Origin of the sequence: Mucilaginibacter sp. (assembly GCF_965225845.1) — a bacterium.
Taxonomy (GTDB): Bacteria; Bacteroidota; Bacteroidia; order Sphingobacteriales; family Sphingobacteriaceae; genus Mucilaginibacter.
The window spans coordinates 230686-287948 of record NZ_CBDDBL010000001.1 but is presented as its reverse complement, the minus strand read 5'-3'; the positions used below and the strand labels follow the sequence as shown (position 1 = coordinate 287948).

Here is a 57263-nt window from a genome sequence, read left to right as displayed (position 1 = left end):
ACCGAAACGGTTACTGCCAGTGGTAAAATTAAACCGCACATGGAAGTGAAGATCACTGCAGAGGTATCGGGTGAAATTGTTGAGCTGCCGGTTAAAGAAGGCGATGTGGTTAAGAAAGGCCAGTTGCTTTGTAAGATCAGGCCTGATGTTTTGAAATCAGGTTATGAGCGCGCGGTTGCATCTTACAATTCTCAAAAGGCAAGTGTGGGTAATTCAAAACAAATGCTGGCGCAAGCACAGGCTACTTTCGAAAATCAGCAATCGATTTACAACCGTGATAAATCTCTTTTAGATAATAAAGTATTAACTGTTGCCGAGTTTGAAGCCGCTAAAGCCAGTTACGAAGGGGCTAAAGCCGCTTTAGAAGCTGCGAGGCAAAATGTGATCGGGTCAAACTTTGGATTGGCGCAGTCGTCTGCTTCGGTACAGGAAGCACAGGCTGATCTGGACAAAACGAGTATTTACTCTCCAATCGATGGTGTGATCTCCAAATTGTCAGTAGAAAAAGGCGACCGTGTGTTAGGAACTATCCAATTTGCCGGTACCGACATCATGACGGTTTCTGATCTGTCTAAATTAGATGTGAATGTTGATGTGAACGAGAACGATATTAACCGGATTGAAATGGGCGATTCATCAAATATTGATGTAGATGCCTTTGCCGATAAAAAATTCGCTGGTGCTGTGTCTGAAATAGGCAGCTCGGCAAACGTGGTTGGTACTAATGCCGACCAGGTAACCAACTTTACGGTTAAAGTAAGGATCAACCCGGAATCATATATGAACCTGTTGAAAAAGACCGCTGCTAACCCATCACCGTTCCGCCCGGGATTGACTGCTACTGTTTACATCAGGACGAATGATGTAAAAGGATTGTCGGTGCCGATACAGGCAGTTACTACCCGCGAAGAACCAAATAAATCAGGCAAGCCTAAAACTGATGACGATTCGCAGGCTGCAAAAATGAATGCGCCTGTTAAGGAATATGTTTTTGTTTACAAGGCAGGTAAGATCAAACAGGTTTTGGTTACCACAGGTATCCAGGATGATACTTATATCCAGATCTTATCAGGCTTAAAAGACGGTGATGAAGTGGTTTCTGCGCCTTATGCCGCTATCTCGAAAGATCTGAAAGATGGTATGCTGGTTGAAAAGGTTGATAAGTCGAAGTTATTTGATAAACCGGCTAATTAGAATTTAGATATTAGATTTGAGACGTGAGATTTGAGATAGGTTCGAACCCAAATAAAAATCTCACGTCTCAAATCTAATATCTCACATCTATTCCCATATATTTGTCCCGCTGCTTGAAAAACAATTTTCAGCAGCGGGACTTTTTATTTGAAATGGACAAGCAAATACACAGGGTAGCAGTTGTTGGTGGCGGTAGCTGGGCTACAGCCAACGTTAAAATGCTAACTGATAACATTAAAGACAAAGAGGTTTTTTGGTGGATGCGCAATGCCCAGGCGGTTGAGCATATCCAAAAGTTTAAGCATAACCCCAATTACCTCAGTTCGGTTGATGTTAAAATGCCGCCTTGTAATATTTCTACTGACCTTAAGCACATCATTCAAAGCGCCGACTTTATTTTATTAAATGTACCCGCCGCGTTTTTAAAGCAGGCTTTGGAGGGTATTACTCCTGAAGATTTTGCGGGGAAAAAGGTCATATCTGCTATAAAAGGAATAGTACCCGATGAAAATCAAATTGTCGGCGAGTTTTTGAACCAGCATTACAACTTATCTTTTAATAATTTCATCGTGATCAGTGGGCCTTGTCATGCCGAAGAGGTTGCGCTGGAAAAATTATCATATCTCACTATAGCATCCAGTGATATTGAACTGGCAGCCGAATTTGCCGGGCTCATCAACACCCGCTACATCAAAACCAATGTATCCGATGATATTTATGGTACCGAATATGGTGCAGTATTGAAGAACGTTTACGCCATAGCAGGCGGTATTTGTCACGGTGTTGGTTATGGCGATAATTTTCAGGCTGTACTAATCTCAAACGCGATACGCGAACTGGAGCGTTTTGTAGATACGGTGCATCCCATTGATCGTGACATTAAAGAATCAGCCTACCTAGGCGATTTGATGGTTACCGCGTACTCGCAATTCAGCCGTAACCGTACCTTTGGTAATATGATCGGTAAGGGTTACACGGTAAAGTCGGCCCAACTGGAAATGAATATGGTTGCAGAAGGTTACTACGCTGTAAATTGCCTCCACGAAGTGAATAAAAGTTATAGCGTACATATGCCGATTTGTGACGCTGTGTACAATATCCTCTACCAGAAACATTCACCCGCAATTGAAATGAAACATTTGGCCGAGCATTTGAGTTAGTATTGCAAACACAAACTCATACAATATGAAAAATGCACTAAAGGTTGCTTTATTAGCAACAGGAATATTCTCTGTTACATTGGGCCATGCCCAAACGGTTAAACAGGATGCCAAAGACGTAGGCCATAAAACATCGGAAATTGCTGCAAAAAGCAAAGCAGCTATTGTCGACAGAAAATACGATGGTAAAAAAGGCCCGGGCGGACAAACCATCTACATCGATAAATATTCACACTACTACTACGTGAATTCAAAAGGTCATAAATATTATCTGAAAAAATCTCAGTTAAGAAACGAATAATATCGAATGTTAATCTTAGTTTCAATTTTTCGTATCGCCCAAAAATGAAAACAATAACTTTTTTGATCATCAGCCTCGCTTGTGCTGTAATGCTGATGTCAGTTGCCTGTTCGCCTAAGCAAAAAAGGGATCCTAATTTAATAGGGGAATGGAAATCAACCGCCGATGGCAGCAAGCTTAATATTACCGATAAAGGTTTTATGATGGCCAAGGATTCACCAGAGCCGGAAGATTATTTTGTTAAAGGCGATACGATCTATACTTCGTTCGAGGGTAATTTGCCTTACACCAAATATGCTATCAAGCATTTGGATGAGCATGTATTAAAGCTGTTTACGCCTGATTCAACCTTAGTTGAGTTTAGTAAATAAAAAAAGCCTCCGGGTAACTAATCCGGAGGCATAACTAAACTAACTAAACTAATTGCATCCCCACTACGGGATGCGGTATGAAAACTAAAAAAACTAAAATCTTTTACGGCGTTCCGGGCGATCTTCACGGCGTTTGCCGGAGAAATCACGGAAACCACCGGCTCCGCCTTCACGTCTTTCGCCACCTGTGCTGCTACGTTCGCGGTTAAAGCCACCTTCGCGTCTTTCACCACCACCGCTGCTACGGTCACGGTTGTAACCGCCGCCACCAGATCTGCCGCCGCCGCTGTAACCACCACCGCCCTGGCGTCTTTCGCCTTCGGGACGGGTGCTGCTTGTGCCTTCGCCAGATACTTCTATCCTAACTTCGCGGCCCTTAAAGTCAATGCCTTTAAATCCGGTCATTACTTTTTCAACGTCTGCATTAGCTACTTCAAAGAAAGAGTAAACACCCTTAACATCGATCTTGCCAACTGTACGGCCGCTTATTTTGGTGTTGTTGCAAATGTAACCTAACAGATCGCCACGATTAAATTCATCAACAGAACCTAAGTTTATAAACAAACGTGTAAACTCTGCTGATCCGGCACGTGGTGCACGCTCGCCTCTTTCACCACGCTCGCCTTCAAACCTAACACGGTCATCAGCAGGCGCGTTCAAATCAGGCGCGTTTTTGTAATATTCTAAAAAGCGGTTAAACTCTAACGATGCAAAGCGTTTAATGATATCCTCTTTACTCAGCTCTTTAAACTCATCCATAATACGTGGGATGTATTGTTCAATTTGCTGCTCGTTAACTTCAACATTATGTACTTTATGTACCAGGGCAAATAATTGTTTTTCTACAACATCAAACCCGGTTGGTATTTCAGCTTTAACAAACTTTTTGCCGATAACACGCTCTAACTGGCGTATTTTACCAAGTTCTTTACCGTTAATGATAGCGATTGATACACCTGTTTTACCTGCACGGGCTGTACGGCCGCTACGGTGGGTGTAATTCTCTATCTCATCAGGTAACGAGTAGTTAATAACGTGTGTTACATCATTAACATCAATACCACGCGCAGCAACGTCAGTAGCAATAAGCAACTGTAAGCTGCGGTCGCGGTAACGTTTCATTACCTTATCGCGTTGTTGTTGCGATAAATCGCCGTGTAAAGCATCAGCATTGTAACCATCTTTAATTAAAGATTCGGCTATTTCCTGTGTTTCAATTTTAGTACGGCAAAATACGATACCGAAGATCTCCGGATTGAAATCAACAATACGTTTGAACGCGGCATACTTGTCACGGGCACGGATGATATAATATTCGTGTTCAATGTTAGCATTACCGGTGTTTTTTGTGCCCATTGTAAGCTCATGAGGATCGGTCATGTATTTTTTGGCGATCCTGCGAACTTCAGTAGGCATGGTGGCTGAAAACAGCCATGTTTTTTTCTCGTCGGGTGTTGTAGATAGAATACTGTCAATGTCTTCCTGAAAGCCCATGTTGAGCATTTCATCAGCTTCGTCTAATACTACAAATTTCACCTTCGAAAAATCAATCGCTTTACGATTGATAATATCAAGCATACGGCCGGGAGTTGCAACAACAATTTGCACTCCACGCTTAATCTGGCGTAATTGATCAGAGATACTTGCTCCGCCATATACCGCAACAACGTGTACGTTGGGCATATTTTTAGAGTAGTTGTTCAGATCGTTCGTAATCTGTAAACAAAGTTCGCGCGTTGGGCACAAAATAAGCGCCTGCGGATAATTTTCTTCAAAATCCAGCAGTTCTAATAATGGTAGGCCAAAGGCAGCAGTCTTACCGGTCCCGGTTTGGGCTAATCCGACAAAATCGTTGCTGCCTGTTAACAATACCGGAATTGACTGTTCCTGGATTGGCGTAGGGTTTTCGAACCCTAACTCAGAGATGGCATTAACAATATCATGACGGATTCCCAGTTGAATAAATGGGTTCATGAATTTAAATAACGAATTTGACAACATCGTCAAATCGGGCGCAAAGGTAAGGCTAATATTTAACAATTCCAAGTCCTGATTTATAGTGAAAATTTAAGCATATCTTTTAATGATCATTATTTAGCGGCACGTTTTATAATCCTAACAATAAATTCATTAAAAGATAACCTTGAAATCAAAATTATATTTTGTAAAGTTCAGAATAGTGATCATGAAAATACATACATGCTTAATTAATAGGCAAAAATTAATTATAACAAAAATGATACACAAAATGCCATTTATTTAGAGCTATCGGGAATAATTTATTCAAAAAATTACCTAATTTTCCCTTGTTTTTAACCTATATAAAAGTTTATTTCAATTGCTATTTATCTATGTTCGTGTTATTAGGTCAAAAAATTGTGCATCAGCTATTTAACTATGCCTTTTTATTTATCAATTAATTAAATCCTGCAAATCGCCGGGCTTCGAAATGCTAAATGCATTTATCATATCGTATAAATAATGTCCGTATTCAGAAGTATTGAAGTATCCGACCCTCAGTTTGAAAGTAATAATCTCAGGTTCATCACGGTTAAAACAGCTAATTTAAAAGGCCGTGGCGATATTTGTGTTTACGTACCGCCAGGTACAAGCTCCGCATGCACTTTGCCCATTGTTATCCTGCTGCATGGCGCTTATGGCAGTGCCTGGAACTGGACTTACCAGGCGGGTGTCCATCTTAAAGTTGATGAGCTCATCAGGAATAATGATCTGCCGCCTATGATCCTGGCGATGCCGTCTGACGGAATGTGGGGCGATGGGTCTGCCTATATGCCCCATGATAATTTAAATTTTGAGAAGTGGATAGTGGATGATGTGCATAACGCCCTCATAGAAACCATTAAAGGGGCAACAGCGGATTCGCCATTGTTTATCGCGGGATTATCCTTAGGTGGTTTTGGTGCTTTAAAGTTAGGGGCCAAATACAATAAAAAATTCAGGGCTATGTCGGGCCTTTCATCGGTTACCAGCTTGGCGCAAATTAAATTTTTTGTGGAGGAACCACTTAAAAGCTATTGCCAGGTAAATATTATTGACGAGGATGTGCTGGCAACCCTAAAGCACTATCGTAAAGAGCTGCCGCCGTTCCGTTTTGATTGTGGTGATGATGATCTGTTGGTTAAATATAACCGCGAACTGCACCGCCAATTGCAAAATGAAGGCATCCAGCATCTTTATGAGGAATATAAAGGCGGTCATGAATGGTCATACTGGGCGACGCGAATAGTGAGTACGCTTAAGTTTTTTGCTGCTTATTTATAGCGGTATCACCCTTGCTACAGTTAATTATTATCATCTTACTGTAAGGATGAGATTTTTTTTCATTTTGACATATCCAAGCGGTACAATATTACGTTAATATAAGCAGTATGTGATTCTTACATACATTGTGATAAGGTTTAGGTTGAAAGCCCCCAAGCAGCGAGTGCAAGGGGGCTTTTATTTTTTCAATAAACTATGCAGTGTATTTTACGCTTTGCTCAAAATCAAATCCTTCCAGGTAGGATATCTTCCATTTATTGCCTTCTTTTTTTACCTTGAATTTATATCTGAATTCATCGGGTGAATTATCGGTATTTATTCCAATCCTGCCCCACGTCCAATACAATTCTCCTTCTTCCTTATTTAGGCTTACTACATGCACATCAACCAAACTATAAGCATTAGGCTTGTCGTACGGAACATCCTGGCAGTCACTCCATGGGTCAACATCATTTGCAAAGTTATATGGCGGCAATTCTCCGGTCGACCAGGGCGCAAATCGCTTATTCTTCATTTCTTGTTCGAGTGTTGAAAGTATATTATGATAATTGTCAATAAATTCATCGGAAAAATATCCGGTGGATTTGAATATTTTAAGATTGGCTTTCACCTTTTCATCATCAAAGCCAATACAAAGGCTGTCTTTGCTATCAGTGATTACAGGCGTCAGGTCGGGTGCTTTTCCAGATTCGGCCCAAAGTAAAACTTTGCGGATCAATGCTTGAATATCTTTTTTATCAGCAATGGAATCAGACATAACATTATTTGCATCAGATTTATTGCTTTGTAGTATTACGCTATCTTTATTTATAGAATCTGTTTTTTTGAGTGGCGACTGTTTTTTAGGCTGGTTACAGCCAAACAGACTTAAGGCTAAAAATAAACCTCCAATTGATGCTTTTTTCATATTGTGATAGATGTTGTATTAGGGCTTTGATAATTAAATATAGATAAATTATCCATTCCTTTGTTGATTATTAAATGATATGTCCGACATCAAACAAGAACTTTATAATCAATGTGTTGCCTACGTACAAGCCCGTATGGCTGCTGCCGAAGATGCTTATAAGGATGCCGAAAAGGCATCAAACGACGATACCAAAAGCAGCGCGGGCGACAAATATGAAACCGGCCGTGCCATGATGCAGCAGGAGAAGGACCGTAACACTATACAGGTTAATGAGGCTAATAAACTAATGGTAGCGTTAACCGGCATTAGTATCAAGGGAAATTCAGATACAGTTGATACCGGCAGTGTAGTAATAACTGATAACGGTAAGTTTTACATCGCAATAAGCGCAGGAACATTAAAAGTAGATGATGAAAATTACTTTGCTGTATCGGCAGCGGCGCCTATAGTCATAAAAATGCTGGGCAAAAAAGCAGGGGAGGAATTTGACGTGAACGGTAAGAGTTATAAGATTTTAGAGGTTTTGTAATTTCCAAGTTGTTATTTTGAGCAGAGCGAAAAATCTGTAAAGTAGTTTACACCGTGCAGATTCTTCGCTTTGCTCAGGTTGACCAAGGGAAAATAAGTGATAATAGAATTACTCTTCAACCATTTCACTATTCGGGCTTGCCAGTTCCGGTACTTCGTGCTTAAAATAGCGCTTTTGGAATATCAATATAGCAATAACACCTACGGAGATAGCGGAATCTGCCAAGTTAAAAACCGGGCGGAAAAATACGTAATCCTGACCGCCCCAGCCCGGGACCCATTGCGGGAAATTACCTGACAACAATGGGAAATAAAACATATCCACTACACGGCCATAAAACAATTCGCCGTGCTGGTATAACACTCCATAAAAAGTAGAATCTACAATGTTACCTAACGCACCAGCCAATATTAAGGCAACACACATGATCAACCCACGGTGATATTTATGTTTGATAAGATATACCAAACCATAGCCTATTGCTACTACAGCCGCAATACGGAACAGGGTTAGTACCAGCTTACCAAAAGCGCCGCCCAATTCCATACCGAAGGCCATTCCGTTATTTTCAGTATAATGCAGCATGCCGCGGTCGCCTAAAAAGTGGATATCCTGGCCCAGGTACATATTGGTACGCACCCAGGTTTTGATGATCTGGTCCACCAATACAATTAAAACAACAACTAAAAACGGTTTTAAATACGCCGGCTTCATTATTGTTTAAGTTTGGCCTCCATGCTTAGTGTGGTATGTGGCACCGCACGTAAACGTTCCTTAGGGATCAGTTTACCGGTTTCGCGACAAACGCCATAGGTTTTATTTTCAATACGTACCAAAGCGGCCTCTAATTGCTCAATAAATTTCTTTTGACGTGCAGCCAATTGGTTAATTTGTTCTTTCTCTAATGTTGCAGAGCCATCCTCTAAAGTTTTGTAAGTACCTGCGGTATCATCGGTACCGTTTGCATTGGGTGAGCTTAGTGAGGTAGCAAGCGAATTCAGTTCTTCGCGGGCAATACGTAATTTATCTAATAAAAGGTCTTTAAATTCTTTTAGTTCGTTGTCTGAATATCTGGTTTTAATAGTCTCGTTTTCCATTATGATTTATTAATAACAATATAAATTGCGTGTGCTTCAATATTTATTAAATCACCGTTATTTAGCTCATCCTCAAGTAATATGCCATCGGCTAAAATTTCGGCGCAAATATAGGCTAAATTATTCTTTACTGCATCCTTAATAAAAGGATGGTTTTGCAGGCGGACATTTATCCTATCGGTAACCTCAAATCCTTTATCCTTACGTAAATTTTGTATGCGATTGATCAGTTCTCGTGATATTCCTTCCTGTTTAAGTTCATTGGTAAGCGTAACATCTAAAGCAACAGTTAGTTTTCCTAAACTTGCAACTTGCCAGCCCGGGATATCTTCGGCTATGATCTCGACATCATTAATTAGTATCGAGTATTTAGTATCAAGTATCAGGATGTTTCCTTCGGCCTCCAACTTTTCAATATCCTCTTGTGTGAAATTAGTGATCGCTTCAGCAACCGCCTTCATATCCTTGCCAACCTTCGCGCCCAGAGCTTTAAAGTTTGGTTTTATCTTTTTCTTAATAAAGCCCGACGCGTCAGTGATATATTCTATATTCTTAATGTTAGTTTCAGATAAAATCAAATCTTTTACTTGTTCAACCTGGCGTTCAAAGTCTTTGTTCAACACCGGCAGCATAATTTTGCTTAAAGGCTGCCTTACATTGATGCTTACTTTTTTACGAAGCGATAATACTAATGACGAAATGTCCTGTGCCATTTGCATCCGCTCTTCCAGTTCTTTATTAACCAGCTCGGTTTGATAAACCGGGAAGTCAGCCAAATGTACCGATTCACGGTCTTCCTTAGCGGTTACTTTATTCAGATCGTTATATAAGCTATCTGAGAAAAACGGCGCGATAGGCGACGTTAGTTTGGAGATAGTTACCAAACAAGTATAAAGCGTTTGGTAGGCCGATAATTTATCGTCAGAGTTATCTGATTTCCAGAAACGGCGGCGACTTAAACGTACATACCAATTGCTTAAATGCGCATCTACAAAATCCTGTATAGCACGGGCAGCTTTGGTGGGCTCAAAATCAGCGTAAAACTCATCCACCTCTTTAGTTAAGGTGTTTAGTAATGAGATGATCCACTGGTCGATCTCAGGCCGGTCGCTTAATTTGATCTCGTCCTCGCTGTAGGTAAAGCCATCGATATTGGCATACATCGCGAAGAAATTGTAGGTATTATAAAGCGTTCCGAAGAACTTACGGCGAACCTCGTCAATACCTTCAATATTAAATTTAAGGTTATCCCAGGGAGCCGCGTTGCTGATCATGTACCAGCGGGCAGCATCAGCGCCGTATTGTTCGATGGTGGCAAAAGGATCAACCGTATTGCCTAAACGTTTAGACATTTTGTTGCCGTTTTTATCCAGCACCAAACCGTTTGATACCACATTTTTAAACGCGATACCTTTATTACCAATCTTTTCATTAATGGCTTTTACTTCGTCACTGGCTTCGCTTAATAAAACCGCGATAGCATGCAGCGTAAAGAACCAGCCACGTGTTTGATCCACACCTTCGGCAATGAAGTCTGCCGGGTATGCGTTTGCAAACTCTTCTTTATTTTCAAAAGGGAAATGCCATTGCGCGTAAGGCATGGCACCGCTGTCGAACCAAACGTCGATCAAATCGGGTTCGCGCAACATGGGTTTACCGTTTGATGAGGTTAAGATCACATCATCAACATAAGGGCGGTGCATATCGATCAGCTCAAACGCTTCCGGCATTAAGCCTGCGGCTTTTGATATGGCGATCTCTGCTTCCAGTTCTTTTATCGAACCAATGCATTTTTCTTCGTTTCCATCTACCTCGCGCCAGATGGGCAGCGGCGTACCCCAGTAACGTGAACGTGATAAGTTCCAATCCACCAGATTTTCCAGCCAGTTACCAAAACGGCCTGTACCGGTTGATTCCGGTTTCCAGTTGATGGTTTTGTTAAGCTCCACCATTTTATCTTTAACGGCAGTAGTTTTTACAAACCAGCTATCCAGCGGATAATATAATATCGGTTCGTCCGAACGCCATGAGTGCGGGTAGCTGTGCTCATATTTTTTAACGTCAAACGCTTTGTTTTCTTCTTTTAGCTTGATGGAGATCAAAACATCCGTTGGCCTGAAACCGGCTTCCGCACGTTCCGCATCGCTGTAATATTCCTCTTTAACATAACGGCCCGCGAAATCGGTAACCTCAGCAACAAACTTACCTTGTTTGTCAACCAAAGGTACTTCCTTGCCGGTTTCGTCTTTGATCAGTACTGATGGTACGTTATTTTCCTTACATGCCCTAAAGTCATCTGCACCAAAAATTGATGCCGTGTGTACGATGCCTGTGCCGTCTTCGGTAGTCACAAAATCAGCAGGGATCACTCGGAAAGCATTTGCTTCCAGGTCGGGGTTAGTTACGTACGGCATTAATTGCTCGTAATGGATACCTAATAATTGCTTGCCTTTGTAATTTGCCTTGATTGTCCACGGGATAATCTTATCGCCGCCTTTATATTCTTCAAATGAAGCGTTTTCGGTTTCGGCCTTAAAATATTTACCAACTAAATCCTTTGCTAAAACAACGCTAACCGGTTTGTAGGTGTATGGGTTAAAGGTGTTTATTTTTACATAATCAATCTTCTCGCCAACGGCTAAAGCACAATTTGAAGGCAAAGTCCACGGCGTGGTTGTCCATGCTAAAATAAATACTTCGTTATATTCTCCGTCAAATAAAAATGCCGAATCAGCATCATGTTTAACCTTGAATTGCGCGGTGATTGTGGTATCCTTCACCATTTTATAGGTGCCCGGTTGGTTCAGCTCATGCGAGCTAAGGCCGGTACCTGATTTTGGTGAATAAGGCTGTACCGTATAGCCTTTGTATAAAAATCCTTTATCATATAACTGCTTTAGTATCCACCAAAGCGATTCAATGTATTCGTTTTTGTAGGTGATGTAAGGGTCTTCCAGGTCAACCCAGTAACCCATTTTTTCGGTCAGGTCGTTCCAGACGTCGGTATATCGCATGACCTCGCGGCGGCATTCAGCGTTATAATCTTCAACGGAAATCTTTTTGCCGATATCGTCCTTAGTAATACCTAATGCCTTTTCAACAGCCAGCTCAATGGGCAAACCGTGCGTATCCCAGCCGCCTTTACGTTTAACCTGGAAACCTTTCAGTGTTTTATAGCGACAGAAAATATCCTTAATAGCACGCGCCATTACGTGGTGGATACCGGGCATACCATTCGCGCTCGGCGGGCCTTCGTAAAAGGTATATGGGTTGTTAGCCGGACGGCTGCTGATACTTTTCTCGAAAATATTTTGCGCCTTCCAAAACTCCAGTATCTGCTTGCCGGTATCAGATAAATTTAACTGCTTATATTCCTTGTATTTCAATTTTTTACACCTAAATTTTAGAGGTTGCAAAAATATGAATTTTAAGCTTAAAAAGTTATATGGAATAATGAAATTAAAGCGTCAAAATTGTCTGAACCAGAATTTTTAAAATTAAATATGATTTTCAGAATTCTAAAAATCCGCTTAATACCTAAAATCCGAATTTAGATATTCACCTGTCAGCAATAATTAATATCTTCACCCTGTAACAAACCACCTTAACCCAAAGTCTTATAACCGCAACCATAGTTTAATTCATGCCGGTAAAAACAACTTATAAAGAAAACATTGCCATTGCTTTAACCTCCATAAAAGGTAACCGGCTGCGCACTTCGCTTACGGCATTAATTATAGCTATCGGTATTATGGCATTGGTGGGCATTTTAACCGCTATTGATGGCATCCGCCAGCAAACCAATAGTGCGTTTGCCGGGCTTGGTGCAAACTCGTTCACCATAGCTAATACTGCCGACCTGGGATTTGGTAATGGCGGGCACCGCAAGGTTTTTCCGCCAATAACTTATGAGCAGACTGTGAGTTTTAAACAGAAATTCAGTTTGCCGGTAGTGGTAACCATTAACTTGAATGTAACCGGTACAGGGATATTGAAATACGGCAATACTAAAACTAACCCAAATATTTCTGTAGCCGGCACAACTGATGGTTATATGCAAACCACCGGGCATAAAATGGCTTTCGGCCGGTTTTTTTCTTCGGATGAACTACAGCACGGCGAAAACGTGGTGGTTATTGGTGATGAAATAAAAGACAAGTTATTTAAAAACGAAGACCCGGTTGATAAATCGATATTGATTGGCAATAACCGTTTTAGGGTAGTAGGCGTTTTCGCTAAGAAAGGCTCAAGTATGGGTGCCGGTGATAAATTTTGTGTGATACCTGTGCTTAAAGCCAAACAAATTGATACCATCAGCAACCCAACTTTTAATGTAACCGTTATGGTAGGCCAACCAAGCGCGCTTGATGCCGCCAGCGGCGAGGCAACTTCATTGTTTCGTAATATCCGCGACCTGCGGATCGGCAAGGAAGATAATTTCAACATTCAGCGCAGCGATTCCATCCAAAAAGAATTGTCAGGGAACCTGGACAATATTACTTACGGTGGCGTGGCAATAGGTGTTATTACACTAATTGGCGCCGCGATAGCTTTAATGAATATTATGATGGTATCGGTAACCGAACGTACCCGCGAAATAGGCCTGCGCAAGGCTATAGGTGCCACGCCAAGCATTATACGAAAGCAGTTCTTAATTGAAGCAATTGTGATCTGCTTAATTGGCGGCGTACTCGGAATCTTTTTAGGGATATTAATCGGTAATGTGATCGTAATATTAACAAAGGGAAGTTTTGTAATACCTTTTGAGTGGATAGGCATTGCCTTAACCGTCTGTACCGGGATTGGTTTATTATCTGGTTTTTATCCGGCCAGTAAAGCATCAAAGCTTGATCCGGTAGAGGCTTTGAGATACGAATAGGGAATAGAATCAAGTAATTAGATTCAAAATCAAGATTTATAACCCGTTTTTGACGGAATTTAATTTTAACTCTTGATCCCTTAGTTTTGACTCTACCCCCAACAGCATTATATTCTTTAAAGGGTAATCAAAAAGGAGCTTCTCAATATAGGTTGTCCTTAGCGCATCATTTAGCGCTGCTGCATGCCTTAAATGGTGCATGTCGCTTGCTATATAATCTATTAAATGATTGTCTATTAAACTTTCGGCTGTAGCTTTTACTTCTTTGCCATAATAACCGGTGAGCGATATTGTGTTTAGCTGAAAATCGCAGCCCCACGAATGCAGCATTTTATACTGATCCATGGTCATGTATGGATACCGCTCGGGATGCGCCAGTATTGGTTTGTAACCAAGCGTGATCAGTTTTTGAACAACCGGTATATAATTTGGCGGAAGATTGATAAATGAAAACTCAAACAGAACATAATTATCACCGATAATCATTAGTTCCTTTTTATCTATGCGGGGTTCAAAAGTTTCGTCGAAAAAGTGCTCGGCGGCGGCTTCAACCTCAATATCAATCTGTTGATTTTTTAATTCCGCTTTTAAAATGGCAAGCGCATCGCCAATGGTTTGAGCATTATTACGGTAAAAATCAACCATAATATGTGGCGTGGCAATAATTTTCCGGATACCGAGCGCCATCATTTTTTTTACAAGGGCAACTGATTCCTCCACGGTTTGCGCGCCATCATCAATTCCCGGTAAAATATGGGAATGCATATCAACAGCAATCGACTCATAGTTAAATGTAATCTCTTTTTTACTGCCGCTTTTGCTTTTACTCTTAAAAAAACCGAACATCTTATGGTAGCTATTACAGGTCTGTACTAATTAATTTAATGGGTTTTCTTTAATGTATTTTTCCCATTCCCACGCCGATTGCATCATGTCGCTAATGCCTAAAGCCGCTGTCCAACCCAATTTTTGCGATGATTTGGTTACATCGCCCCAAACTTGTTCCACATCGCCGTCACGGCGCGGTCCGATGCTGTAATTTAGCTTAACACCTGTCGTGCTTTCAAACGCGTGGATGATCTGTAGTACCGTAGTACCCTGCCCGGTTCCGATGTTAAATACATCATATCCGGTAAATTCAGGTTTTTCCATTAACTTCAATGCAGCAACGTGGGCCATAGCCAAATCAACCACGTGGATATAATCCCTAACGCAACTGCCGTCAGATGTATTATAATCATTCCCAAAAACGGTGATCTTTTCTCGTTTGCCAATTGCTGTTTGCGTAATAAAAGGCACCAGGTTTTGTGGTACCCCAATTGGTAGCTCACCAATTAAAGCGGATTCATGCGCGCCAACAGGGTTAAAATAACGCAGCGAAATAACTTTATAATTACTTCCCGACGCGATCATATCGGTCAACATTTCTTCGGCAACCTGTTTGGTGTTGCCATAAGGCGATTGTGCAGGTTTTACCGGCGCATCTTCTGTCACCGGCAATACGTCCGGCTGCCCGTATACCGTACAACTTGATGAAAAGACAAAATTTAAAGACGTGCCTTCATAAGCGCCCAATAAATTAAGCATCGAAAAAAAGTTGTTGCGATAATATTTTAATGGTTCCTTAACCGATTCGCCAACTGCTTTATATGCAGCAAAATGGATGATCCCGGTTATATCCGGTTCATCCTGTGCTAATTTTTTTACGGCTTGCGCATCACAAAGGTCTAGCTTATGGAAAGCGGGTTTGTAACCTATAATTTTGGTTAGCTGATCCAATATTTTAATATCAGAGTTAGCTAAATTGTCGACAATAATTGGTTCGTAGCCAGAGTTTACCAATTCAACAACGGTATGCGAACCAATAAAACCAAGGCCGCCGGTAACTAATATTTTAGCCATTATTTATTGTAGTAAGTAAAGTCTTTATGCTGAATTTCCTTTTCAGGTAATGATTTAAAGTATTCATAAGTGATCTTTAAACCCTCTCTGCGCGATATTTTTGGCTCCCAGCCTAAAATTGCCTTTGCCTTGGTGATATCCGGTCGGCGTTGTTTAGGGTCATCTGTCGGTAATGGCAAGCTGATCATTTCCTGGTCGGTGCCGGTTAGTTTGATGATTTCATCGCCAAATTGTTTAATAGTGATCTCATCCGGGTTGCCGATATTCATTGGCTGGGCATAATCGCTGTGCAGTAAGCGGTAAATGCCTTCAACCAGGTCATCAACATAACAAAAAGAACGTGTTTGCGAGCCATCGCCAAACATGGTAAGCGGTTCGCCACGTAAAGCCTGGCCTATGAAAGCAGGCAATACACGGCCATCATTCAGGCGCATGCGCGGGCCGTAAGTATTAAAGATACGCACTATACGGGTTTCCAAACCGTGAAAAGTGTGGTAAGCCATGGTAATGGCTTCCTGGAAACGCTTGGCTTCGTCATATACACCGCGGGGGCCAACAGGGTTTACATTGCCCCAGTATTCTTCGGGTTGCGGGTTCACATTCGGGTCGCCATATACTTCGGATGTCGAGGCGATCAGCATACGTGCTTTTTTGGCACGGGCGAGGCCTAAAAGGTTATGTGTACCTAATGAACCAACTTTTAATGTTTGGATGGGGATCTTTAAATAATCAATCGGGCTCGCTGGTGATGCAAAATGCAGGATATAATCCAGCTCGCCGGGAACATAAACAAACTTGGAAACATCATGATTATAAAACTCGAAGTTTTCCAGTTTAAAAAGATGCTCAATATTACGCAGGTCGCCCGTGATCAGGTTATCCATGGCGATAACCTTGTAATCCTCTTTTATAAACCTGTCGCACAAGTGCGAGCCTAAAAAGCCGGCTGCGCCGGTAATTAATATTGTTTTACGTGCTGCCATTAGTTAATTACTTTTCTGCCTATGCTGTTGTAATGGAATCCGCACTCTTTTACTCTTTCCAGGTCATATAAGTTACGGCCATCAAAAATAACCGGCACTTTTAACTTCTCTTTCATAAAATCAAAATCCGGCGTGCGAAATACCGACCATTCAGTAACAATCAGTAAAGCATCAGCACCATCAAGCGCATCATAGCGGTTAGCGGCATAGCTAATTTTATCACCCAAAAGCTTTTTAACGTTCGGCATGCCTTCGGGATCAAAAGCTACAACTTCAGCTCCGTCTTTTAAAAGCTCATCTATAATATATAAAGCAGGTGCTTCGCGGATGTCATCAGTTTCGGGTTTAAAGGCCAAACCCCAAAGCGCGAATTTTTTACCTTTTAATCCGTCTTTATAATAAGCTCTTAGTTTTTCAACCAAAACCTTTTTCTGGATCTCGTTAACATCCATCACAGCGTTCAGGATCTTAAAGTCGTATTTATTTTCTTCTGCAGATTTGGCAAGCGCCTGCACATCTTTAGGAAAACAGCTGCCACCATAACCAATACCCGAGAACAGGAACCTTCTGCCAATACGCTCATCAGCACCAATACCTCGCCTTACCATATCCACATCGGCACCAACCAGTTCGCACAGGTTGGCAACCTCGTTCATGAATGATATTTTGGTTGCCAAAAATGAGTTGGCAGCATATTTAGTCAATTCAGACGAGCGCTCGTCCATGAAGATTACCGGGTTACCCTGGCGTACATAAGGCCCGTACAATTCCGCCATTAGTTTGCGGGCGCGTTCATCCATGGTGCCAACCACTACCCGGTCGGGTTTCATAAAATCCTCAACGGCAACACCTTCACGTAAAAATTCTGGGTTTGATACTACGGCGCATTCAACGTCGGTATTTGCTTTTAAAACAGCGGTTACCTTATCTGCTGTACCTACCGGTACGGTTGATTTGGTTACAATAACCTTGTAATCTTTTACCAGTTTGGCAATATCCTTAGCCGCGCCAAGTACATAGCTTAAGTCGGCAGATCCATCTCCTCCGGGAGGAGTTGGTAAAGCCAGGAAGATGATCTTGGCATCAGCAATCGCATCGGCAAGGTTGGTGGTAAACTGTAAGCGGTTCTCTGATATATTGCGGTTAAATAAGGTTTCAAGGCCTGGCTCGTAAATCGGCAACTTACCTTCTTTCATCATCTTAACTTTTTGTTCATTGATATCAACGCAGGTTACCTGGTTCCCCGTCTCCGCCAAACATGTGCCTGTTACCAAGCCAACGTAACCTGTTCCAACAACTGCTATTTTCATAAAGATGGATTGTATTTATTGTTATACTTTTATACCGACGAAGATAAACAATCAAAATTAATGCTACTAATATATAATATAGGGGTACAGTTATATTTATGCGCTATATACGCAGCTTCGCTTTTTAACAAAAAGGCTAAACTATGGTTAAAAGGGCGGGACAACATCATATATCAAAAGTTTGAAAAAAGCATTTGGTTTCACTTTGCCTCGCTTGGCGAATTTGAGCAAGGCCGGCCGTTGTTGGAATATGTGAGGAACATACACCCCGGTGAAAAAATTGTTGTTACTTTTTTTTCTCCTTCTGGATACGAGATAAGAAAGAACACCCCGCTGGCCGACGCTGTATATTATTTACCAATTGACACCGATGCCAATTCCCGTAAATTTATTGATGCGATACAACCGGCGATGGCCATATTTACCAAATATGAGTATTGGTACCACTATTTTAATGAGCTGCATAAAAATGACATCCCGCTTTATGTGATCTCCGGGATATTCAGGCCGGGGCAGGTATTTTTTAAATGGTACGGCGGCCTGCACCGCAAAATGCTTGGTTTTGTAAGTCATTTTTTTGTGCAGGATGCTGCTTCAAAAGAACTACTGCAAACTGTTGGTATAAGCAATGTTACCGTTAGTGGCGATACCCGGTTCGATAGGGTATGGGCAAATGCAGAGCATCCTAAAGATTTGCAACTAATACCCGAATTTAAAAGCAATCATAAAATATTTATAGCAGGCAGTACCTGGCCGGATGATGAAGCGCTGGTGGCAACTTTGGTTAAAGATTATGCCGATTGGAAATTCATTTTCGCGCCCCATGAGATTGGCGAAGAAAAGATCAATAAACTGATCAGCCAGTTGCCATTAAATTCGGTGGTCCGTTATTCGCAGATTGAAGGGAACCCAATATCGATCCATAATTACCAAACGTTGATTATTGATAATATTGGCATGTTGTCATCACTATACCAGTATGCCGAAATAGCTTATATAGGTGGTGGCTTTGGTGTAGGGATTCATAATACACTGGAAGCTGCTGCTTTTGGTATGCCGGTAATCTTCGGGCCAAATTATGATCGCTTTAAGGAAGCTAAAGACCTGGTTGCTATAAAAGGCGGTTTTAGCATTACCACTGAACCCGAACTAAAAGCTACTGTTGCTTACTTAACCGAGGATATTACGCAATATGATGAAACCTGTAAAAAGGTAAAGGCCTATGTGCAGGAAAATACAGGCGCGACTAAAACTATTGTGGAGTTTATAAACTTATAACAGCCATGATCTACCCAAAGCAAAACAAGATCATATTTTGGTGCTTCAAATGGTACACCAACAGGTTGTTAGGGCATGCGTTTGATGAAATAATTTTTGACAAAATTAGTCTTGATGAAAAAAGCATCTTGCTCATAGCCAATCATTTTAGCTTTTGGGATTCGCTGATTTTGTTTTGGGTGAATGAGAAACTATTTAAAAAGAAGGCTTATGTTATGGTTTTAGAAGAAACCATGCGCAAGGAGCGTTTCTTGAAATATGGCGGTGCATTTTCGGTTGGTAAGCAGCCTAAAGAAATAATTGAAGCGTTAAACTTTGCAAGTAATTTGCTTAATGAGCCTGGAAATTTAGTATTAATATATCCGCAGGGAAAATTGTATTCGAACTTTGTGGAGCAGGTGCGTTTAAAAAAAGGGGCGCTCCATATCATCAAACAAACAAAGGCTGATTTCCAATTGGTATTCGCGGCAACTTTTGTGCAGTACTTTAAACATAAAAAACCTACAGCAACCGTTTATTTAAAAACAGAAACTGTAAATTATGCCGGTAAAACCATTGGTGATTTACACCAGGCTTACCAGCAACATTATTCGGCGTCAAAATTGCTGCAAACCGAAATAGATATTGAACAGTGATCATAGCCATATTTATAACATTCATTTTTATTGTACTTCGGTTTACGGTTACGCTGTTCAATTTTATATCGAACCCAAAACTGCCGCATATTAATCGGCAGCACACGCAATTGGTATCTATCCTTATCCCGGTGCGGAATGAGCAGGATAATATTTTAGGCTTGCTGCAATCTATCCTGAAGCAGGATTACGCTGATTACGAAGTGATCATCCTGGATGACAGTTCTGACGATAATACATTTAGCGTCTGCGAAAACTTTGCATCAAAGCATTCACAGTTCAAGGTAATAAGAGGAAAAAAACTACCCGATGATTGGCTGGGTAAAAATTACGCCTGTCACCAACTGGCAAAGGAAGCTAAGGGCGATTATTTTTTGTTTTTGGATGCGGATGAAAAAGTCAACAATGTCTTAGTAAATAGCGCTATCCATCGTATGCATTTATATAAATTAGGTTTGCTTAGCCTATTCACTAACCAGCAGATGGATACTTTTGGCGAAAAATCGGTTGTGCCGCTGATGCATTTCATTTTATTAAATTTGCTGCCGCTTCGCCTGGTTTATTTAGTGAAGAACAGCACGGTTGCTGCCGCCAGCGGTCAGTTTATGTTTTTTGATGCAGAGATATACCGCGCCAACGAATGGCACAAACAGGTTAAGGACCGCGTGGTTGAGGATATTGAAATAATGCGGCTGGTAAAATCATCCGGGTTTAACGGCGAAGCATTGCTGGCAAACGGTATGATCACCTGCAGGATGTATAAAAGTTACACCGAAGCTTTGAACGGCTTTAGCAAAAACTTTTTAGCAGGATTTAATTATAGCATCATTACATTACTCATTTATTTAATAGCTTTAATTGGCGGGCCCATGATCGTGATCATGACCCTGAATTTGCAATTGATCGTATTTATGGTCGGGCTTATCATACTAACACGGGTCATGGTATCCTTAGCATCTGGGCAAAATGCCTGGTTAAATTTATTGCTTCACCCACTGCAGATGATCAACTTAACCATCATCGCTTTTATGGCTATCCAAAAATATTTAACAAAAAGCACGGTATGGAAGGGACGCCCGGTTTGAAACTAAACCCTTATGAGCTAACCCGGCGAGGGCAAAAGTGGCTTATCATAATAATTGTATTGTTTCATATTGTGGGGTTAATCGGCTTCGCGATCCCTGCCTTACAGCCATTTTTTATGAAACTGGTGCCATGGCACATCCTATTAATGCTGATCGTGATTTTGTACAGCCATCGCCCGGTGGAGGGTAAATTCATCGCATTTGCCTTACTGATATTTTCAAGTGGTATTATTTTAGAATGGATCGGCGTACATAAAAACTGGGTTTTTGGTAATTACACCTATGGTAATACATTAGGTTTAAAACTGGATGCTATTCCCCTGATTATTGGTGTCAACTGGTTTTTACTGGTCTATTCAACAGGGGTTTTAATGCAAAGGGCGAGGATTAGAAGTTTATTATTCCGGGTAATAACAGGCGCCGTAATTTTAGTTTTGTTAGACCTACTGATTGAACCCGTAGCACAGCATTATGATTACTGGCAATGGGCAAATAACATCATCCCATTAAAAAATTATGCAGGCTGGTTTGTAGTTAGCGCCGCCTTGTTGTTTTTATTTGAGCTGTTTAAGTTCAAAAGGCAGGGTATAGTAGCGCCGGTGTTATTGACGGTGCAGTTTGTGTTTTTTGCGGTAATGTGGTTGATCAGTTAATACTTTTATACCCTTGTTGCTCGGAGTGCAGCTAAGAATTTGTAAAGCAGTTTTACGCCGGGTAGTTTCTATGTTGAATTTAATAATGACAAAATGAGGTATATATCATCCAATTTTTTTACCGTAAATTTGTATAATAATGGGAGCATATAATTTACAGGTTACTATCGACCAGGATTCCGGGTTTTGTTTTGGGGTGGTTTACGCCATTGACATGGCTGAGGAAATACTGGAACAAGACGGCTACCTGTATTGCCTGGGTGACATTGTACATAACGATGAAGAAGTTGAACGGTTAAAAGCAAAAGGTTTACGCATTATTGAACATGATGCCTTGAAAGATTTGCGTAACGAAAAAGTACTTATCCGCGCGCATGGTGAGGCTCCTGATACTTACCGCACTGCTTTAGAGAATAATATAACTTTAATAGACGCTTCCTGCCCGGTTGTATTAAAATTACAGAACCGCATTAAATCATCTTACGACTCTAATGAAAAAATCCTGATTTTTGGAAAACACGGCCATGCTGAGGTTATCGGCTTGCAGGGCCAAACTAACAATGAAGCTTTGGTTTTCCAGGATATTGCCGAACTGGATGGTGTAGAATTGCCGAATAACATCACCTTATACAGCCAGACTACCAAAAGCATGGAAAAGTTTTATGGCGTAAAGGATGAGCTGCTTTCCCGTGGATATGACCTGAAAGCCAATGATACCATCTGCCGCCAGGTAAGTAACCGGGATAAGGATTTGCCTAAGTTTGCGCAGAAATTTGACAAAATAGTGTTTGTATCAGGAAAAAAATCATCAAACGGGAAGGTTTTGTTTGAAGTTTGCCTTAAAAATAACCCTAACACTTATTTCATATCTTCAATTAGTGAATTGGAGGTGAATTTATTTGCGCCGGGCGATACCGTTGGCATTGCCGGTGCAACGTCAACACCCATGTGGCTGATGCAGCAAGTTAAAACCGCTATCGAGGCGTTTTAATTACAAACAAATCCTGTTTCAGATTGTCATCCCGACCAAGGGAGAGATCTTGTTCAAGCTGTATTGACGCTTTGCATATTGAAGAAGATTTTTTCGCTGTCGCTTAAAGATAGCCTCTCCTTGTAAATCATCTAATAATTAGAAGTAATATCCATGCAAAAATCACCTTCCAATATCGGTTTATTAGTTGCTCTTATTGTGATTGGAAGCTGGGTAGTGTCAATGATTTTGCTGATGCAGTGGCAGGTTGATTTTTCAAACCCTTTCCTTTATTTGTTTATCCTGGTACAAATGCATCTGTATACCGGGCTGTTTATTACCGCGCATGATGCTATGCATGGTACGGTTTCATCTAATAAAATGCTTAATAATTTGGTTGGATATACCTGTACGCTGCTTTATGCATCATTCTGGTATCCCAAATTACATACAAAGCATCACCAACACCATAATCATGTACATACTGCTGAAGATCCGGATTACCACGAGGGTAATTTTGTGCAATGGTATATCAGGTTCATTCGCAATTATCTGTCTATATGGCAAATTGTGATAATGGCTGCTTTATTTAATATATTAAAGTTATGGATTCCGCAGGCAAACCTATTGCTGTTTTGGGTGGCGCCATCATTATTAAGCACCTTGCAGCTATTTTATTTTGGCACATACCTGCCCCACAAGGGCGAACATGATAATAAGCACCAATCGCGCAGCCTGGCTAAAAACCATTTGCTGGCATTTTTTTCCTGTTACTTTTTCGGCTACCATTATGAGCATCATGATGCACCCTGGCTACCGTGGTGGAAATTGTGGAGGATGAGATCCTCTACAAATCCCTAACAGTATTTTATTTAGTGGCGTAACCTGGCAGGGTTATAGGCAATTAAATATTGCAAGCCGCTTTCAGTTACATTATGCTGTCCCGTTCTTTCGGCATTATATTTTGCATGTACCAGCTTTGCTTTTACCTGGTGAAACAATTCCGACAAAAATTCAGGCAAAACTTTAGCCGATATGGTCGGGAAGTACTTTTTTTCGAGCGCTACTTTTTCATCATCAGTAGCTAAACTAAACTCCCATGTTTCATCAGCTTTAAAGCCATTTTCTGTCGCGCAGTTATTTAAATCGTAGACATACATTTTTGCTTTGCGCTCTATCGTTTCATTTATCATTATTTCTTCTTTTTAGTTAGCGGTGCAATTTCAATTTTTGCCGTAGATGTTTTACCTGACTGGTAATCGGATGGCGCCTTTTTTCCTACCGGGTTAGGCATACTTTTTTTGTCTTTACTCATGATTTTTTCAATTAGCAGAAAGCTTAAATATTACCGTAACAGATAATTGGTAATGCCTAAGGGAGAGTTTTAAAACCAAGTTTTAGTGGTTTTTGGTAAGTTAGTTATTATATACGGCTTAACGGCAAGTAATAAATATTTAATAAATATTTCAGTTTAACATAAAGCGAACCGAATATTAAGTTTTCAATCGAAAAAAGTATTTTTTTTGTTTTTTGGACATAAAAAATTAAAAATTAATCACTTTTTTAATTTTTATAATAACAATCCGTATTTTAATGATTTTTGGATAAAAAATTCAAATTATATATCGATTTATAGCTAAAATTATATTTTTTTGATTGTTTTTAAGTAAAAAATGTAGATTTTTTGATGTTTTTTCAAGCTTTTTTAGTTAAAAAAAGTTAAAAAATTATACATGTATTGTTTCAAATTATATATTTGCGCCATTGTTATTATCGGTCTAACAAGCTTGTTCTTTATGATATAATAATGAGGTCAGTTAAAATGAAAAAAGAGATAGCCCGAAAGCTTTCTCTTTTTTTTTGACTTGATTTTTAAATCAGCTCAAAACCTCTTCGAGTACAGCCTGGGAGCGGATATTCCCAAAGCTTTCAATATGCAATGCATAGAATTCTATTAGCTTATTCAGCAGGTAACGGCGTTCGTCGGTACTTAACTTTAATTGAGGGGAATTTTCAAAGCTGCATTCCAGCAGGTTATAAAAATTTAATGTGTGTGGGGGCGACAAATAAGAAAAGCTATCCGGCTTATACCGCGTGAATATGCCGTTCTTCATGTCGAAATATTCTGCGTTAGATGCAAAGGTTGTATCGGGGTAAAAGCCCAGGTATCGCGTAAGCTGGATCAAAAACAATAGGTGAAAATTGGCTAGTCCGGTTTGCTGATGGTCCAGCCATTCTATTGAACTAAAAACAAATTCAAACAGGCTTTCATCACTTCCCTGTTGCTTTACTGCTTTATAAAGAACTTCATTCAAAAAAATAGCGACGCAACTTTTGATCACATCGTAAGGTAACGATAACAGAACCGGTGAATTTTTAAGCTCGGCTATGCGTTGCACACTGTTACTGTTTTTATGGTAAACCACGGCATCCAGCAAATGCAGGGGTTGAAGCATGTTTGCAGATATTTTAGCTCGCGGCTTTTTTACCCCATTGATGATGTACGACTGCAAACCAAATTTTTCTGTAAAAAGCTGCACAATAACACTGCTTTCTCCATAATCTGTAGTTTTAAAAACGATTGCCCGCGTTTTATGCAACATGGTGAAAAACGAGGATTATTTTGGGTAAAAAGATGATGAGCCCGGTGATGAGCGCAAAGGTGGCCGCCACAACTACCGCCCCGGCGCAAATATCCTTCACGTGGCCGGCTTTTTCGTTATAATCTGGCGATACAAGATCTGTAAGGGTTTCTATCCCGGTATTGGTAAGTTCTGTAAGCAATACAATAGCTATGCTTAGGCAGATCCACAGCCATTCAGGCGCGGTAATATTCAAAACAAAACCCAATACAATAGCCAGTACAGCCGCAAACAGGTGAATCCTGAAATTAAGCTGGCTTTTGGTTGCATAAGCAAGGCCCTTAAAGGCGTAACCGAAACTACGTATGAGCTTTTTGATCATTGCATCAAACTTAGTTAAAAAAGAAGCAAGAGTAAAGAGGCAGGAATCAAGATTGAAAGCATAGCATATATTGGACTCACCTGACTGCGCTGAGCACTACTGACAAAACAGTGTCAGTACTTCTTCCAATTCATTTGCCGAAATTTGTATGTACCGGGGATCATATGCTTGTGAAAGCATATAAACTGTTCTTTGAAATTATTTTATTAGCCGAACAAAATCTGTCTGAAATTGGTTCTTATCTTGACTCTGGATGCTAATATCTAGATTCTACATTAATGGATTTAAAACTCACCAACAAAGTGGCTATTGTATTAGCTGCCAGTAAAGGATTAGGCAAGGCTATCGCCAATCTATTATCTGCCGAAGGCGCAAAGGTTATTATTGGCTCGCGCGATACGGATGAACTGAATAAAACAGCAGATGAGATAAAAAAGCAAACCGGCAACGAGGTTACAGCCATCCCCATTGATGTGAGTAAAAGTGAGGATATAGAAAACTTTGTTAAAAAAGCGGCGGCTGTTTACGGCCGGATTGATATCCTGCTAAATAATGCGGGCGGACCACCTTTTGATAAGTTTGAGCATTTTGATGAAACGGCATGGCAGAAGGCCTTCGAACTGAACCTGTTAAGCGTGGCACATATGAGCAGGCTGGTTCTGCCTTATTTAAAGGAGTCAGGCAATGGGCGCATCATCAACATTGTTAGCGGATCGGTAAAATCGGTGCTGGCAAATTCGGTATTGTCAACCAGCATGCGGATGGGTATTGTTGGTATGGCTAAACTGATGGCCGACGAATTTGGACCATATAAAATCACCGTGAATAATGTTGGCCCGGGATTGATCGCGACTGACCGGATAAAAGATACCGTACCAAAAGGGCAGGACCCGGAAACGGCATTGAAAGAAAAAGCAAAAACTATCCCATTAGGCAGGATTGGCAAACCCGAGGAACTTGCAGCAGTGGTAGTATTTTTAGCTTCGGAGCAGGCTTCTTATGTTTCCGGAACTACCATACAGGTAGATGGCGGGGCAAATAGGAGTATATTTTAGTTTATCGTTGCAGTATTGTCTTTTCGTTGTATCGCTATAACTATATTATAAATTAAAGCGATGGCGGTTACCGAACCTATGCCAAGTGAAAACCCGCTCAAAAAATCGGCGATCTTTATACTTTTAAAATAGCCAAATGTTGTTAGAGTATAAACCATTAAACAAGCGGCTGTTACAACTGAAAAACGAATTATTTTATTTTTCATAAATATTAGGTGCTTTGTTTAATTGTTTAAAGTAACGGTATACGATATTTAACCCGTTAACCAGTGTTAGGGTTGTTAGTCCTAATAACAGGCTGGTAAGTTTTTCGGTTACCTGATTTTTAGTTGTTATGCTTAAAACTAAAAGTGCTACAGAAAAAAGCACTAATGCTATTGCCAGGGTTAGGTTGTTTTTCATATTACTAATGTAATGCAATTTTCCGTATTGTCAATATCCGTAATATGGGTATAAACAGTTATTAATGAAATAATTTTTAAACTTTCAAAACAAACTCCCGCTATAAATTATTAATTTAGCAGCGTAGTTTTAAACATAATACTCAATACGAATGAAACCATTCATTTCACTATCAACTTACGGAGTTATCAACTGGTTAGCAGTTGCTTTATTATGGGGCAGTCCATTTGCTTTTGGTTATTACAAAGTAGGCGGTTCCGCTTTGTTTTTACCATTACTTTTTGGCTGGATGCAATTTATTATGGCAGTTTTCAGTAATAATAAACATGGTTTTTTCAAGCAGTTCCCAATGGAAATGCATTTGTTTTTAGATGTTGTTATCGGCTCATTTCTGTTATTATCGCCATTTATGTATGGTTTTTACACTAAAGAATTTTGGCCACAGGTTTTAATAGGCGGCTTAATATTTATTGCCGGCGCCTTTACACACAAATCTCCATTTACTGACAGATACCGTCGTCATTTACCTGAAGGGCAATTACAAGGTACTGATTCAGAATAAATATTTTAGGTTTCACCAATTTTAGGTGATATTACGAATATAAAAAAGCAGTTGAATATTTCAACTGCTTTTTTGCTTTATTACGCATCGTTTTTTATCGCATAAGGCAAACCTGAACTGGTTAAATGAAAGTAAAGCTCAAATATTTATTGTAGCAAAGCGGTACGTACCCTTTAGGTAAACAGATTTAGCAGGCTAAAATACAAGATGATATATTCCTGTTAGCTATAAACTGTCATTTTTTTGTAATTGCAAAATTAGAATTTACACAACTTAAATTTAACCATAGATTAATTCGATGTGGTTTCCGAATCGCATTTTGGTATATTTATTAGTTTTAAATTTAAATAGGCATGTTTACACCGATAATTAATCTTTCGTACAAAGAAAACAAGGAGTTGTAACATCTATCTCCTCAAAAAATGAACAAAACCTTCGTATAACCTTCTTACGTTATTAGGGGAAATTTAAAAAAATTAACCCCCTGATTATTAAATATTAAAAAAAATGAAAAAGAAAGTTATCCTATTATGTGTATTTGCATTGTTCGCATTACCAATTTTTGCTCAAAACATTTTTACAGCGGTACAAACAAATGATATCCCTGGTATCCGTTTTTTATTAGCCAATGGCGCTAACATCAATGCCCGCAACGCACAGGGCGAAACACCACTTATTGTTGCTGTTGAAAACGGCCAGTTACGTGTTGCTAAACTTTTATTAGAGTTAGATGCTAAGATTGACATGAAAGATAAGGTGGGTAACACTGCGTTGATTACAGCAGTAAATGCTAATAATTTAGATATGGTTAATTTTTTAGTAAACCGTGGTGCAAATATTAATATCACTGATAAAAAGCACCTGAAGGCATTTGACTATGCTAAAACAAACAACAACCAGGCGATATTAGATTTATTAAATTCCAACGGTTAATATATAAGGGCTAAACAATAAAAAGCTGGAACCCGTTTATTGTGTCCCGGCTTTTTATTGGAATGATGCGATGGAACAGAAAGAATATTAACTAAGCGAATATTTATAACGATTGCAGCGCTAGTCCTGCCACTTCCTCGCCAACCAAACTACCCATGGCTACGCCCATGCCGTTGCACCGCACCGCACAAAAAACATTGGGTTCAACCAACTTTACTATCGGGCTTATATCCTCGCCGAAACCCATAATGCCGCTCCACCAGTAATCGATCTCCACATTTTGCCCGGGCAAGATCACTTCATTAAGGTAGGCGGTTAATTGTTGTTTTACCTTTTCGGTGTGGCCAAAATCCCAGGTTGCTTCAGCCTCAAAATCCAAATTACGCCCACCGCCGAATAGCACCCGGTTATTGATATTCCTGAAATAGTAATAGCCTTTATTAAAATGATAGGTACCTTTTAGCTTTAAATCCGTAATCGGTTTCGTAATTAATACCTGACCTCTGCCGGGAATTACCTTTAGATCCGGAAATAGTTGATTAGCGAATGCATTGGTCGCCAGGATTAACTTTGCGGTTTTAAAATTCCCCTGAGAAGTTTTCAGGTGGACGCCATTGTTTAACTGCTCAATATTAGTTACCTCACAGGAGTTTAAAACTAAAATACCTGCATCACACACCTTGTTCAATATGGCACGCATCATTTTACCGGTATCAATTTGTCCCTCGAAAGGGTTGAAGATCATTCGGCTTACGTTATCAAAACCAAAATCAGCTATTTTATGGTCAGCAGCCGAATAAATGCTATCACTACCGATGGCTTGCTGCAAGAGTTTGTTGATGCAGGGGATCTTCGCGATGTGCTCTTCGGCAAGTTTTGCTTCATCAGCCATAAAAAGTTCGTAGCCACCATGCTGGTGATAATCGATATTACTATCGCCCAAATTCCGCCTTAGGCGTTGCAGGCCGCGCCATTTATAGTTTGCCAGTCGGGCAACTTCATATTCCGATGAATGCTCCAGGGCTTCCAATTGTTCGGACACTGTGCCGAAACAGGCGAATCCCGCATTTTTGGTACTAGCACCTGATGGCAGAAAGCCACGCTCCAAAACCAATACTTTTAAGGCAGGTTCTATTTGCTTTAAATGCAGCGCCGCGCTTAAACCAACCAGTCCGCTGCCAATGATGATCACATCGGCATTATCAATAAACGAGCTGCGCTCCCAGTATGAAAAGTTTGCTTCCAAACTCAAATGTAGTCATTGGAGGGAAATGAACAACACAAAAAAGTCCCAACTAAAATTAGTCGGGACTTTTTAATTGCATTGGTTGATAATACAATTATTTTGAACTGTGCGATTCAGCATGTTTTTTTGATGCTGATTTTGCATGCTCACCTGCTTTAGCATGGTGACCACTTGCTGCATGTGCATGTGATGCAGCTTTTTCTTCATTGCCTTCGTTGTGGGCAGTGTGTGCAGCACGGTGATGTTTAGCTGCTGATTCATGTTCTTTAGCCGCGTCTTCGTGGTGGCTGTGTTTTGTAGTTGCCATAATATTTATAATTGATTTATATTGTAATAACAGGCTTACACAAGCAATGTTTTAATTAATAAGATAATAATTTAGTTAATTAGATATTGCAATAATTGTTTTAATGCAATTGAGTAATTATCTGTGATTTACGCCTAAATCCAAAAGTGCCGGCAAAACAGTGTCAATACTTTTCCAATCCATTTCCCGAAATTTATGTAGCGGTAATGCTCTGTGAAAGGGCTGAGAATGTTCTTTGAAATTTTAAATTGTGGGATAGAAAGCAGTGTCAATGTTAGAGTAAAACAAAATTTTATTAATTCATCCTATACGGCGTGATCAGATAAAATTCAGGGATCTTGACATTAAAAACAGAATTATCCATCAGGCGAATCATCTGGTATTCGCCTTTCATGCTGCCCATGTCAGTTTTCAGGTTACAACCTGACACATATTCATGCGCTTGTCCGGGTTCTATCATAGGTTGCTGGCCAACTACACCTTCGCCTTCCACCTCGCGCTTGGCACCATTGGAGTCAAAAATATACCAGTGGCGGGCTAAAAGCTGAACAGCGTAATCGCCCATATTCTCTATTTTAACGCGGTAAGCAAACATAAAATGGTCATTACCCGGATTAGAATATTCGGGCTGATAGATTGTTTCTACTGAAACTTTAACACCATCGGTAATTGTTGTAACCATTTAATTGCTGTACTTAATTCAAATATATAATTATATATACAAATTTTACGCCATTGTATAGGCATAATTTTCATTTATTTCGGCTAATAGCCCATATACATCATCGGCATTGCCAGCGGTAACCAGTTTCATCCGGTATTCCTTAAAATGATCTATGCCTTTAAAGTAGTTGGAATAATGCCTGCGCATTTCAAATACACCTGTTTTAAGGCCTTTCCATTCTATAGATTTTTCCAAATGTGTTCTGCAAGCTTCAACACGCTCGGCGATAGTTGGTTTGGCTAAATGTTCACCGGTAGCAAAATAATGTTTTATCTCGCGGAATATCCAGGGGTAACCAATGGCAGCCCTGCCGATCATCATCCCATCCACACCATATTCCAAACGCCAGTCGGCAGCCTTTTCGGGCGAGTCGATATCACCATTCCCAAAGATCGGGATTTGAATTCGCGGGTTTTTCTTAATATCCCTTATCAATGCCCAATCAGCCACGCCTTTGTACATTTGCGCTCGGGTGCGGCCATGTATGGTTAGCGCTTTTATACCCACATCCTGCAGGCGTTCGGCTACTTCGTAAACGTTTTTTGTATTGTCATCCCAGCCTAAGCGGGTTTTAACGGTTACGGGCAAATGCGTGGCATTAACCACCGCTTTAGTCATGGCAACCATCTTGTCGATATCCTGCAACAAACTGGCACCTGCTCCACGGCATGCAACCTGCTTAACCGGGCAGCCATAGTTGATGTCCATCAAATCAGGCCCAGCTAACGAAGCAATTTCTGTAGCCTCGCGCATATGGTCGATATCGCTTCCAAAGATTTGGATGCCTATCGGGCGTTCGTATTCAAAAATGTCCAGCTTCTGGCGACTTTTGGCTGCATCGCGGATCAAACCCTCGCTGCTGATGAATTCGGTATACATCATATCGGCGCCGTTTTGCTTGCACACATAACGGAACGGCGGATCGCTCACGTCCTCCATCGGCGCTAACAAAAGCGGGAATTCGCCTAAATCAATATTTCCTATTTGTACACTCATACCTTATCTTCGTTGCAAAAATACAAAATTTTATATCGGATGATAAACAAGCGTGAGAAACATGACATTGAGCCGAATGTTAGCATACATCCTTTCTTTCAGTTTGTTATACTTTTTACGCTTTTAGTAGGGCTGGTTATCGTAGGTCTTTTTACTGCCGAGGCTATTATTTCTGCAAAATATGGCAGTCAGGCCATGACTGATGTGATGGCTTACAATATCAACAGTAAAAGTTCGCTTAACGCTTTATGGATATTACAGATCATAAGCACTACCGTTCCACTGTTTATTACACCAATAGCATTTGCCTGGTTGATTGTTCGTGAACCGCATGAATATTTGAGAGATACACCAAAATTCCCATTGGTTTTATTGCTGATAGCATTTGTTATTATGTTTTTTTCGCTGCCCCTGATAGAATTGCTGAGTAACATCAACCAAAAAATGGTGCTGCCTCATTTTTTAAAGGCCGTTGACGACTGGATGCGCGCCAGTGAAGCTACGGCCCAAAAGGCACAGGATGCCATGCTGAAAATGAACACGCTGTATGATCTCTTCTTCGACCTGTTCGTAGTAGCATTTTTAACAGCTATTGCCGAGGAATTTATGTTTAGGGGATGCCTGCAAACCATATTTTTACGCTGGACCAAAAACACGCACGTTGCGGTATGGATCACGGCTATTATATTCAGCGCTTTTCACATGGAGTTTTTTGGGTTTTTACCACGGGTTTTATTAGGAGCGCTGTTCGGGTATTTTGTTGTTTATAGCGGCAGCATCTGGCCTGCAGTGGTTGGGCATTTTGTAAATAACGGTACCGATGTGCTTATCACCTACTTGTCGCAGCACAAGCAGATCAGCATCAACCCTGACGACCAGCACGTATTTAATTACTCGGGATATATTGTAAGCCTTATAATTATATTATTTTTGTTTTATGTATACCGCAACATTGCATTAGGTAAAAAGCCGGTAAGCTTATAAATGGAAAAAAACTGGGTCAAAATTTACAAATCAACCAATTTTTATCAGTCGGAGATTGTGAAGCAAATGCTTTTACAGCACAAGGTAGAAGCTGTTTTGCTCAACAAGCAGGATTCCTCGTACCGCAGCTTTGGCAATGTGGAGGTTTACGTTCACCAGGAGGATTTTGACCACGCCATTGAGCTGCTTATACTCAATCAAATCGAATTATGAAAACACGCGCTATAACGGGTTTCTTTTTTATTATTGTGATGCTGGCATCTGTGCTGTTAGGGCATTGGGTATTCGGAGGCTTTTATTTGTTGCTGAGTTTACTTTGTTTAAACGAGTTTTATTCGCTCATCAAACAAACGGGTATCAGCCCAAACCAGGCAACCGGCATGTTAACCGGATCTGGTATTTACGCCATTTTCGCGGTAATTACTGCTAATAACGATGATACTTTTCGCCAGTGGCCTTTTTTAATCGTATTGCTAATAACCGCGGTATTCGCGCAGGAGCTTTTCAAAAAAACACCCGCACCTTTCACTAACCTGGCTTATACTTTTTTAGGCTTGATTTTAACCATTATCCCGTTCACATTTTTCCACGCTTTAGCTTACTTACAGGGAACTTTTAATTCTCATTTCCCTATGGCTTTCTTACTTATGCTTTGGAGTAACGATACCGGCGCATACCTTACAGGCAGGGCATTTGGAAAACATAAATTGTTCGAGCGTCATTCGCCTAAAAAGACCTGGGAAGGTTTTATAGGCGGTGTGGTTATTGCCGCCGGGGTTGGATTGATCATTAGTCATTTTTATTTAGAGCTGAATTGGAGCGAGTGGGTAATTATGGCTGTGCTGATCGGCACAATTGGCACCATGGGCGATTTAGTTGAATCCATGTTTAAACGCAGCATCAATGTAAAGGATAGTGGCGGCATATTACCTGGACACGGTGGCTTGCTCGACAGGTTCGATGGCTTGTTTTTAGCTGCTCCAATTGTATATAGTTACCTGTACTTCATTTCGAAATAATAATTAGCATAATAATTGCGCTCATATTTTATCTTTACAACAAAAAACTGACCAATGACTTTTCATAAAGAAGGATATACTTCCCTTGCCATCTGCATCCTGTTCATATTTGTATTGAATGCTGTAATTCAATTTTATTACCCTGATGCGCATACTTTAAAATGGATTATCTATATACTATCAGCGCTGCTGTTTATTATTATTGTACAGTTCTTCCGCAGTCCATCAATCAAAATTACGCAGAACGATACAGCGGTACTTTGCCCTGCTGATGGTAAAGTTGTGGTAATTGAGGAAACTACCGAAACTGAATTTTTAAAAGACAAACGGATCCAAATATCGGTATTTATGTCGCCTGTTAATGTGCATATTAACCGTAACCCGATAAGTGGTGTGATAAAATACTTTAAATACCACCCCGGTAAATACCTGGTTGCCTGGCACCCGAAATCATCTACCGAAAACGAGCGTACAACAGTTGTAATTGAGAATAGCGCAGGAACCCAGATATTGTTCCGCCAGATCGCAGGCGCTTTAGCCCGCAGGATAGTATGGTATGTAAAGGAAGGAGATCAAGTACAGCAAGGTGACCAGTTCGGCTTTATTAAGTTTGGCTCGAGAGTTGATATTTATGTACCGCTTGGCACTAACGTTAAAGTTAACATTGGTGATGTTGTAAAAGGCGGCCGAACTGTTTTGGCTGAATTAGCGCAAGTTACGCCTGCGAAAGCTAAAGTTGAAACTGTTAATGTTAACAAACTTTCAATTGCTTCTGCAGATGCACATCCGGAACCAACTTTGGTTGTTGAACATGCGGACGCGCCTGCTAAAAAAGTTATTAAGAAAGATATTTCATAAAGCTTAATGCTATCTGATATTAAATCGCGGTTGAGACATCGAGATTTTTTTTGCGCTATATTTGCGGAAAATTTAAACTATAACCCACAACAAAAAGCCTTTACGGAAGTAACGTAAAGGCTTTTAAATATTTTGTAAGTTCCCTTTAAAAGAGAAGCAGAATTAAACTCTTTTTGATTTAATACGAGCTGCTTTACCGGTAAGGGCACGCAGGTAGTAAAGTTTAGAGCGACGAACCTTACCATGGCTATTAACCTCAACTTTTTCAATGTTAGGAGAGTTTACAGGGAAAATACGCTCAACACCAACACCGTTTGATACTTTACGTACAGTGAAAGTTTCGCTAACACCAACGCTGTTACGTTGAATAACAACGCCTTGGTATAACTGAACACGTTCTTTATTTCCTTCTCTGATTTTATAATGCACACTAACAGTATCACCCGCCTTAAATGAAGGAAATTGCGATTTTACTACTGTTTGCTCTTCTACAAATTTTACTAAATCCATGATTTTAAGCTCTTAAAGCGATTTTTAACCCGTAAAAATCGGATTGCAAGTATAGGAATATTTTTTTAGAATAAAAAACGGATTTTGAAAATTTGTTTATTTAGTCGAATAGTTAAGTGTGTGAGTAGTTTTATTTAAAATATCACTCAAATTTCAAAATTAACCTAATCAACTATTCAACCAGTCAACATAATCAACCAATTACTCCAACAGATCAGGCCTGCGCTGTTTAGTGCGTTCTACAGCCTGCTCAAAGCGCCATTTTTCAATTTCGGGGGTATTGCCGCTTAACAGGATATCGGGCACCTTGTTGCCATTCCAGTCCGCCGGGCGGGTATAAACCGGGGCATCCAGCAAACCATCCTGGAAGGAATCAGACAATGCTGATGTTTCATCTGATAAAACACCCGGGATCAGCCTCACAACCGCGTCAACCACAATCGCCGCAGGAAGCTCACCGCCTGATAACACATAATCGCCCACGGAGATCTCCTTAGTTACAAACAGGTCGCGTATGCGCTGGTCTATGCCTTTATAATGCCCGCAAAGGATAATAATATTTTGTTTGATGGATAGCTGGTTAGCCATGGCCTGGTTAAGCGTTTCACCATCCGGCGACATAAAGATGATCTCATCATATTCCCGCTCTGATTTTAGCTTATTGATGCAGGCCGCAAAGGGCTCGATGGTCATTACCATACCGCTGCCACCACCGTAAGGGTAATCGTCTACGCTTTTTTGCTTGTTGGTGGCGTAATCGCGCAAATTATGTACGTATATTTCAGCAATCCCCTTTTTTTGCGCACGCTGTAAAATTGAATGAGCAAAAGGGCTTTCCAATAAACCGGGCAATACAGTGATGATATCAAAACGCATAAGGCAAAGATAGGTTTTTTGAGAGAGTCGAGATATAAGAGTCAACCGCTATTCTCTAATCCTCGTCACTTAGTATAAATATTTCTTCAACGGGTTTATCAAATACTCTTGCAATTTTTAATGCTAAAACAGTTGATGGTACATAACGATTACTTTCAATAGTATTTATAGTTTGGCGAGACACGCCTATCAGATTTGCAAGATCAGCTTGGGTAATATTCTTGATGGCGCGCTCAATACGAATATTATTTTTCATATCATATCCCCGTCCTTTCTTAATAAACGATTATTCTGGTATATTTTCCAGCGAAACCGAACGATAAAGAATATCAATGATGACCACAAATTGATAAATAAGATATCGCGAAAATGAAAGCTATTCACAAAAAATATACTAAGTATCAAAACTATATAATTGAAATAGACCGCCCATTGCAATGAATCTAATCGCACTTGTAATATTTGTTCATCCTCAACTTTCTCCTTTGCAAAAGCAATAAGTAACAAACCTATGGTAATTAATATCATGGCAATCGCAAATAATACATGCTCGCTATTAAAAACACTTAAAGAATCTGCTAATTTTTTTGCGGGGTTTTGGTTATTATATCCGTTATGCAAAATTTTCTTGAAGACCATAACTGGAATATAACCAATTAGGCAAAAATATCCTGCTATCCGAAATAGGTGAGGAAATAAAAATCGTGTTTTCATATAGTAAAGTTTGATTTACCAAATGTAAAACAAACTTTACAAAAGTCAAGTATATTTGACAAATATATTTTTAATCCAAATAAATATCCAATAATCCATCCGGCAGATCAATAAACACCTCGTTCTTCACCACATCAATTGCTTTGATGATGCTTTCATTAAGTGGGAACAGCACATCACAATCTTTGTAATTTACAGTAGCGATCAATTGCTGCGGAAATTCGTTTATCTCAGTGATCTCTCCTAATTCGCCTTCGTTTTCATCTATCGCTGTAAAACCTAGCAAATCTTTTAACGTAAATTCTGATTTTTTCTTTTTAGGTTTGATTTTGTTGGGCAGGTAAACATCTTTTTTTGCCAGGGGAGTGGCTTTCTCGATGGTATCAATATCCTCTACATAAATATAGGCAACACCCTTTTGCGGATATTTGATCGATTCAACAAAATAAGGCACCAGTTTACCGGCCATATTAATAAAAATGGCCTCAATGTTAATGTCATGCAGATTCTCAAAGTCGACATACAATTGCAGCTCGCCTTTAAGGCCGCGGGTTTTTAAAATGGTGCCTATCCTGAAACAATCTTCGATTTTCATAAAAATGGTTTTAAAAGCAAAAGGCGAAGAACCTTAAACAGATCTTCGCCTTTTGTATAAAAATTAGAAAGAATTACTCAGCGCTTTCTGCTTCTGCTGAAGTTTCGTCAGCTGCTTCTGCTGCCGGAGCTTCTTCTTCAGGAGTTTCTTCAACAGCAGGAGCATTTTTAGCTGCGATAGCTGCTGCTTTTTCTTCTTTCTTAATAGCTTCTGCTGCTAAAGCTGCTTTGCGGGCCTCATCTTTCGCTGAAACTAAACTTGTTTTTTTACCGGTGATCTTACCTTCTTTAGCGTCGGTCCACTCAGCAAATTTGCTTTCAACTTGTTCTTCGGTTAAAGCACCTTTCTTTAAACCACCTTGTAAGTGTTTTTTGTACAATACACCTTTATATGAAAGTATTGCGCGACAAGTGTCAGTTGGTTGTGCGCCATTGTTAACCCAATCAAGCGTTTTGTCGAAATTGATATCGATAGTTGCCGGGTTGGTGTTTGGGTTGTATGAACCTAAACGCTCAATAAAACGCCCGTCTCTTGGAGCGCGTGCATCTGCCACTACGATGTAGTAAAAAGGTTTTCCTTTTTTACCGTGTCTTTGCAATCTGATTTTAGTTGCCATTCTTTAATTTTCTTTATGTGTTCAACATTATCCCCGGAGTTATCTTTCAGCGGGGCTGCAAAGGTATGTAAAATAAACTATACATAAAAGACTTTGTAATAAAACTTTGATAGTCAATTATCCATCCAACAAAAACACAAATAATTCCTTAGGGCCGTGGGCACCTAAAACCAGTGTTTTTTCAATATCAGATGTACGGCTTGGGCCGGTAATGGTAGTTATCATGGATGGTAACTGGTGACCGTATTTAGTTTTGATGAGTTTAAAACCATCTTTCAGATCTGTCATTAATTGTGAAGTGTAGGCCAGCACAATATGCACCGGCGGGTATATACTCAACCTGCGGCCTGCCATATTAGCGTTCGACAGCATAATACTACCATTACGTGCAATTAAGGCTTCGCAAAGGGTAAAACCTACCTGCGCATCTTCAAAATCTTTATCAGTTTCAAAAAAAGGATATTCGTATTTTTTTAAGATCTCCTGTAAAGGCGGTTCCCAGCAATAAATCTTGTGCCATTTGCGCTCTTCGGCAAGGGTAAGCAGGTTTTCTACAAATTGGATCTCATCCTCACAAAAAACAAACTGACCCGCAATATTGGTGAACTGCTCGGCGAAAAGTACTTCTAACAGTTCTTCATTAGGCTCATACATCGGCAGGTCCTCTAAATTAGGATACGGGTTGTCCCGCTTTTCGAGCAAGGCCTTGCGGATCTTTTTTAGTAGTTTTTCCTTTGATGTAGTGATATCCCTCATTTTTGGAATTGAAAGTTAAAAGGTGAAAGTTAAAAGTTTAAAATTAAAGTCCAAAACGTACATGTCTTAAGTACAAACTCTTATAAACGTAAAAAGTTGAAAGCCATCTTAACTTTCAACTTTTTACGTTCAACTTTTAATTAAAAAGCTATTCGTTGCCGGAGCTTGCTTCTTTTTCTTCAGGGTTTCTTTCGAATGTTCCTGAATGATCGCCAACACCCTCGTGTACCAAGCCTTGCGCGGCAGGGTCCTGGTTTGATTCTGCAGGGGGGCCGTTTACAAACTCATCATAAGTAGTACGGTTATCAAACGGACGCTTGCCTAATATTTCCTCCAAATCAGATTGGAACAAAATTTCCTTTTCGATCAGTTTATTGGCCAGTGCTTCTAACCCGTCACGTTTATCAGTTAATAACTGTTTGGTGCGTTGGTAAACAGTATTGATCTGGTTACGAACTTCAGAGTCGATCAGTTCAGATGTTTTTTCTGAGTATGGTTTGTTAAACTGGTATTCACCTTGCTGATCATTAAATGATACGTTACCAACTTTCTCGTTCATACCGTATATAGTAACCATGGCATAAGCTAATTTGGTTATGCGCTCTAAATCGTTTTGGGCACCGGTGGATATTTTACCGAATACCAGGTCTTCAGCAACGCGGCCACCTAAAGTCATGCACATGCCATCTTCTAATTGCTCAATGGTATATAAGAATTGCTCTTTTGGCAGATATTGGGCATACCCTAAAGCTGCAACACCACGCGGGACGATAGATACTTTAACCAAAGGATCGGCATGCTCCAGGAACCAGCCTGCAATAGCGTGGCCTGCTTCGTGGTAGGCCACAATGCGTTTTTCTTCGGGAGAGATTATCTTATTTTTCTTTTCCAAGCCACCGATCACACGATCGATCGCATCCTGAAAATCCTGCATATCAACGGCCTCTTTGTTTTTACGGGCAGCTATCAACGCTGCTTCGTTACAAACGTTTGCAATTTCTGCACCCGCAAAACCCGGTGTTTGTGCTGATAATTTTTTAGCATCAACACCTTCTGCCATTTTAACTGGTTTTAGGTGCACTTTGAAGATCTGTTCGCGGCCGATCAAATCCGGTTTGTCAATAGATACCTGCCTGTCAAAACGTCCCGGGCGCAATAATGCTGAATCCAGTACATCCGGACGGTTAGTTGCTGCAAGGATGATGATACCTGAATCGGTACCAAAACCATCCATCTCCACCAATAACTGGTTCAATGTATTTTCGCGCTCATCATTACCGCCTACGATATTATTTTTACCTCGGGCGCGGCCAATCGCATCGATCTCATCAATAAAGATGATACATGGCGCCTTATCTTTAGCCTGGCGGAAGAGATCACGAACCCGTGACGCACCCACACCTACAAACATCTCCACAAAATCAGAACCGGACAATGAGAAAAAAGGCACTTGCGCTTCGCCTGCAACAGCTTTAGCCAATAGTGTTTTACCTGTACCCGGTGAACCCACCAGCAATGCGCCCTTCGGTATTTTACCACCAAGGTTGGTGTATTTTTTAGGATTTTTAAGGAAATCCACAATTTCCATTACCTCTTGTTTCGCTTCTTCAAGCCCGGCAACATCATTGAATGTTACGGATACCTGCGCTTCTTTATCAAACAGGGTAGCTTTTGATTTACCGATATTGAAAATTTGGCCACCCGGGCCACCGCCTGAACCGCCCGACATGCGGCGCATTACGAACAGCCATAAACCGACAACCAAAATTACCATCAGTACAATTTGTACCAGTGGATTTGAGAAAAGGCTTTCGTTTTGTTTGTATTGAATATCTACCTTTTGCGCGTCAGGCATACCAGCTTCAGCAGCTAATATTGCCTGGTTTAAGCTTTCTAACGTAGGATAAGTAAACTCATATTGCGGACTTGTGCCAGACATACTTAAAGACCCCTGATCTTTAGCAACATCAGCGTACTGCGGCTTTTTTAAAGCGCTTTTCGTAAGATAAACATCCGCAGTAATGTAATCACCTGTTTTTGACGCTACAACCCGCTCTACATCACCACCTTTAAGCATTACGATGAACTGCTGAAAAGGGAGCGGTTTACCCGGTATATCATTCATCATGTAAACAAAAGCAAACATGGCAAATAAAATAATGCCGTATATCCACATAAAGTTAAACTTTGGCGGTTTAACTGATTTCTTATTCGATATTTTCCTTATTGGTTTGGGTTTTTCCAATTTATTATCTTTAGTATCTTTCATTTCTTTACAACAGCAAACTTACTAATTTACATTTTAACATTAAAAGCCGCTAAAAAGCAGCTTTTTTATCAGGCACTTTTATAAAACTTAATTTCTGCATCTCCCCACAAATCCTCTACACCATAAAACTCACGTTTGTCAGTCCTGAAAATGTGTATCACAACATCAATATAATCCAGTAAGATCCATTCGCTATACTCTAAGCCTTCTTTGCGCCAGGGTTCCTGCTGCGTGGCTTTAAAAATTTCTTCTTCAACACTGTTTGCAATTGCGCGTACTTGTGTTGCCGAGTCGGCATGGCATATCACAAAGTAGTCAGATACTGAACTGAAAATATTCCGGAGGTCTAACCTTACAATCTCATTCCCCTTTTTTTCCTGCATGCCATGTATGGCAAGTTCAGAAAGATAGGTGGATTCCTTTAACGTTTTACTTTTTACCATCAAAAAGAGTTAGTTTTGAACGATTTTGATTTACAAATATTATATAAATATACTTTGCAAAATAACATTATTTCAGGATTATTTGTTGGACAAAATTTAATCACGCTTAAAGAAGTTGATTCAACAAATACATTCCTAAAGAATACCCTGTCAAATTCCAAGCCATTGCCGGAGGGAACGGTCATTATGGCAGAGAGCCAGTATGCGGGCCGCGGGCAACAGCAAAACCGCTGGCATAGCGAGGATGGGAAAAATTTAACCTTCAGTTTATTATTAAAACCCTCATTCTTAGCAATATCAAATCAATTTGACCTTACGCGCGTAATTAGTTTAGGTGTTTACGATGCCTTAGAACCTTTGCTTGGCGATGCTTTAAAAATAAAATGGCCAAATGATATTTATTACAATGATATGAAACTTGGCGGCATGCTGATAGAAAATGCCATACAAGGGAACCAGATAAAACACGCCGTAATCGGCATCGGTTTAAATATAAACCAGGCAAGTTTTCCGGAAACTGTACCTAACGCGATCTCGGTAAGACAGATATTACAACAGGATTACGATTTGCGGCTGATATTATCGCACATTTGCAGTCATATCGAGGCGTGGTACCTTAAACTTAAGGCAGGCCAGGTTGAAGTTGTAAGGAAAGAATATTTATCCCGACTATATTGGTTAAAGGAATTTAAGCGTTTTAGGTCTTCTGCGGGAGAATTTGAAGGCAAGATCATCAATGTGCAGGATAATGGGATATTGGTTGTGCAAAACAAATTTGAAACAGAATTATTCTTCAACTTTAAAGAAATTGAATTTTTAAACAAATAAATTAATGAAAAAGTTACTCGTACTTTTAACTGTATTAGGATTGAGTGTAAGCGCTTTCGCGCAAATAGAGGCTCCGGTAAAATGGGCATACGCTGCGAAAAGGATCAGCGGGACAGAAGCCGTTGTATTTTTACGGGCAACTATTGAGCCTGAATGGCACATTTACTCCATCAACCAAAAAGATGGCGGCCCGGTTAAAACATCGTTTACTTTTCCGGCATCAAAAGAATACAGCTTGGAAGGTAAAGCATCGGAGCCGGCTCCTTTAGTTAAGTTTGAAAAAGCCTTTGGTATTGATGTTAGTTATTTTGAAAAAACAGTAACCTTTCAGCAAAAAATAAAACTAAAAACAGCGGGCGCTACTGTTGTTAAAGGCAGTTTAGAGTATATGACCTGTAACGACCGCAAATGCCTTCCACCGGATGATGTTGACTTTAGCATCCCTGTTCCTGCCAAGTAATTATACAGATCTTAACAAATGAAACTTTCAAAATACGGATCTGCAGTTAAGCTTTTACTGGTAACCTGCATTGTTTTTGCTGCTTTATTAAGCATACCCAGGCTTGTTCACGCACAAAAAGCGGACACCACATTATCAAGCGATGTGCAGTTTACAAGTATCCCTACAGCTGCCGATAGCATTGCCATGCGCAAGCAGATGAATGCAACCAAAGCTAAAACCGAACAAGCACTAGCGGAAGCGAAATCGGGTACTCAACACGGCGTAAATGTTAAAATAAAGGTAGAAATACCAAAAACGCTTTGGGACATCTTTCTATTAGGCTTATTAGGCGGCTTTACAGCAGTACTGATGCCATGTATCTACCCGTTATTGCCGTTAACCGTAAGTTTCTTTACTAAAAAAGCTGGATCAAGGCGTAAGGGAATTTTTCAATCACTAATATACGGCTTATCCATTATCATTATTTATGTGGCGCTGGGAATGGCCATTTCCGTCATATTTGGTTCAGATGCGTTAAACGCGCTGGCTACTAATGGCATATTTAACGTTTTCTTCTTTTTATTACTGATCACGTTCGGAGCCTCGTTTTTGGGTGCATTTGAGATCACCCTGCCAAGCTCATTAGGCAATAAACTGGATGCCAATGCCGACAAAGGCGGCTCGGCAGGTATATTTTTTATGGCCGCAACGCTGGTTGTGGTATCATTCTCCTGTACAGGGCCGGTTATCGGAACTTTATTGGTTGATGCCGCTTCTAAAGGCGACCGCCTTGGCCCGGCAGTAGGGATGCTTGGATTTTCGGTTGCATTAGCATTGCCATTTACTTTGTTTGCCTTATTCCCGTCAGCTTTAAAGAGCCTGCCAAAGTCTGGCGGGTGGTTAAATAATATTAAGGTTGTTTTGGGGTTTTTAGAACTGGCCTTCGCACTTAAGTTTTTATCGAATGTCGATCTGGCCTATCACTGGAACTGGTTTGACCGGGAGATCTTTCTTTCCTTATGGATCGCGATTGGCTTGATGATGGGTTTATATTTGATTGGCAAGATAAAATTTTCGCATGATAGCGATACATCATACCTATCAGTACCGCGCACATTTTTCGCCATCATCGTATTTGCTTTTGTGATTTATATGATACCGGGCTTATGGGGTGCACCTTTAAAATCTATCAGCGCGTTTTTACCGCCTATAGCAACTCAGGATTTTGATCTCTCGCAATCGCCGGGCGGAAATAGCTCCGGCGGTGCAGTAGATACAGCATCCATAAAAAACAGAAAATACGCTGCCGATGGTGGTTATGAGCGCATAAGAACAAAAGGGTTAGACCCATGGTATGACTATGAACAAGCCCTGCAGGAATCAAAAAAAATACATAAACCCATATTGATCGACTTTACGGGGTTCAATTGCGTTAACTGTCGTAAAATGGAGGCTAATGTTTGGAGCAACCCACAAGTATACAATCACCTTAAAAATGATTTTGTACTACTGCAATTAGTGGTTGATGATAAGAAAGCACTGTCTGCCGGTGATCGATTCGTATCTACCTACAGTGGTAAAACCATCACCAATTTAGGCGGTAAATGGAGCGATCTGGAAGCAAGCCGTTTCAACTCCAACTCGCAGCCTTTTTATGTAATGCTGGATAGCGATGGCAATTTGCTTACCGACAAAACCGGCGCTGTAATCAATCCATCTCCTGCGGATTATGAGATAGCTGATTATAATAAGTTTTTAGAATCAGGTATCGCCGCTTACAAAAAATAATGTCGTTGCAGGCAGCGTTAAGTTTTTAAAAAACAAATAGCGCTCACAAAAAATTAATGTAAATTCGCCCGTCTTTATAGATAATGGTTTCAACTATTATTTGTAAAGCGGCATTTACTTACAACGCTTTTAGCGCCCTTTTATAATGACGCAGATTAAAAATATTGGATTATACACATCAGGCGGCGATGCGCCGGGCATGAATGCTGCCATTAGGGCAGTTGTACGTTCAGCTATGTACTATGATATCGAAGTTACCGGCATTTTACGCGGTTACGAAGGCATGGTAAGGAACGATATGTTTAAGATGACCCGTAAATCTGTATCAAATATCGTTCAGCGTGGTGGTACTATTTTAAAAACTGCGCGTTGCGACCAGTTCCGTACTCCCGAAGGGCGTAAAATAGCTTATGATAATTTAAAAACGAACGGTATTGATGCCCTTGTTGCTATCGGCGGCGATGGTACATTCACAGGTGCCAAGATCTTTGGGCACGAATATGATATTCCAATTGTTGGTCTGCCGGGAACGATTGACAATGACCTAATGGGCACCGATTTTACTATTGGTTATGATACTGCTATTAATACCGTAGTAAACGCGGTGGATAAGATAAGGGATACTGCAGAATCGCACGACAGGTTATTCATTGTGGAGGTAATGGGCCGCGACTCAGGCTTAATTGCCTTGCGTACCGGCATTGCAGCGGGCGCCGAGGCCATCCTGATCCCTGAGAACAAAAACGGCATGGCAGGCTTGCTTGACCGTTTGGAGAATGGCCGAAAAGACAAAACATCAAGGATTGTAATTGCTGCAGAAGGTGATGATGCGGGTGGCGCTTTTGAAATTGGCAGGATAGTAACAGAGAAGTTTCCTCACTACGATACCCGTGTTTCTATACTCGGCCACATCCAGCGGGGAGGCAAACCAACTTGTATGGACCGCGTGTTGGCAAGCCGTGTTGGTGTGGCAGCTGTTGAAGCGCTACGCGATGGGCACCGCAATGAAATGATCGGTGTTATTCATAACGAAATTTCCTACACCCCGTTTGAGCATGCCATTAAACATGATCACGACATCAATAATAATTTTCTTAAAATAGTTGAGATATTATCGCTTTAGGCAGGGCGTTTTTGGCTAGATAAAAGTTTTATTAACGATTAACCTAATCACATCGTCGATCTCATTACCTGTAACCAACAGGTGATCAATTATTTCCTTGTTATCAGGATTGCTGAAATTTTCTTTATCAATAATATTGATCAAGCCCAGCATGGTTGCCACCGGCCGGCGTAGTTCATGCGAACTAAGCGAAGCTATATTTTGCAATCTTTCGTTTTGATCAATGATAGATTTCCGCGCTTTTATTCGCTCTGAAATGTTTCGCGAAAAACAACCAATGCCGGTAATAACATTATCGGAATTATGGATCGGATTAAAACTGGTTTCGTAATAATAAAGTTCGCCGGATTCCGGATCGGTTAATTCGTTTTCAACCACATAAGATTCACCTGAAAAGGCACGGGTATAATAATTCCGCCACTTGGTTAGCATTTCCGCACCAAACTTTTCCTGCAAGGAATTATCCCCGGCTTGCGGTATAGTACCGGTTGATTTAGCAATATTGTTTTTAAAAGCGTGGTTCATGTATAAGTAACGAAAATTCCGGTCTACAGACCATATCAGGTCCTCTGTATTATTTATAATGGCTTCAAGGCTGCTTTTTGTCCAGGCAATTTCTTTTTGTGAGTTTATTCTATCGGTAACATCCTGTCCAATGCCTTGTATCCCGGTAACGTCTTTGCTTTCGTTAGTAATGGCTATAAATTCCCATTCGGTATCATGCAAGTTTCCGCGCGAGTCACGCTTTTTGTGCGCCAGATGAACAATTTTACCCGGGTTATTGATGCAGTTGTAAAAAGTATCTTCGCATAACTGATAATCCTGAGGTATGGATGTGACGGTGAAATGCTTACCTACAATATCGGCTCTGTTATAACCTAGTATTTTTAAAAAACGTTTGTTAACGAAGGTGAAATTTCCGTTCATATCAATCCGCACCAAAAAATTGGTTTGTGAGTCGATAAGCGAATTTAAAAACTGCTCCCTTATTTTTGCTTCTTCCTGGTAATATAAACGCTCAGTAACATTGGTGGCTACAGTTAGTCGGCAATCGTAATGTTTATATTGTATAGTATCACCATACATTTCAGCATGTATCAGCTCGCCGCTTTTTGTTATGTGGCGCCATATTCCTGAATTGCTGTATCCTTTAAAATTCGCTTCGCTGATACCCCGGTCCTTTAAAAAATTGTTCAAATTATCCTGATCTGCTTGAGGGCGAATATCTTGTATGGTCATGGTTAAAAACTCAGCCTCACTGTAGCCATAGGTTTTTATAGCCATTGCGTTCACCTTTAAAAAACGAAGTGAAGAAACTTCGTATATCCACATCGGGTTAGGGTTATTATCAAATAATATCCCATAACCGGCTACTGCTTCTTCTCTGTTATAGCCTTCTTCATCTTCCCGTTGCAGATCTTTAACAATGCTTAATAGAATATTCTGGCCACTATCTTCGGTATATAAGCATCTTTTTTCATTAACCCACTTTAACTGGTTGGATGTAGTCCTGATCCTGTAAGTTACACTTACAGAATTATCATCATAGAGGGGTTTATCATATTGTTCTTCAACTTTTTTAATATCCCGGCCATCAATAATGCTAAACCATAAATTAGTGTCATTTTCGAAATCGAAATTGCTATATCCTGCAAGTTCTGCAATATTATCGCTTATGTAAGAATAATAGCCTTCATCCTGGTTAAAAGCAAAGGTATAATCATTTAAAGCTGCTAATATGTGGTTGAGCATAGGATTTTGCCGGCGTATTTATAAAGTTAATAAATTTACAAATAATACGTTGATAATAAGTTACGTAATTTTAAGGTCGCTAAGTTTGCTTTCTTCCAAAATAATCCTTTCACTTTCTTTATCAGTCTTGTAACGCCATTTAATCAGCCTGATAAAGCCGTTAGCTATTTCAATCCCGGTAATGTCACCATCATCAAAACAACAGCAGCCACTGTTAAAATAGGTATCTAAATAGCCTGTAAAATTCGGCATTTTATCGCCCTTTTTTTCTCGACGGCCAATTTGCTTTTCAATTTCAGCCTTTGCGTTTTTATCACCTGCCGATGTCGCTTTTTCAAGCTGATCATATAAAAGTTCAATATGTGTGAGCGATTTAAATACGGGCTGATGGGTATGACCTGTTATCAGCAAGGTATTTTTACGCTTCGAGCTCCACTCATACATCATTTTGTTATGAGCCGTTTTAAGGTCATCATTGGTTGAAGGCGTATTTGGGTTGATGCGCAGGTATGACTGGAATGGCCCCCAAACATCCGATACAAACCATTTGCTGAACCAATTGCCATCGCTTTGCAAATCACCCTGGTGCCCGTGGGTCATATAAATATTCAGTATTTTATCGTTTATTTCAGCTTGAAGGACTACGCCCTCATAAATTTTTATGCGTTCGCCATATATCTGCATCAGGCTAACCGGTGCGAGCGGATCATTGGCCCAGTAGAGGTCGTGATTACCGAATATTTTAATAAATGCCTTGCGGTGCAGGAAAAGTTTTTCCTTTTCAAACGTAGGTTTGTTATGTCGCTTCACGGTAACTAACAAGTTTTCCCAAAGCTCTTCGCTATCACCGAGATTAATGTAGAAAAATTCATTTTTGTGGTAATGATCTAAAGCCGCTAAATAGTTTTTATTTGCTTTTGCGAAAATATCCATCCCATCACGTGCGCCTTTATGCTGGTCGGACAGAATGATGAATTTATCCTTTTCAGGATCAAAAGGAATAATTTCGCCTTTATTCCCCGGATGATCAATAATATTTTGATTGAGCTCACTTAAGGCAGCATTCACACGTTTCTTATCTGGCCGTGAAGACATGGAATTTGCCAGGTTAATTATGGGTTTTGTTAAAAGGCGTTGAAGGAATTTGCGCATATTTTGATAACCAACAATAATACAGTTTGTGTTTGATTTTCATTCAGCAAAAAAATCTTGAGAAATATTCTATTTTTATCATTGTTTTTTGCTAAATATATTAGCAAATTTGTCGCATGTCGCATGAGGATAATGAGGAGTTTTTTAAGGGCCGTGGAGCCCAGGTAAACACGCACAATAAATTTATAAAGAATAAATATGTATGCGAGCATATTGAAGGATTAGACGAGCCGCTGCTGGAAAACAGTGCCACGCAACTTTTTGAAGATAACCCTAAAAAGATTGTAAGCGAATCCAGCAGCCCTGATCTGAGTCATATGTTTTCTATCAATCCTTACCAGGGCTGCGAACATGGCTGCATTTATTGCTATGCACGTAACACCCACGAATATTATGGCTTTAGCGCGGGATTAGACTTTGAGCGCAAGATTATCGTAAAACGCAACGCGGCTGAATTGCTGGAACAATATTTCAACAAAAAGAATTATAAACCGGTGGGCATATTACTTTCCGGAAACACCGACTGTTATCAACCCATAGAGCGGAAGCTAAAAATTACCCGCTCGCTATTGAAGGTTTTCTTGAGGTACAAAAATCCCGTTAGCATCATTACCAAAAATAATGTCATACTCCGCGATCTGGATATCCTGGCTGAATTAGCAACTATGAATTTAGTGCATGTGAACGTATCCATTACCTCGCTTAATGAACAGCTCCGCCAAAAACTGGAGCCCCGCACCGTAACCGCAACAGGCCGTTTAGCCGTCATCCAAAAACTGTCGGAAATTGGCGTTCCGGTGCGGGTAATGGCGGCACCGATCATCCCGGGATTAAATAGCGAGGAAGTCCCCAACATCATCAAATCTGCCGCCGACCAGGGCGCTTTAGCCGCAGGCTTCACCATTGTGAGATTGAATGGTAGCATTGCCGAAATATTCAGCGATTGGATCTATAAGGCTTTTCCCGATCGCGCGGAGAAAGTACTCAACATGATCAAATCCTGCCACGAGGGCAAACTAAATGATAGCGAATTTGGACGGCGCATGAGCGGCGAGGGGCCAATTGCAGAATCGATCCATCAAATGTACCGTATGGCCTGTAACCGCTTTTTAGCAGGGCGTGAAATGCCACCCTTTGATTATACTTTGTTTATTCCCAAAAATGGGAAACAGATGGATCTGTTTTAACCCTCCGTGTCATTTCTCCCGCCGGTCGAAATGACACATGTAAAATTTAATACCTTTGCAAAATGAATTCATCCGTGCTTTGGCCAATAATAAATGGTATAGTTGCAATAACAGGCCTTGTTTTGATCTATTTCTTTTTAATAAAACCTTCGATCAGGAAGTGATAGGCTATTTAGCTTTATAGATCATAACTACTGAATCTGGAACCGCTTTCACACTATCGCTTCTAAAGAGGATGCACAAATCTAATTCATCACCTGTTAATTTGATGATCTTGTATGCGGCTTTTTTATTAACAAAAATTGTATCGTGTAAAATACTGTATGAATAAGCGGTTGAATTATTTTTGACAGATTGATAGCTAAAGTGCAGGGTATCTTTATTAGTTAGGTCGAGGATGTGTTTGCCAATTAATCCAGGATTATTTGATGCTGATCTTACGGTATTGTATTTCCATTGTTTGTGAATAGAAATATCTGTTTGCCCGCTTACCGGCTTTTTATTATTGGAACAAGCGGCGAGTGTTATGAGCATCAGAAATAAACCTAATCTGTAATTCATTGCTACAAGTTAAAGAATTAATTCTTAAATAGGCTTATGAAGTTGTTAAGATTTTGAAAATCCTTTCTGCCAGTCTCATTTCGACTGGAGAGAGAAATCTTCTTCAACAAGCAATTTGGAGTTGCAAAGCCATTGTTCTTATCGAAGAGTATTTCTCCAAATGGTTGAAATGACAAAAAAGAAAAATTCATTTAAGCAAAAAAGGCGCCCAAACGAGCGCCGAATTTAAATTTATAATGATTGGTTATTGTAGGTCGACGCTAATGCTATCGAACAAATTTTTAGTGCCTGTTGAATCAACTGTGGTAATATCAATAATTAATTTATTGGGGGTAACGGTGATGGTGCCGTAACCATAAGTGGACAGTGATTTATCGAATGTATGCGATGAGGGTATTTTCGTCGCATCAGTAATTTTTGCACCTGTTGCGGACGGCACGTGTGTAACAGGGCGACCCCCACAGCCTAAGATAACATAAGGTACCTGCAAATCCTTCTTATTAATTGTTATGTAGCGGGTATAGCATTGAATATTATGCGAATGCCCTGAAAGAAAAGCATCCGGGAAAATTTCGGCTTGTGTGCAACTATCATCAATATCAATCAGCATGTCTGTACTTGAGGAGTGGCTTCCCGAGCTAAATGGCGGATGATGCGTTGCGATAATTAAAGCCTTGCGTGGTCCGGATTTTCGCGCAGTGGCAATGGCTTGTAAAGTTTGTGTCAACCAATCTTTTTGCGCTGTGCCGATGGTTGGTCCGGATATATAACCGGGGTTTTCGGCAACGTTTGAATATAGTCCAATAATATCTGCAAACGGTGTATTTAAACACCAGTAAACAGCAGGCTGGCTTATCATTTCCCGATAAATAGTACCTGCAGCAGGTGGTACACCGGTTACGGCCTGGCAAAAATTAGCCTGGAATTCGCCAAGGGTTACTTTTTGCCCGGTGCTGGTACCATCATACTTAAATAGTTCGCCATCGTGATTTCCTGGGATCGCTATTATTTTGCCGGGATAGGTTTTGTATGGTTCGTAAAACTGGGCGTGATAGCCTTTATCGGTATTGTCATAATAATCCACATCGCCCAAATGGAAAAAAAATGCCGGTGACGAAGCCGGTTCAGCCGTATTATAATCTGACGACATGGCATCTGCAACTAATTGTTGGGTAGTGCCAGTTTCTATACCCGTATCGCCAACAGTATGAAATATCAATGTGCCGGTTTGTTCAATTTCGTTAACACCCGCATCGCCAATAATTTCTGAAAGCATCATGGTTGGGTTGCGTAGTGGCGCAGGAATGGGTAAAAGCTGCGTTTGAATGTAATCCGTCATCCTGGTGCCTATGCCTTCAACCACATCTCGTTGTTCTATAGGTGTGGGCGTAAAAAACGGGTGGGCAAAGCGCAAAACTTCGCCGGTAGAATGTTTTTGGGTAGGGTTTTCTTTTGTTTTCATACGTATTGGCTCAGGATAAATGCAATTAAAGTTAAACCGTTTAATGTTAAGCCATCAACAGTTAATAATTAAATTATATGCATAAGCCGGCAATTGCGAGCAAATACCATGCAAACAAAAAAGGCGCTCATTTGAGCGCCTTATAATTTCATATAGCTTTCTTAGCGAAAAGGGCTTAAACTGTTTCGGCTTCTAAAGCCATTTGCTCATCAACCAAAATACGGCCGCAATGCTCGCAAACAATAATTTTTTTACGCTGACGGATATCCGACTGGCGCTGAGGCGGGATCTGGTTAAAGCAACCAGAGCATGAATCACGCTGGATAGTAACCACTGCCAGGCCGTTTTTAGCGTTTCCGCGTAAACGGGTATAAGCAATTAACAAACGCTCATCAATACCTGCTTTTGCTTTTTCAACCAGGCCTGTAAGTTCGTTTTCTTCTTTTTCAGTTTCAGCGGTAATAGTACCTAACTCGGCTTTTTTAGCATCAAGGTCGCTTTTACGTGCATCAAGGTCAGCTTGCGCTTTTTCGTAAACCTGTGTTTTGGTTACGATCTCGAAACCAAACTCACGGATCTTTTTCTCACTTACCTGTATGTCTAAACCTTGGATTTCAATTTCTTTTGAAATTGCATCATACTCACGGTTATTTTTAACCTCATTTAGTTGCGTTTCGTACTTTTTAATGTTCGATTGCGCTTCTTTGATCAGGTTTTTACGGGTAACTATATCATCTTCCAAATCATCCAGTTCAGATTTGATCTTCTGAATGCGGGTTTCTAATCCTGCAACATCATCTTCAAGATCTGACACTTCCATAGGTAATTCACCGCGTACCTGGCGAATTTTATCAATCTTGGTGTGGATGGTTTGTAGTTCGTATAAAGCCTTTAGCTTTTGTTCTACGGTTTGTTCCATTAAATAAAATATTTGACGGGGTTTGTATTAATCTCTGTTAAACGGACGGCAAAGGTAGTAAATTTTTTTCTAATTATTTCATACAATAATTGTTGCGTAAATTGCTCACTCTCAAAGTGCCCGATATCTGCAATAACTATCTTTCCTTCGGCATCAAAAAACTCGTGGTATTTGTAATCGGCGGTAATAAAAATATCGGCGCCTGCAGCTATGGCATTCTTTAATAAAAAACCGCCGGCACCACCGCATACAGCCACTTTTTTAATGTTCTTACCTGTAAAAGCCGTATGCCTGATGACATGCGCTTTCATTTTTTCCTTAACATCAAACAAAAAAGCTTCCTCGGTAGTGGGATATTCCAATTCACCAATCATGCCCGAACCAACTTGCTGGTTTGGATTAGTGATATTGTACAAATCGTAAGCTACTTCCTCATACGGGTGCGCCAATACCAGCGCCATTAAAATTTTACTTTCCAGGTTAGCCGGATAGATCACCTCAACCCTGATCTCAGGTTCGGAATGTCTTACGCCAATCTCTCCAACATATGGGTCGGCGTGTTCATTCGCTTTAAAAGTCCCGGTTCCTTCGGCATTAAAACTGGCTTCGCTGTAATTGCCGATATTTCCCGCCCCTGCATGGAACATCGCATTGCGCACCTGTTCTGCCTGGGCAACCGGCACGTATGTAGCCAGTTTTTTAAGGGTATTTTGTTTGGGCGATAATATTCGGGTGTTTACCAAGCCTAATGTTTCGCAAATTTTGGCGTTAACACCGGTCTGCATACTATCAAGATTGGTATGAATAGCGTACAGCGCGATATTATTGCGGATCGCCTTTTCGACCACGCGCTCCACATAAGTTTTGCTATTAAACTTTTTAAGCCCTTTAAAAACGATGGGGTGATGCGAAATGATAACCTGGCAGTTGTTGGCAATTGCTTCATCAACCACAGCCTCGGTGCAATCCAATGATACCAATGCCTGTAAGATTTCCTGATCCGGCCTGCCGACTATCAGTCCGCAATTATCATAATCTTCCTGATAGGTCAGTGGTGCTAAACTCTCGAGGTAATCGGTAAGCTGTGACAGTTTCATAAACCGAAGTTACACGATTTTAGTATTTTTCAAACCGGCAATCAATTTATTGAATCGGCGATTGTCCGCCCATCTGTGCTATATGATAACTTTCATAAGCCATCTTTTTATTGTATTCTAAAGCAAGCGATTGATTATTTACTAAATCAACAATTGTTCCTATTAAGCAAAAGCCTCCTGTGAATAAAAAAACCAGCCCCATAAAAATTTGCCCTGTTGCAAACCTTTGAATACCAGCAATACCAAAAAAGCCAATAATCGTAAGTATTATTAAATCTTGTGGGTTTTTTCTTTTGTTTGTATATACCATAAAGAAATATTTCTGCTGACCTTCATTTAATGAAGAAGTTGCTTGTTGTAAAAAGCCCATTTCTTCAGGAGTTATACCCGGAAGGCTCATGTAGGGATTTTGAAAAGGATCCATCTTGTTTAGTTTTTGTTGTTTTGATTGTGATGTAAAACTAAGATAGAATATAAAACTCACCTATGCAAAACTGGCAGGTGTTTTGAATAAGTCGGTAGGCTATAGGATTATAGCGGTGAGTTAGTTTGTTTATTTACAAACAACATTGGCTCTTTTATACGCTGACGGATCAGGTTAGCAATCCTATATAAGATGATCAATAGTGCAGGGATACCTAACCAATGCGCGTGTAGAGAATTATAAATATTGCCATGAAGCAGAAAAGCGATTGAATGTCCCAGGCCGCAACCTGGGCACCAGCTTATGCCCATTAATTTTAACGGGCATAAGGTAAAATGTGTGGATTGTAATGGGTTACTCGCCCCTAAAGCTACCAGGGCCGAAACCCAAAAGATCAATTCAAAATATCGAAATAAAAACAGTTTAATCAACTTTGTTTGATTTGGTGGTCAGCAGTAAAGATACACCAAATGCACTAATTACGCCAACCAGTAAAGCGCCAAACATACGGCCCGAAAAATCGCGAACATTGTTACCTGCCTGCACATAGCTGATGTACAGAATACCTGCAAAAATTGCGATGATACCTGCAAGGATCAATATTTTAAAACATTGTACCAAAGCTTCTAAAAAACCCATATTACCGCCAAGCTCGTTTCTGTAAGCACGGATGCCAAAGTATAAACCTGCAACAGGGATAATAATGGAAACATATTCAAAGGGCGAAACCTGGTCTTTGGTCAGGTCATACCCGGTTAAGTGCATAATGAAAAGCCACAGGCCGCTTAAAACTCCGATAATAACTCCGGTTATAAATGCATTTTTCATTGTAATAGTATTTGGTTAAATAATATGGTCGGTGTATTGTATACGTTGATTATCATTTAAAGGTAACAACATACGGTTTTGTTTTATAATTTTTAATTAGAGTCGTTTGACCTGTGTAAAAGAGCTTTTTTACTTATCTTTGCAACGTTTTGAACATCCGTGATATATTAGATAAATATAAGGCTGATGAACGGATTAAAGCATTGGCGCAAGCCTTAAATGCCACCAAAAATCCGAGGATTCAGTTGCGTGGGTTAGTGGGATCAAGTGATTCGGCTATGGCGGTAGCTTTGTATTTTTTGCAGCACCAGCACATGATATTTGTGCTTCCTGAGCGCGAGGAAGCAGGCTATTTTCAGGCCGACCTGGAGAACCTGACCGGCAAGGAAGTTTTATTGTTCCCATCATCATACCGCAAACCATTTGAGTTTACCCAGCCCGACAGCAGCAATGTGCTTGCCCGCGCCGAGGTATTGAATGAGCTCAATCACGCTACCGAGTTCGGCCAATTGATTGTGACCTATCCCGAGGCATTAGCCGAAAAGGTTATAGACCGTGCATCGCTCGAAAAAAACACACTTGAAATAGCAGTAAATAATAAGCTCAGCATTGATTTCATCAACGAATTTTTGGTTGAATATGATTTTGACCGGGTTGATTTCGTATATGAGCCGGGGCAATTTTCCGTTCGTGGTGGTATCGTAGATATTTTCTCTTTCTCGCACGAGTTGCCTTACCGCGTTGAATTTTTCGGCGACCTGATCGAATCTATCCGCACCTTTGAGATAGAAAGCCAGCTTTCGGTTGAGCAGGTAAAAAGCATTACCATTGTTCCTAACGTACAATCCAAATTCCTGACGGAAAGCAATATCTCTTTATTGGAATATGTAGACGCAGGCACACAGGTTTGGATAAAAGACGTTCAGTTTACTTTAGATATTATACAATCAGGCTATAAAAAGGCGACGGCTTTGTGGAAAGCCTTATCCCCGGAGGAAAAAAATCAGAACCAGGATTGGATAGATCCAAAATTTGGTTTCACCGATGAAAAGCTCATCGCCGATCAATTGGCGGATTTCCCGATAGTGGAGTTTGGCAAGCAGTTTTTTTATACGCCAAACGATACCATCAATTTTGATATGCGCCCGCAGCCATCCTTTAACAAGGATTTTAGCCTGTTGATCCATAACTTTAAGAATAACGAGTCGGTTAAGATCGACAACTTCATTTTTACTGATTCCGCACGACAGGTTGAGCGGCTTTATGCTATTCTGGAGGATCTCGATAAAACAGTAAAGTTTACACCGATAAGTGTATCCATCCGCGAGGGTTTTGTGGACCATGAGCAAAAAATAGCCTGTTATACCGATCACCAGATCTTTGACCGTTATTATAAATATAAGCTTAAAAAAGGCTACCAGCGTTCGCAGGCCATCACGCTAAAAGAATTACGCGAATTGAAGCCGGGCGACTACGTTACCCATATAGACCATGGTATTGGCAAGTACAACGGCCTCGAAAAGATTGAAGTTAACGGCAAAATGCAGGAGATGATCCGTTTGCTGTATGCTGATAATGACCTGCTTTATGTGAATATCAACTCGCTTAACCGTATCTCAAAATACAGCGGGAAAGAGGGGGCAGTTCCTAAAATGAACAAACTGGGTACCGATACCTGGGAACGTCTCAAAAAAACCACAAAAAAAAAAGTTAAAGACATAGCCCGCGACCTGATCAAGCTGTATGCCGTGCGCAAAGCACAACAGGGCAACGCTTTTTCTCCTGATAGCTATTTGCAGACCGAGTTGGAAGCCTCATTCTTATACGAGGATACGCCCGACCAGGAAAAAGCCACCGCTGATTTTAAACGGGACATGGAATCACCACACCCGATGGACCGCTTGATTTGCGGTGACGTGGGTTTTGGTAAAACCGAAGTTGCTGTTCGTGCAGCATTTAAAGCTGTTGCTGATAGTAAGCAGGTTGCTATTTTAGTACCAACAACTATTTTGGCGGCACAGCATTACAAAACATTTTCTGACAGGCTAAAGGGGTTTCCTTGCAATATTGATTATGTGAACCGGTTTAAATCGAGCAAGCAGATCAAGGATACTTTAGAGAAACTGAAGGAAGGTAAGGTTGATATCATCATCGGCACGCATCGTTTGGTGAGCAAGGATGTTAAATTTAAAGATCTCGGCTTGATGATCATCGATGAAGAGCAAAAATTCGGCGTATCAACCAAAGAAAAACTCAAACAAATGCGTGCCAATGTGGATACATTGACGTTGACTGCAACGCCTATTCCGCGTACTTTGCATTTTAGTTTGAT

Annotated in this window: 62 protein-coding genes and 1 pseudogene (2 of these 63 only partly in view); 26 read left to right on the top strand and 37 right to left on the bottom strand. The window is 40.4% G+C overall.

Annotation, left to right across the window (positions count from 1 at the left end; translation table 11 throughout):
• The 4 genes from ACYZ0U_RS01320 to ACYZ0U_RS01305 all read left to right on the top strand — a co-directional run.
• Positions 1–1194: the 3' portion of an efflux RND transporter periplasmic adaptor subunit gene (locus ACYZ0U_RS01320; RefSeq protein ID WP_461449014.1), read on the top strand. It extends 138 nt beyond the left edge of the window; only the last 1194 of its 1332 coding nucleotides appear in the window; the start codon falls outside the window, past its left edge; it ends in the stop codon at positions 1192–1194.
• Between the two features lie 152 nt (positions 1195–1346).
• Entirely contained in the window at positions 1347–2354 is a 1008-nt protein-coding gene (locus ACYZ0U_RS01315) for an NAD(P)H-dependent glycerol-3-phosphate dehydrogenase (protein WP_461449012.1), read from the top strand.
• Between the two features lie 25 nt (positions 2355–2379).
• Positions 2380–2655: a hypothetical protein gene (locus ACYZ0U_RS01310; protein ID WP_461449010.1), complete on the top strand. Its 276-nt coding sequence runs from the start codon at positions 2380–2382 to the stop codon at positions 2653–2655.
• Positions 2656–2699: 44 nt separating this feature from the next.
• Positions 2700–3026: a hypothetical protein gene (locus ACYZ0U_RS01305; protein WP_461449008.1), complete on the top strand. Its 327-nt coding sequence runs from the start codon at positions 2700–2702 to the stop codon at positions 3024–3026.
• A gap of 93 nt (positions 3027–3119) precedes the next feature.
• On the opposite strand, the gene ACYZ0U_RS01300 is transcribed toward ACYZ0U_RS01305, so the two are convergent.
• Positions 3120–5000 carry a DEAD/DEAH box helicase gene (locus ACYZ0U_RS01300; RefSeq protein ID WP_461449006.1) on the bottom strand — a complete coding sequence of 627 codons (1881 nt, stop codon included), beginning with the start codon at positions 4998–5000 and terminating at the stop codon, positions 3120–3122.
• A 507-nt stretch (positions 5001–5507) separates the two neighbouring features.
• Between ACYZ0U_RS01300 and ACYZ0U_RS01295 the strand changes: the two genes are divergently transcribed.
• Complete coding sequence (locus tag ACYZ0U_RS01295) at positions 5508–6308, top strand: alpha/beta hydrolase (protein WP_461449003.1); 801 nt, start codon at positions 5508–5510, stop codon at positions 6306–6308.
• Positions 6309–6501: 193 nt separating this feature from the next.
• On the opposite strand, the gene ACYZ0U_RS01290 is transcribed toward ACYZ0U_RS01295, so the two are convergent.
• A complete protein-coding gene (locus ACYZ0U_RS01290) occupies positions 6502–7215 on the bottom strand; it encodes a hypothetical protein (protein ID WP_461449001.1) in 714 nt (237 codons plus the stop codon).
• A gap of 79 nt (positions 7216–7294) precedes the next feature.
• On the opposite strand from ACYZ0U_RS01290, the gene ACYZ0U_RS01285 reads away from it, so the two are divergent.
• Complete coding sequence (locus ACYZ0U_RS01285; protein WP_461448999.1) at positions 7295–7747, top strand: 3-oxoacyl-ACP synthase; 453 nt, start codon at positions 7295–7297, stop codon at positions 7745–7747.
• 108 nt (positions 7748–7855) lie between these two features.
• Here ACYZ0U_RS01285 and ACYZ0U_RS01280 read toward each other — a convergent pair whose 3' ends face one another.
• Genes ACYZ0U_RS01280 through ileS form a run of 3 tightly spaced genes read right to left on the bottom strand, consistent with a single transcriptional unit; the run spans position 7856 to position 12230 of the window.
• On the bottom strand, positions 7856–8461 hold the full coding sequence (locus ACYZ0U_RS01280) for a lipoprotein signal peptidase (RefSeq protein WP_461448997.1): 606 nt from the start codon (positions 8459–8461) through the stop codon (positions 7856–7858).
• Complete coding sequence (locus ACYZ0U_RS01275) at positions 8461–8844, bottom strand: TraR/DksA family transcriptional regulator (RefSeq protein ID WP_461448995.1); 384 nt, start codon at positions 8842–8844, stop codon at positions 8461–8463. Before ACYZ0U_RS01275 ends, ACYZ0U_RS01280 begins: the two co-directional genes overlap by 1 nt.
• On the bottom strand, positions 8844–12230 hold the full coding sequence (gene ileS, locus ACYZ0U_RS01270) for an isoleucine--tRNA ligase (protein ID WP_461448993.1): 3387 nt from the start codon (positions 12228–12230) through the stop codon (positions 8844–8846). The genes ACYZ0U_RS01275 and ileS overlap by 1 nt, the downstream gene beginning before the upstream one ends.
• A 257-nt stretch (positions 12231–12487) precedes the next feature.
• Between ileS and ACYZ0U_RS01265 the strand changes: the two genes are divergently transcribed.
• Positions 12488–13723, top strand: coding sequence for an ABC transporter permease (locus ACYZ0U_RS01265; RefSeq protein ID WP_461448991.1), 1236 nt, complete (start codon positions 12488–12490; stop codon positions 13721–13723).
• A 36-nt stretch (positions 13724–13759) separates the two neighbouring features.
• On the opposite strand, the gene ACYZ0U_RS01260 is transcribed toward ACYZ0U_RS01265, so the two are convergent.
• The 4 genes from ACYZ0U_RS01260 to ACYZ0U_RS01245 are packed head-to-tail and all read right to left on the bottom strand — an operon-like array spanning position 13760 to position 17918.
• On the bottom strand, positions 13760–14569 hold the full coding sequence (locus ACYZ0U_RS01260; RefSeq protein ID WP_461448989.1) for a tyrosine-protein phosphatase: 810 nt from the start codon (positions 14567–14569) through the stop codon (positions 13760–13762).
• Positions 14570–14599: 30 nt separating this feature from the next.
• On the bottom strand, positions 14600–15625 hold the full coding sequence (galE, locus tag ACYZ0U_RS01255) for a UDP-glucose 4-epimerase GalE (RefSeq protein WP_461448987.1): 1026 nt from the start codon (positions 15623–15625) through the stop codon (positions 14600–14602).
• Complete coding sequence (locus tag ACYZ0U_RS01250; protein WP_461448986.1) at positions 15625–16608, bottom strand: UDP-glucuronic acid decarboxylase family protein; 984 nt, start codon at positions 16606–16608, stop codon at positions 15625–15627. Before ACYZ0U_RS01250 ends, galE begins: the two co-directional genes overlap by 1 nt.
• Entirely contained in the window at positions 16608–17918 is a 1311-nt protein-coding gene (locus tag ACYZ0U_RS01245) for a UDP-glucose dehydrogenase family protein (protein WP_461448984.1), read from the bottom strand. Before ACYZ0U_RS01245 ends, ACYZ0U_RS01250 begins: the two co-directional genes overlap by 1 nt.
• 60 nt (positions 17919–17978) lie before the next feature.
• On the opposite strand from ACYZ0U_RS01245, the gene ACYZ0U_RS01240 reads away from it, so the two are divergent.
• From ACYZ0U_RS01240 to ACYZ0U_RS01215, 6 genes are all read left to right on the top strand, one after another.
• On the top strand, positions 17979–19196 hold the full coding sequence (locus ACYZ0U_RS01240) for a 3-deoxy-D-manno-octulosonic acid transferase (RefSeq protein WP_461448982.1): 1218 nt from the start codon (positions 17979–17981) through the stop codon (positions 19194–19196).
• A 5-nt stretch (positions 19197–19201) separates the two neighbouring features.
• A complete protein-coding gene (locus tag ACYZ0U_RS01235) occupies positions 19202–19831 on the top strand; it encodes a 1-acyl-sn-glycerol-3-phosphate acyltransferase (protein ID WP_461448980.1) in 630 nt (209 codons plus the stop codon).
• On the top strand, positions 19828–20916 hold the full coding sequence (locus ACYZ0U_RS01230) for a glycosyltransferase family 2 protein (RefSeq protein WP_461448978.1): 1089 nt from the start codon (positions 19828–19830) through the stop codon (positions 20914–20916). The genes ACYZ0U_RS01235 and ACYZ0U_RS01230 overlap by 4 nt, the downstream gene beginning before the upstream one ends.
• Entirely contained in the window at positions 20895–21569 is a 675-nt protein-coding gene (locus ACYZ0U_RS01225; protein WP_461448976.1) for a carotenoid biosynthesis protein, read from the top strand. The genes ACYZ0U_RS01230 and ACYZ0U_RS01225 overlap by 22 nt, the downstream gene beginning before the upstream one ends.
• Before the next feature lie 139 nt (positions 21570–21708).
• The gene (locus ACYZ0U_RS01220; RefSeq protein WP_461448974.1) at positions 21709–22560 is read left to right on the top strand and encodes a 4-hydroxy-3-methylbut-2-enyl diphosphate reductase; all 852 of its coding nucleotides are present in this window, start codon (positions 21709–21711) and stop codon (positions 22558–22560) included.
• 153 nt (positions 22561–22713) lie between these two features.
• Entirely contained in the window at positions 22714–23400 is a 687-nt protein-coding gene (locus ACYZ0U_RS01215; RefSeq protein WP_461448971.1) for a fatty acid desaturase, read from the top strand.
• An 11-nt stretch (positions 23401–23411) separates the two neighbouring features.
• On the opposite strand, the gene ACYZ0U_RS01210 is transcribed toward ACYZ0U_RS01215, so the two are convergent.
• The 4 genes from ACYZ0U_RS01210 to ACYZ0U_RS01195 form a co-directional block, all read right to left on the bottom strand.
• A complete protein-coding gene (locus tag ACYZ0U_RS01210; protein WP_461448969.1) occupies positions 23412–23732 on the bottom strand; it encodes a hypothetical protein in 321 nt (106 codons plus the stop codon).
• Entirely contained in the window at positions 23732–23854 is a 123-nt protein-coding gene (locus tag ACYZ0U_RS01205; RefSeq protein ID WP_461448967.1) for a hypothetical protein, read from the bottom strand. The genes ACYZ0U_RS01210 and ACYZ0U_RS01205 overlap by 1 nt, the downstream gene beginning before the upstream one ends.
• Before the next feature lie 562 nt (positions 23855–24416).
• A complete protein-coding gene (gene recO / locus ACYZ0U_RS01200) occupies positions 24417–25142 on the bottom strand; it encodes a DNA repair protein RecO (RefSeq protein WP_461448965.1) in 726 nt (241 codons plus the stop codon).
• On the bottom strand, positions 25132–25503 hold the full coding sequence (locus ACYZ0U_RS01195; protein ID WP_461448963.1) for a diacylglycerol kinase family protein: 372 nt from the start codon (positions 25501–25503) through the stop codon (positions 25132–25134). Before ACYZ0U_RS01195 ends, recO begins: the two co-directional genes overlap by 11 nt.
• Positions 25504–25781: 278 nt before the next feature.
• Here ACYZ0U_RS01195 and ACYZ0U_RS01190 point away from each other — a divergent pair, with 278 nt between their 5' ends.
• Positions 25782–26558 (top strand): SDR family oxidoreductase, encoded by a 777-nt coding sequence (locus ACYZ0U_RS01190; protein WP_461448961.1) that lies wholly within the window; start codon positions 25782–25784, stop codon positions 26556–26558.
• Here the strand turns inward: ACYZ0U_RS01190 and ACYZ0U_RS01185 are convergent.
• Both ACYZ0U_RS01185 and ACYZ0U_RS01180 read right to left on the bottom strand, forming a co-directional pair.
• A complete protein-coding gene (locus tag ACYZ0U_RS01185) occupies positions 26555–26764 on the bottom strand; it encodes a hypothetical protein (RefSeq protein WP_461448959.1) in 210 nt (69 codons plus the stop codon). The genes ACYZ0U_RS01190 and ACYZ0U_RS01185 overlap by 4 nt on opposite strands.
• Positions 26754–26960, bottom strand: a complete 207-nt coding sequence (locus ACYZ0U_RS01180; RefSeq protein WP_461448957.1) for a hypothetical protein — start codon at positions 26958–26960, stop codon at positions 26754–26756. Before ACYZ0U_RS01180 ends, ACYZ0U_RS01185 begins: the two co-directional genes overlap by 11 nt.
• A 151-nt stretch (positions 26961–27111) precedes the next feature.
• Between ACYZ0U_RS01180 and ACYZ0U_RS01175 the strand changes: the two genes are divergently transcribed.
• Complete coding sequence (locus tag ACYZ0U_RS01175) at positions 27112–27522, top strand: SPW repeat domain-containing protein (protein WP_461448955.1); 411 nt, start codon at positions 27112–27114, stop codon at positions 27520–27522.
• Positions 27523–28029: 507 nt separating this feature from the next.
• Positions 28030–28455 carry an ankyrin repeat domain-containing protein gene (locus ACYZ0U_RS01170; protein ID WP_461448953.1) on the top strand — a complete coding sequence of 142 codons (426 nt, stop codon included), beginning with the start codon at positions 28030–28032 and terminating at the stop codon, positions 28453–28455.
• Between the two features lie 103 nt (positions 28456–28558).
• Here ACYZ0U_RS01170 and ACYZ0U_RS01165 read toward each other — a convergent pair whose 3' ends face one another.
• The 4 genes from ACYZ0U_RS01165 to dusB all read right to left on the bottom strand — a co-directional run bounded on the left by ACYZ0U_RS01165 (position 28559) and on the right by dusB (position 31728).
• Entirely contained in the window at positions 28559–29701 is a 1143-nt protein-coding gene (locus tag ACYZ0U_RS01165; RefSeq protein WP_461448951.1) for an NAD(P)/FAD-dependent oxidoreductase, read from the bottom strand.
• A 94-nt stretch (positions 29702–29795) separates the two neighbouring features.
• Positions 29796–30008 (bottom strand): hypothetical protein, encoded by a 213-nt coding sequence (locus tag ACYZ0U_RS01160; protein WP_461448949.1) that lies wholly within the window; start codon positions 30006–30008, stop codon positions 29796–29798.
• Positions 30009–30303: 295 nt separating this feature from the next.
• Positions 30304–30690, bottom strand: coding sequence for a Co2+/Mg2+ efflux protein ApaG (gene apaG, locus ACYZ0U_RS01155; protein WP_461448947.1), 387 nt, complete (start codon positions 30688–30690; stop codon positions 30304–30306).
• Positions 30691–30735: 45 nt separating this feature from the next.
• Positions 30736–31728 (bottom strand): tRNA dihydrouridine synthase DusB, encoded by a 993-nt coding sequence (gene dusB, locus ACYZ0U_RS01150; RefSeq protein ID WP_461448945.1) that lies wholly within the window; start codon positions 31726–31728, stop codon positions 30736–30738.
• Between the two features lie 39 nt (positions 31729–31767).
• Here dusB and ACYZ0U_RS01145 point away from each other — a divergent pair, with 39 nt between their 5' ends.
• The 4 genes and pseudogenes from ACYZ0U_RS01145 to ACYZ0U_RS01130 all read left to right on the top strand — a co-directional run.
• A complete protein-coding gene (locus tag ACYZ0U_RS01145; protein WP_461448943.1) occupies positions 31768–32712 on the top strand; it encodes a lysostaphin resistance A-like protein in 945 nt (314 codons plus the stop codon).
• Positions 32713–32925 (top strand): putative signal transducing protein, encoded by a 213-nt coding sequence (locus tag ACYZ0U_RS01140; RefSeq protein ID WP_461448941.1) that lies wholly within the window; start codon positions 32713–32715, stop codon positions 32923–32925. It begins immediately after the preceding gene.
• Complete coding sequence (locus ACYZ0U_RS01135) at positions 32922–33731, top strand: phosphatidate cytidylyltransferase (RefSeq protein WP_461448939.1); 810 nt, start codon at positions 32922–32924, stop codon at positions 33729–33731. The genes ACYZ0U_RS01140 and ACYZ0U_RS01135 overlap by 4 nt, the downstream gene beginning before the upstream one ends.
• Positions 33732–33785: 54 nt before the next feature.
• Positions 33786–34439 (top strand): annotated as a pseudogene (locus tag ACYZ0U_RS01130) (phosphatidylserine decarboxylase family protein); the annotation flags it as partial.
• A gap of 312 nt (positions 34440–34751) precedes the next feature.
• On the opposite strand, the gene rplS reads toward ACYZ0U_RS01130, so the two are convergent.
• The 9 genes from rplS to rsfS form a co-directional block, all read right to left on the bottom strand.
• Positions 34752–35099, bottom strand: coding sequence for a 50S ribosomal protein L19 (rplS, locus tag ACYZ0U_RS01125; RefSeq protein WP_461448937.1), 348 nt, complete (start codon positions 35097–35099; stop codon positions 34752–34754).
• A 201-nt stretch (positions 35100–35300) separates the two neighbouring features.
• Entirely contained in the window at positions 35301–35975 is a 675-nt protein-coding gene (gene trmD / locus ACYZ0U_RS01120) for a tRNA (guanosine(37)-N1)-methyltransferase TrmD (RefSeq protein WP_461448935.1), read from the bottom strand.
• A 55-nt stretch (positions 35976–36030) separates the two neighbouring features.
• On the bottom strand, positions 36031–36231 hold the full coding sequence (locus ACYZ0U_RS01115; RefSeq protein WP_461448933.1) for a helix-turn-helix transcriptional regulator: 201 nt from the start codon (positions 36229–36231) through the stop codon (positions 36031–36033).
• Positions 36228–36689, bottom strand: a complete 462-nt coding sequence (locus ACYZ0U_RS01110; RefSeq protein WP_461448931.1) for a hypothetical protein — start codon at positions 36687–36689, stop codon at positions 36228–36230. Before ACYZ0U_RS01110 ends, ACYZ0U_RS01115 begins: the two co-directional genes overlap by 4 nt.
• A 70-nt stretch (positions 36690–36759) precedes the next feature.
• On the bottom strand, positions 36760–37284 hold the full coding sequence (gene rimM / locus ACYZ0U_RS01105) for a ribosome maturation factor RimM (RefSeq protein WP_461448929.1): 525 nt from the start codon (positions 37282–37284) through the stop codon (positions 36760–36762).
• Positions 37285–37357: 73 nt separating this feature from the next.
• Positions 37358–37900: a 30S ribosomal protein S16 gene (locus ACYZ0U_RS01100; RefSeq protein ID WP_461448927.1), complete on the bottom strand. Its 543-nt coding sequence runs from the start codon at positions 37898–37900 to the stop codon at positions 37358–37360.
• 117 nt (positions 37901–38017) lie between these two features.
• The gene (locus ACYZ0U_RS01095) at positions 38018–38656 is read right to left on the bottom strand and encodes a LutC/YkgG family protein (protein WP_461448925.1); all 639 of its coding nucleotides are present in this window, start codon (positions 38654–38656) and stop codon (positions 38018–38020) included.
• 148 nt (positions 38657–38804) lie between these two features.
• Complete coding sequence (gene ftsH / locus ACYZ0U_RS01090; protein ID WP_461448923.1) at positions 38805–40925, bottom strand: ATP-dependent zinc metalloprotease FtsH; 2121 nt, start codon at positions 40923–40925, stop codon at positions 38805–38807.
• Positions 40926–40993: 68 nt separating this feature from the next.
• On the bottom strand, positions 40994–41368 hold the full coding sequence (gene rsfS, locus ACYZ0U_RS01085) for a ribosome silencing factor (RefSeq protein ID WP_461448921.1): 375 nt from the start codon (positions 41366–41368) through the stop codon (positions 40994–40996).
• Positions 41369–41383: 15 nt separating this feature from the next.
• Here rsfS and ACYZ0U_RS01080 point away from each other — a divergent pair, with 15 nt between their 5' ends.
• From ACYZ0U_RS01080 to pfkA, 4 genes are all read left to right on the top strand, one after another.
• Positions 41384–42196, top strand: a complete 813-nt coding sequence (locus ACYZ0U_RS01080; protein ID WP_461448919.1) for a biotin--[acetyl-CoA-carboxylase] ligase — start codon at positions 41384–41386, stop codon at positions 42194–42196.
• A 4-nt stretch (positions 42197–42200) separates the two neighbouring features.
• Entirely contained in the window at positions 42201–42656 is a 456-nt protein-coding gene (locus ACYZ0U_RS01075; protein WP_461448916.1) for a protein-disulfide reductase DsbD domain-containing protein, read from the top strand.
• Between the two features lie 18 nt (positions 42657–42674).
• Entirely contained in the window at positions 42675–44426 is a 1752-nt protein-coding gene (locus tag ACYZ0U_RS01070; protein ID WP_461448914.1) for a protein-disulfide reductase DsbD family protein, read from the top strand.
• 145 nt (positions 44427–44571) lie between these two features.
• Entirely contained in the window at positions 44572–45549 is a 978-nt protein-coding gene (gene pfkA / locus ACYZ0U_RS01065) for a 6-phosphofructokinase (protein ID WP_461448912.1), read from the top strand.
• A 15-nt stretch (positions 45550–45564) separates the two neighbouring features.
• On the opposite strand, the gene ACYZ0U_RS01060 is transcribed toward pfkA, so the two are convergent.
• Positions 45565–47301 carry a PAS domain S-box protein gene (locus tag ACYZ0U_RS01060; protein WP_461448910.1) on the bottom strand — a complete coding sequence of 579 codons (1737 nt, stop codon included), beginning with the start codon at positions 47299–47301 and terminating at the stop codon, positions 45565–45567.
• Positions 47302–47361: 60 nt separating this feature from the next.
• The gene (locus ACYZ0U_RS01055) at positions 47362–48453 is read right to left on the bottom strand and encodes a metallophosphoesterase (RefSeq protein WP_461448908.1); all 1092 of its coding nucleotides are present in this window, start codon (positions 48451–48453) and stop codon (positions 47362–47364) included.
• A 116-nt stretch (positions 48454–48569) separates the two neighbouring features.
• Between ACYZ0U_RS01055 and ACYZ0U_RS01050 the strand changes: the two genes are divergently transcribed.
• Positions 48570–49640, top strand: coding sequence for a PA0069 family radical SAM protein (locus ACYZ0U_RS01050; RefSeq protein WP_461448906.1), 1071 nt, complete (start codon positions 48570–48572; stop codon positions 49638–49640).
• 168 nt (positions 49641–49808) lie between these two features.
• On the opposite strand, the gene ACYZ0U_RS01045 is transcribed toward ACYZ0U_RS01050, so the two are convergent.
• The 7 genes from ACYZ0U_RS01045 to ACYZ0U_RS01015 form a co-directional block, all read right to left on the bottom strand.
• The gene (locus ACYZ0U_RS01045) at positions 49809–50201 is read right to left on the bottom strand and encodes a hypothetical protein (protein ID WP_461448904.1); all 393 of its coding nucleotides are present in this window, start codon (positions 50199–50201) and stop codon (positions 49809–49811) included.
• Between the two features lie 244 nt (positions 50202–50445).
• Complete coding sequence (locus tag ACYZ0U_RS01040; protein WP_461448902.1) at positions 50446–51663, bottom strand: metallophosphoesterase family protein; 1218 nt, start codon at positions 51661–51663, stop codon at positions 50446–50448.
• Between the two features lie 175 nt (positions 51664–51838).
• Complete coding sequence (locus ACYZ0U_RS01035; protein ID WP_461448900.1) at positions 51839–52582, bottom strand: zinc ribbon domain-containing protein; 744 nt, start codon at positions 52580–52582, stop codon at positions 51839–51841.
• Positions 52582–53679 carry a Nif3-like dinuclear metal center hexameric protein gene (locus ACYZ0U_RS01030; protein WP_461448898.1) on the bottom strand — a complete coding sequence of 366 codons (1098 nt, stop codon included), beginning with the start codon at positions 53677–53679 and terminating at the stop codon, positions 52582–52584. Before ACYZ0U_RS01030 ends, ACYZ0U_RS01035 begins: the two co-directional genes overlap by 1 nt.
• A 46-nt stretch (positions 53680–53725) precedes the next feature.
• Positions 53726–54103: a TM2 domain-containing protein gene (locus ACYZ0U_RS01025; protein WP_461448896.1), complete on the bottom strand. Its 378-nt coding sequence runs from the start codon at positions 54101–54103 to the stop codon at positions 53726–53728.
• Between the two features lie 107 nt (positions 54104–54210).
• Entirely contained in the window at positions 54211–54534 is a 324-nt protein-coding gene (locus ACYZ0U_RS01020; protein WP_461448894.1) for a DUF2752 domain-containing protein, read from the bottom strand.
• Positions 54527–54931 carry a DUF4199 family protein gene (locus ACYZ0U_RS01015; RefSeq protein WP_461448892.1) on the bottom strand — a complete coding sequence of 135 codons (405 nt, stop codon included), beginning with the start codon at positions 54929–54931 and terminating at the stop codon, positions 54527–54529. Before ACYZ0U_RS01015 ends, ACYZ0U_RS01020 begins: the two co-directional genes overlap by 8 nt.
• A 149-nt stretch (positions 54932–55080) precedes the next feature.
• Here ACYZ0U_RS01015 and mfd point away from each other — a divergent pair, with 149 nt between their 5' ends.
• Positions 55081–57263, top strand: the 5' portion of a protein-coding gene (gene mfd / locus ACYZ0U_RS01010; protein WP_461448890.1) for a transcription-repair coupling factor. 1171 nt of this gene lie beyond the right edge of the window; the window shows 2183 of its 3354 coding nt (coding positions 1–2183); it begins with the start codon at positions 55081–55083; its stop codon lies beyond the right edge, outside the window.

Coding starts and splice junctions, on each gene's coding strand:
- ACYZ0U_RS01260 (WP_461448989.1), bottom strand. CDS start 14,569: ATGTTCGGTTTTTTTAAGAGTAAAAGCAAAAGCGGCAGTAAAAAAGAG.
- ACYZ0U_RS01300 (WP_461449006.1), bottom strand. CDS start 5,000: ATGAACCCATTTATTCAACTGGGAATCCGTCATGATATTGTTAATGCC.
- ACYZ0U_RS01240 (WP_461448982.1), top strand. CDS start 17,979: ATGCTACTAATATATAATATAGGGGTACAGTTATATTTATGCGCTATA.
- ftsH (WP_461448923.1), bottom strand. CDS start 40,925: ATGAAAGATACTAAAGATAATAAATTGGAAAAACCCAAACCAATAAGG.
- ACYZ0U_RS01030 (WP_461448898.1), bottom strand. CDS start 53,679: ATGAAACTGTCACAGCTTACCGATTACCTCGAGAGTTTAGCACCACTG.
- ACYZ0U_RS01140 (WP_461448941.1), top strand. CDS start 32,713: ATGGAAAAAAACTGGGTCAAAATTTACAAATCAACCAATTTTTATCAG.
- ACYZ0U_RS01310 (WP_461449010.1), top strand. CDS start 2,380: ATGAAAAATGCACTAAAGGTTGCTTTATTAGCAACAGGAATATTCTCT.
- recO (WP_461448965.1), bottom strand. CDS start 25,142: ATGTTGCATAAAACGCGGGCAATCGTTTTTAAAACTACAGATTATGGA.
- ACYZ0U_RS01160 (WP_461448949.1), bottom strand. CDS start 30,008: ATGGCAACTACAAAACACAGCCACCACGAAGACGCGGCTAAAGAACAT.
- ACYZ0U_RS01035 (WP_461448900.1), bottom strand. CDS start 52,582: ATGGAACAAACCGTAGAACAAAAGCTAAAGGCTTTATACGAACTACAA.
- ACYZ0U_RS01060 (WP_461448910.1), bottom strand. CDS start 47,301: ATGCTCAACCACATATTAGCAGCTTTAAATGATTATACCTTTGCTTTT.
- rsfS (WP_461448921.1), bottom strand. CDS start 41,368: ATGGTAAAAAGTAAAACGTTAAAGGAATCCACCTATCTTTCTGAACTT.
- trmD (WP_461448935.1), bottom strand. CDS start 35,975: ATGCGTTTTGATATCATCACTGTATTGCCCGGTTTATTGGAAAGCCCT.
- ACYZ0U_RS01050 (WP_461448906.1), top strand. CDS start 48,570: ATGTCGCATGAGGATAATGAGGAGTTTTTTAAGGGCCGTGGAGCCCAG.
- ACYZ0U_RS01315 (WP_461449012.1), top strand. CDS start 1,347: ATGGACAAGCAAATACACAGGGTAGCAGTTGTTGGTGGCGGTAGCTGG.
- ACYZ0U_RS01055 (WP_461448908.1), bottom strand. CDS start 48,453: ATGCGCAAATTCCTTCAACGCCTTTTAACAAAACCCATAATTAACCTG.
- rplS (WP_461448937.1), bottom strand. CDS start 35,099: ATGGATTTAGTAAAATTTGTAGAAGAGCAAACAGTAGTAAAATCGCAA.
- ACYZ0U_RS01110 (WP_461448931.1), bottom strand. CDS start 36,689: ATGAAAACACGATTTTTATTTCCTCACCTATTTCGGATAGCAGGATAT.
- ACYZ0U_RS01275 (WP_461448995.1), bottom strand. CDS start 8,844: ATGGAAAACGAGACTATTAAAACCAGATATTCAGACAACGAACTAAAA.
- ACYZ0U_RS01180 (WP_461448957.1), bottom strand. CDS start 26,960: ATGAAAAACAACCTAACCCTGGCAATAGCATTAGTGCTTTTTTCTGTA.
- ACYZ0U_RS01205 (WP_461448967.1), bottom strand. CDS start 23,854: ATGAGTAAAGACAAAAAAAGTATGCCTAACCCGGTAGGAAAAAAGGCG.
- ACYZ0U_RS01175 (WP_461448955.1), top strand. CDS start 27,112: ATGAAACCATTCATTTCACTATCAACTTACGGAGTTATCAACTGGTTA.
- ACYZ0U_RS01135 (WP_461448939.1), top strand. CDS start 32,922: ATGAAAACACGCGCTATAACGGGTTTCTTTTTTATTATTGTGATGCTG.
- ACYZ0U_RS01235 (WP_461448980.1), top strand. CDS start 19,202: ATGATCTACCCAAAGCAAAACAAGATCATATTTTGGTGCTTCAAATGG.
- ACYZ0U_RS01190 (WP_461448961.1), top strand. CDS start 25,782: ATGGATTTAAAACTCACCAACAAAGTGGCTATTGTATTAGCTGCCAGT.
- ACYZ0U_RS01045 (WP_461448904.1), bottom strand. CDS start 50,201: ATGAATTACAGATTAGGTTTATTTCTGATGCTCATAACACTCGCCGCT.
- ACYZ0U_RS01215 (WP_461448971.1), top strand. CDS start 22,714: ATGCAAAAATCACCTTCCAATATCGGTTTATTAGTTGCTCTTATTGTG.
- ACYZ0U_RS01290 (WP_461449001.1), bottom strand. CDS start 7,215: ATGAAAAAAGCATCAATTGGAGGTTTATTTTTAGCCTTAAGTCTGTTT.
- ACYZ0U_RS01210 (WP_461448969.1), bottom strand. CDS start 23,732: ATGATAAATGAAACGATAGAGCGCAAAGCAAAAATGTATGTCTACGAT.
- ACYZ0U_RS01220 (WP_461448974.1), top strand. CDS start 21,709: ATGGGAGCATATAATTTACAGGTTACTATCGACCAGGATTCCGGGTTT.
- galE (WP_461448987.1), bottom strand. CDS start 15,625: ATGGCTAAAATATTAGTTACCGGCGGCCTTGGTTTTATTGGTTCGCAT.
- pfkA (WP_461448912.1), top strand. CDS start 44,572: ATGACGCAGATTAAAAATATTGGATTATACACATCAGGCGGCGATGCG.
- ACYZ0U_RS01015 (WP_461448892.1), bottom strand. CDS start 54,931: ATGAAAAATGCATTTATAACCGGAGTTATTATCGGAGTTTTAAGCGGC.
- ACYZ0U_RS01250 (WP_461448986.1), bottom strand. CDS start 16,608: ATGGCAGCACGTAAAACAATATTAATTACCGGCGCAGCCGGCTTTTTA.
- ACYZ0U_RS01115 (WP_461448933.1), bottom strand. CDS start 36,231: ATGAAAAATAATATTCGTATTGAGCGCGCCATCAAGAATATTACCCAA.
- ACYZ0U_RS01265 (WP_461448991.1), top strand. CDS start 12,488: ATGCCGGTAAAAACAACTTATAAAGAAAACATTGCCATTGCTTTAACC.
- ACYZ0U_RS01170 (WP_461448953.1), top strand. CDS start 28,030: ATGAAAAAGAAAGTTATCCTATTATGTGTATTTGCATTGTTCGCATTA.
- rimM (WP_461448929.1), bottom strand. CDS start 37,284: ATGAAAATCGAAGATTGTTTCAGGATAGGCACCATTTTAAAAACCCGC.
- ACYZ0U_RS01185 (WP_461448959.1), bottom strand. CDS start 26,764: ATGAAAAATAAAATAATTCGTTTTTCAGTTGTAACAGCCGCTTGTTTA.
- ACYZ0U_RS01145 (WP_461448943.1), top strand. CDS start 31,768: ATGATAAACAAGCGTGAGAAACATGACATTGAGCCGAATGTTAGCATA.
- ACYZ0U_RS01070 (WP_461448914.1), top strand. CDS start 42,675: ATGAAACTTTCAAAATACGGATCTGCAGTTAAGCTTTTACTGGTAACC.
- ACYZ0U_RS01245 (WP_461448984.1), bottom strand. CDS start 17,918: ATGAAAATAGCAGTTGTTGGAACAGGTTACGTTGGCTTGGTAACAGGC.
- ACYZ0U_RS01100 (WP_461448927.1), bottom strand. CDS start 37,900: ATGGCAACTAAAATCAGATTGCAAAGACACGGTAAAAAAGGAAAACCT.
- ACYZ0U_RS01285 (WP_461448999.1), top strand. CDS start 7,295: ATGTCCGACATCAAACAAGAACTTTATAATCAATGTGTTGCCTACGTA.
- ACYZ0U_RS01195 (WP_461448963.1), bottom strand. CDS start 25,503: ATGATCAAAAAGCTCATACGTAGTTTCGGTTACGCCTTTAAGGGCCTT.
- ACYZ0U_RS01225 (WP_461448976.1), top strand. CDS start 20,895: ATGGAAGGGACGCCCGGTTTGAAACTAAACCCTTATGAGCTAACCCGG.
- ACYZ0U_RS01025 (WP_461448896.1), bottom strand. CDS start 54,103: ATGGATCCTTTTCAAAATCCCTACATGAGCCTTCCGGGTATAACTCCT.
- ACYZ0U_RS01305 (WP_461449008.1), top strand. CDS start 2,700: ATGAAAACAATAACTTTTTTGATCATCAGCCTCGCTTGTGCTGTAATG.
- ACYZ0U_RS01295 (WP_461449003.1), top strand. CDS start 5,508: ATGTCCGTATTCAGAAGTATTGAAGTATCCGACCCTCAGTTTGAAAGT.
- ACYZ0U_RS01075 (WP_461448916.1), top strand. CDS start 42,201: ATGAAAAAGTTACTCGTACTTTTAACTGTATTAGGATTGAGTGTAAGC.
- ACYZ0U_RS01280 (WP_461448997.1), bottom strand. CDS start 8,461: ATGAAGCCGGCGTATTTAAAACCGTTTTTAGTTGTTGTTTTAATTGTA.
- ACYZ0U_RS01040 (WP_461448902.1), bottom strand. CDS start 51,663: ATGAAAACAAAAGAAAACCCTACCCAAAAACATTCTACCGGCGAAGTT.
- dusB (WP_461448945.1), bottom strand. CDS start 31,728: ATGAGTGTACAAATAGGAAATATTGATTTAGGCGAATTCCCGCTTTTG.
- ACYZ0U_RS01095 (WP_461448925.1), bottom strand. CDS start 38,656: ATGAGGGATATCACTACATCAAAGGAAAAACTACTAAAAAAGATCCGC.
- apaG (WP_461448947.1), bottom strand. CDS start 30,690: ATGGTTACAACAATTACCGATGGTGTTAAAGTTTCAGTAGAAACAATC.